Here is a 56,609-nt window from a genome sequence, read left to right on the forward strand (position 1 = left end):
GCCGGTCGTCTGGCCGGTGGAGTTGGTGCCCGCGCCCGCCGCGTAGTCCAGGCCCCAGATCTGCCAGGGGGGTGTGGTGGACACCGTCCAGGTCGAGCTGAAGGGCCCGGTGCACGGCGAGTTGAAGGAGATCGCCGAGATGGACGCGAGCTGGGCCGGGCTGCCGGCGACCGGGGACGTCGGTGCCGAGCCGGACGCCGCGGAGGAGGCGCACTGGATCTTGTTGCCGTTGTTGTCGGTCAGGACGGTCACGCCGGAGCTGCCGGTGAAGTTGCCCGTCGGTGTGATCTTCCAGCTGGTCGGCGCGGCGACGGCCGAGGGGGCGGCGAGGACGACGGATGCGGCGACGGCACCGATGGCGGTGAGGACTCCGGTTCGCTTGAACATGGGGATACTCCCTTTTCTCATCCCGTAGGGGATGCGGCTGAGGATGACTGGAGTGGCGCTGGTGCGGTGCTGGAACAGTTGCGGAGCAAAGGGGTGCCTGTGCTCCGGTGGGGGCTCTGTGTCGGGCCGGGGCCGGGAAGAGGTGCCGGAAGCGGGCTCCGGGAGCTCTGGTCGAGGGATCGCGGGGGCTCGGGTGCGCGGGTTCCGGGGGCTCGGGTGCGCGGGTTCCGGGAGGCGGGACGCCTGAGGCGCGAGGGCCCGGCGCCCTCCTCCCCTCCCGCCCCGTCCTCGTGGCTGGCGCCGGGCTATCGCCGGGCCGAGTGCCAGAATTCCGCCAGCTTCCGGCCCTCGTTCGGCGCGAGGCTCGCGGGGTCGTAGGGGCTGCCGAAGTACGTCGTGGTGTCGTCGAGCGTCACGCTGTTCTTTCCGGCGGCGGAGGGCAGACCGGTCTTGAGATTCACCGCCCAGTCCAGGAGTCCGGCCCCGCAACCGCTTGCCCCCGGCACCGCGAAAGCGGCGTCGCCCTGGTCGGCGCCGTCGAAGGTGTAGCGCCCCATCTCGCCTTCGTCGTCCCGGGTGCCGTCCGCCGCGAATCGCTGGAGCGAGAGGCTCGGGGCCGTGAGATTCGCGGGCCGGAGAAGGACCGGATCGGCGGAGGTGCCGATGAAGCACTTGTCACCCAGGAACGGATTCCTGAGGTGGATGCGGACCGGGATGGTGAGAATGGGCTCGCCGGTGGAGAAAGCGGCGTTGATACGGAAGTCGCGGGGTGCGCCGGCCGGCTGGATGGTGGCCGTCACGCGGTTGAGGTTATTGTCCGTCAGCTGACGGCAGATGGCGGAGACGAGGGGAATGTTGCTGGGGCACATCAGCCCGAGCAGTCCGCCCGGAATCTCGGCCGGGTCGGCGGTGAGCGCTCCGTCCGCCGGAGCCACCAGGGAGGTGGTGCCGTCGCCGCGCTGGATGACACCGAGTTGCAGATCGGTGGTGCCGGTGGTCACCCGGGTGTTGCCCAGGGTGATCGATCCGGCGGCGGAACCGGAGGCGACGCAGGTCGCGATGGCGTTGACGCCGTCCGCGGCCAGCATGGCGGGCGCGTCGACCGGGCAGCGGTCGAACGGCGCCCAGTCCCCGTTCAGTTGTGGGGCGGCGGCGGCCGAGCCCGTGGAGAGCAGAGCGCTGAAGGCCGTGAACGCCCCGAGCATCGCTGCGCGGGTTCGCCTGGAAACGGGTCTCATGTCGTCCCCTCTGTCGGCCGCCGTGGCGCGGCCTGTGCACGGAATTGGTCCGGTTCCGCGACGCGTGCCCTTCACGGCGGTGGCGTCGGCGGTGACGGGGCCTCATGTCGGCCCGGGAGCGGAGGATCGGGGCGTCAGATTTCGGGCGCATTTCGCGATCGAATTGACCGAGGCGTGATGTTACTCGCGGGAAACAGGGCGACACAATCCGTCTCGCTAAGATCTTTTGCGAGGTATCTTTTTTGATCCGGAAATGAGCAACAGGACGTCATCCCCTTGTCAAGGAATGCGTATCGGGGGGCCGAATAGGCGAGGGGTCCGCCTCGGAGTCCGCACACCGCGCGCATCCGGGTCACAGATCGCCTACGGCAGGGGCCGTCTCTCCGGCGGCCTCCGGAAGTCGGCGAGCGAATCAGCCAGACGGCCGAAACACGCCATCACAAAGCGCGGGTGGGGCCCACCTGCGCGGAAGTCCCCGCCCGCGGCCGAGATGCGTGCCCCCTGCACCGCGATCTTGTCGAAGTGGTGTGCAGCCCCAGTTCCTTGGTCTATCTTCGTCGCGGACTTGGTACGCATCTGTCGGTTCGCGGGAGCGCTTTCCCCCCACCGTCCCACCCCGCCACCGGGCGCCGAGAGCAAGGGGACGCGACATGGCACATCTCATCCAGCCGCTGGATGCCGGAGACCCGCTGGGGCCGCTCCCCCAGGAATTCGCCGCGATCATGCGGCCGGAACTGCCGAGCCTCATCAAGGAAATCGGCGTCGAGGTGACCCGGGCCTATCCGGAATACGCCCGGCTGCTCGACGGGCCGAACGGGCAGGCCATCCGGGTGGGGGTGGAGCAGAGTCTCTCCGCCTTCGTCGACCTGGTGGCCGAGCCGTCCTCCCCCACCACGCTCCGGGACGACATGTGCCGCCGCTTCGGACGGTTCGAGGCGTACGAGGGGCGGACCATGGACACCCTTCAGGGGGCGTACCGGCTGGGTGCGCGGGTGGCGCTGCGGCGGGCCAAGAAGGTCGGTCAGAGCTACCACCTCTCGCCCACCCTGATGCTGAGCTTCGCCGACGCCCTCTTCACCTACGTGGACGAACTGGAATCCCTTTCCAGGGAAGGCTTCCTGGAGGCGCAGTCCCAGTCGGGCGAGCGTGGCGAGGCGTTGCGCCGACGCCTCCTGCACCTGATCCTCTCCGGCCGCCCGGCCCCCCGCAGCGCCATCGCCGACCTGTGCGAGCAGACCGGCTGGACGCTTCCCGAGGAGGTCACCCTGGTCGCGGTCCGGGCCCCGGCGGAGCTGGACCGGCTCAGCGTGGACCCCGACGTCCTCGTCGACCTCAGCGCCCCGCAGCCCCACCTGCTGGTTCCGGGCCCGCTGGACGGGGGGCGAAGATCCATGCTGGAGCTGTCCCTCGCGGGCGCACGGGCGGCCGTCGGCCTGACCGTTCCCACCCCCCTGGCCGCCGATTCGGTCCGGTGGGCCCGCCGGGTGCTGGAACTCGTCGAGGCCGGGGTGATCGACGACGCCCCGCTGATCCGCTGCGAGGACCACCTGATCACCCTCTGGCTGCTCTCCGACCCCGCCCTGCTCGATCAGCTCGCCCAGCGCGAACTGGCCGCCGTGGCGGGGATCAGCGCCGTCCGGCGCGACCGGCTGGTCGAGACGCTGCGGATCTGGCTCGACACCCGGGGGACGGCGGCCCAGATGGGCGCGCTGCTCGATGTCCATCCGCAGACGGTGCGTTACCGGATGCGCAGTCTGGAGACCATTTTCGGTGACCAACTCGTCGACCCGGAGAGCCGCTTCGCCACCGAGGCGGTGCTCCGCGCACTGCGGCTGCGCTCCCGTGCCGCCGGCGCCGGTGCTCCCGCCTTCGCCCTCCCCGGATCTGGATCACGTCCGGCGCGACAGGTCAACTTACCGGCGCGTAAGGGGAAATAGCCGGTCAGTCCCAAACGGTTGCGACACGGAGACGTCTCCGGGGAGAAACCCGGAACCGCGTCCCGTAGACAAGGAGGAGCCCGCCGCTCACCCGGCGACGGGTCCCGTGCTCCGCCTCCTGGCCGACCATCCGAGAGGGAACGCTCCATGACCGCCTCGCACCTCCTCGTCCCCGTGCCGATCCCGGACCGGGTCGCGGCGCTGATCGGTTCGTGCATCCCGCCGCACATCCTCCAGGCGGAGTTCGACGCCGACTGCGCGGCCCGCGAGGTCCGCCGCTTCCGCGGCCCCCGGCTCGGCGTCGAGGACCAGGCCGACCGCGAGCAGGCCCTGTCGGACCTCGCGCGCGCCAACAAGGTGCTGTCCGCGCACCACCCCGCCCTCGCGGTGCTCCCGGGGTCGCCCTTCTGACCGCACGGCGCCCGGCCTCCGGCCGGAACCGGTGCCGGACCGGCCGCGCGCACGGTTGGTGACGGTCCGCACATGTGATTCTCGTCGCGCCCACGGCGTACAACCCCGGCGGGAAGACGTCCGGGCGACGGCCCTCCGACGGGGTGGTCCGGGACGGCGCCGGGCAGGCCGCCCGCCGCGCCCAGGTACGGCGACCGCCCCGCTCCGGGCCCCCGACGTGCGGCGACGGGTCTCCGGCCGCCGGGACCGGACGGGGCGGGACGACGGAGCGACGCCACGGCGCGGCGCGGATGCGGCCGCCGTTCGGCCGCCGGGCGGGCCGGACGGTGGCGGGTGCCGCCCGTGACAGGTGGCCGCGGGCCCGCCCACGGGCCGCTAGCCTCTTCACATGACCCCCACTTCGACCGAGTCGGCCCCTGCCCGCCCGATGGTTGTCCTGAACGCCGAGATCCGCGCCCTGGTCGCGGACGGCGGTGTGGTGTCGCCGGAAGGCCGGCGGGAGTACGAGCGGCTGCTGGTCGAGTGGGTGGCGGCCGTCCGCGGCGCCGCGGCCCACTGACCCGGCGGCGCCCCCCGCGAGACCGTCGGGGACAGTGAGGCGTCCCGTACCCTCCTCGCCCCCGGAGTCCCCGTGACCGCCGTCTCCCCCGCACGTCCCCGCCGTACCTCGCTCCTCCTCGTCACCGACCTCGCGTACGAGGCACGGGGCCGCCGCTACTGCGACGAGGACATCTTCCTGGCGTCCCGGCTGCGTGAGACGTTCGACGTGGCCCTGTGCCACCCCCGGGACGCGGCGGCGCTGCTGGAGCGCTTCGGCCTCGCCCTCGTGCGCAACAGCGGGCCGGTGCTGCACTACCAGGAGGCCTACGACGCGTTCCGCGCGCGGGCGGCGGAGGCGGGGACCGTGGTGTACAACCCGCTGGGCGGGCGCGGTGACATGGCGGGCAAGGAGTACCTGGTCGAGCTAAGCCGGGCCGGTCTCCCCGTGATCCCCACGGTGGACCGGGCGGCGGAGCTGGCGACGCTGCCCGGGGCACCGGGGTATGTGGTCAAGCCGAAGCTGGGGGCGGACTCGGTGGGGCTGCGGTTCGTCACGGCCGGGGAGGCGCGGACCGCGCTGGAGGAGGCGGCCGAGGGCTCCCTGCTGGTCCAGCCGCGCGTGGACTTCCGCCACGAGGTGTCCTTCTACTTCGTCGACCACGACTTCCAGTACGCCCTGTACGCCCCCGACCCGGAGCGTCGGTGGGTGCTGGAGCCCTACGCGGCGAGCGCGGAGGATCTGGCGTTCGCCCGGCGGTTCGTCGACTGGAACGCCCTCGGCCACGGCATCCAGCGGGTCGACGCCTGCCGTACGGCTGAGGGCGGGCTGCTGCTCGTGGAGCTGGAGGACCTGAACCCGTACCTCTCGCTGGACCGGGTGGCCGAGGACGTCCGGGAGGCGTTCGTGGCGCGGCTGACGGAGTCGCTGACCTCGCTGACCGGCTGACCCCCGTCCGGACTGCCCCCGCATGCGGGCGGCGGGGGGCGGTGTGAGGGTGCAGACGTGACCACTGCCAGCGAGCAAGCCCCCGCCGCGCAGAGTGCCGCCGCGCCGCCTCCCGTCCTCGACCGGCGCAAGCGCAACATCGTCTTCGCCACCATCGTGCTCGGCATGCTGCTGGCGGCGCTGGACCAGACGATCGTCGGCACGGCACTGCCGACGATCGTCTCGGACCTGGGCGGCGCCGAGCACATGTCGTGGGTGGTCACCGCGTATCTGCTGGCGGAGACGGTGGCGACCGTCCTGGTCGGAAAGTTCGGCGACCTGTTCGGCCGGAAGCTGGTCTTCCAGGTCTCTGCGGTCGTCTTCATCACCGGGTCGTTCCTGTGCGGTCTCGCCTCGGACATGCTGCTGCTGATCATCTGGCGCGGTATGCAGGGCATCGGCGCGGGCGGGCTCATGGTCACGTCGATGGCCCTCATCGCGGATGTCATCCCGCTGCGCGAGCGGGGCAAGTACCAGGGCGCGATCGGCGCGGTCTTCGGTATCTCCACGGTCATCGGACCGCTCCTCGGCGGGCTGTTCACCGACCACCTGACCTGGCGGTGGGCGTTCTACGTCAATGTGCCGATCGCCATCGCGGTGGTGATCGCGGCCGCCCGGAACATCCCGTCGGTGCGCGCGGCCGGACGGCCGGTCATCGACTACGCCGGCATCGCGCTGGTCGCCGTCGGGGCGAGCGCGCTGATCCTGGCAACGAGCTGGGGCGGCAACGAGTACGCCTGGGGCTCGCCCGTCATCATCGGCCTCTTCGTCGGCGGACTGATCGCGCTGGCCCTGTTCTGTCTGGTGGAGCGGCGGGCGCAGGAGCCGATGCTGCCGATGCGGCTGTTCCGGAACCCGGTGTTCACGGTCTGCTCGGTCCTCAGCTTCATCGTGGGTTTCGCCATGCTCGGCTCGATGGTCTTCCTTCCCACCTACCTCCAGTACGTGGACGGGGACTCGGCAACGCTCTCCGGCGTCCGGACCCTGCCCCTGGTCGCGGGTCTGCTGGTCGCCTCGATCTTCAGCGGCAACGTGGTCAGCAAGACCGGCCGCTACCGCCTCTTCCCCATCGTCGGGACGCTGGTCATGGCGGCCGGGCTGTTCCTGCTCTCCCGGATGGGGCCGGGGACCGGGGTGTGGCTGGAGTCCCTGTACATGGTGGTCCTGGGGCTCGGTATCGGGCTGGCCATGCAGGTGCTGACGATCGCCGTGCAGAACACCGTCGACTACGCGGACCTGGGCACGGCGACCTCGGGCGTGACGTTCTTCCGTACGCTCGGCAGCGCGTTCGGCACGGCGGTGTTCGGCACGATCTACGCCAACGCGCTGAAGCCCAATCTCGGCGAAGGCGTCGCGCGGGCGACCGCTGCGGGCGGTGACCCGGCGGCGCTGGTCCGCGCCTCGCAGAGCCCGCAGGCGCTGCACGCGCTGCCCGCCGCCCAGGCGGAGCCGCTGGCGCAGGCGTACGCGCAGACCCTGCACACGGTGTTCCTGTGGACGGTCCCGGTGGCGCTGCTCGGCTTCGTCGTCGCGCTGTTCCTGAAGGAGGTGAAGCTGCGGGACTCGGCGCGGCTCGCCTCGACGGACATGGGTGACGGCTTCGCCCGGCCGGGCAGCGGCGACTCGGAGAGACTGCTGGAGGTCTCCGTCGCGAAGATCCTGCACCGCGCCGGTCCGGAGACGGCCCGCCGGATCACCTTCGACTCCGACACCCGCCTGGACATGGCGGGGGCCTGGGCGGTGATGCAGGTGGACCTGTTCACCCGGATGGTCGGCCACGCGGGGCTGGGGCTGATCGCGGCCCGGCACCGGATTCCGCCGGAGGTCCTGGTGCCGGTCTTCGACCGGATGATCGAGGAGGGCTATCTGACGGGCGACGGGCGGCTCTTCTCCCACACGGCGGCGGGCCGCCGGGAGGCGGCGGTGATCTCGGACGCCTGGGGCCGCTGGCTCAACGACCGCCTGGCGGAGGACGGCGCCCGCCCGGACGACCGGCTTCTGCGGGCCACGGTCGACACGATCGCCAAGCGCCTGCTGGCGGAGGACCTGGCGCAGGAGCTGTCCCCCGCCCCGGGCCCCGGCGGCTCGACCCGGGTGGGGGCCCCGGCCTGAACCGCCGGGTCCCGGACCCGGCCACGTCAGGCGAGGACCAGGTCGGGACAGGCCACGTCAGGTCAGGTCATTCGACGAAGACGGCCGTCGCGTAGACCCAGGTTCCCTCGTGGCGGGCGAAGCGGCTCTGCTCGTGGAGCGAGTCGGGGCGGCCGTCGTCGGTGTAGTGGGCGCGGAAGGTGACGGTTCCGGTGGTGTGGAAGGCGCTGCCCTCGGTGGTGTCCAGGATCTCCAGTCCGGTCCAGCGCATCGCGGGGTCGAAGTCGACGCCCGGCGGCCGGGTCCCGGGGTGCCAGGTGCGCAGGAGGTACGCCGCGTCCTGGACGACGAAGGCCGCGTACCGCGAGCGCATGAGGGCTTCGCAGGTCGGGGCGGCCGCACCGCCGGAGTGGAAGCGTCCGCAGCAGTCCCCGTAGGTCGCGGGCAGCCCGCAGGGGCAGGGGGCGGCCGGGGTGATCCGCGGGGCGGCGGCCGGCCGGGGCCGGGAGGTGCGTCGTGACATGGGTCCATTGTGACGCGGGGCCCGGTGCCGCGTCCGCTCCGCCCCCGTACGGAGCTACGGGTGCGGGACGGACGGTGCGACGGGGCGAGGTGGGCGTGCGACGGGCCGGGACCCGGCGGTGCGGTGGGGCTCAGGCCTTGCGGGCGACGCCCGCGTAACCCGGGATCGGCTGGTCGCCGGGGACGTCGATGACCTCGCCGAGTTCGGGGTGCCAGTCGGCGGAGAGGGTCACTCCGGGCTCGACCAGTTCGAGGCCGTCGAAGAAGGCGGCCAGTTCGGCGCGGGAGCGGGGGCGCAGGGTCATGCCGCGCCGCTGGTACATGGCGCGGGCCTGCGCGGCGCCCTCGGGGTCGAAGTCACCGGTGGTGTGCGAGAGCACGAGATAGCTCCCGGAGGGGAGCTGTTCGACGAGTTTGTCGACCAGGTCGGCCGCGCCGTCCTCGTCGTCGATGAAGTGCAGCAGGGCCAGCAGGGACAGGGCGATCGGCCGGCCGAAGTCCAGAATCCTGCCCGCCTCGGCCAGGATGCTCTCCGGCTTGCGGGCGTCCGCCTGGACGTACTCGGTGGCGCCCTCGGGGGCGGAGCGCAGCAGGGCCGCCGCGTGGGCGAGGACGATCGGGTCGTTGTCGCAGTAGACGACGCGGGCGTCCGGCGCGGTCCGCTGGGCGATCTGGTGCAGGTTCGGCTCGGTGGGTATGCCGGTGCCGATGTCCAGGAACTGGCGTACGCCCTGATCGGCGAGCCAGCGGGTGGCCCGGTGCATGAACGCCCGGTTGACCCGGGCCATGTCGCGGCCGCGGGCGTCCAGCTTCAGCAGCTCCCGCGCCATCTGTTCGTCGACCGGGTAGTTGTCCTTGCCGCCGAGGAACCAGTCGTACATCCGTGCCGGATGGGGCTTGCTGGTGTCGATCTCGATGGACTGGGGTTCTTGCCCGGCCATGTCGCGCTCCGTGGGTAGGGGTCCGTGGGTCGAGGATCGGAGGGGATGGGGGGATCGGAGGGGATGGGGGGATCGGACGAGGAAGCGGGCCGGGGTGGCGGGGTGCCCAAGTGCTCCCAGAGGGCGGGTGCTTCGGCGCTCCGACAGGATAGGTGGCGGGGTGTCAGGTGAGAAGGAAGTCCGCCTGGCCCGCCTTGGCGCCCTGGATGAACGCCGCGATCTCGCCGTTGGAGTAGATGAGTGCGGGGCCGTCCGGGTCGGCGGACTGGCGGACGGCGACCCGGCCGTCCGCGAGCTTCATCGCCTCGATGCAGTTGCCGCCGTTGCCGCCGCTCCACGGTTTGTACCAGCCCTCGGAGCCGAGATCGCCCGCGGGCATCCCGTTGTATATGTGGTTCATGACAGCTCCTTGCGGAAGCCCCGGAGGATTTCCTTCGTGCGTTGTGCGGTTGCGGCCTGCGCCGCCATGCGGTCCATGACCTCCAGGTAGGAGGCGACCTCGGGCCGGGCGTCGAAGTAGACGGCACCGGTGAGGTACTCGCTGTAGACCATGTCGGGGAGTTCCGGCACGGCGAACCGGAAGAGGACGAAGGGGCCGTAGGTTCCCGGGTGGTGGCCCGTCGCGAACTCCGCCATCTGCAAGGTCACATGGGGCAGCTCGGTGGCTTCGAGCAGCTTGTCGATCTGCGCGCGCATCGTCTCGGGTCCGCCGACCGGTCTCCGCAGGACCGTCTCGTCCATGATCACCCAGAGCTTGGGCGCGTCGTCCTTGGCCAGCAGGGACTGCCGTTCCATCCGCAGGGCCACATGGCGCTCGATGTCCGCCGGTCTGGTCTGGCCGACCGCGCCGGTACGCATCACGGAACGCGCGTAGTCCTCGGTCTGGAGCAGCCCGGGGACGAAGTGCGGCTCGTACGTGCGCAGCAGGCTCGCGGCGCCCTCCAGACTGACGTACATGCTGAACCAGTCGGGCAGGACGTCGTGGAAGCGCTGCCACCAGCCGGGCTTGTTGGCCTCCTCCGCCAGTTCCACGAAGGCCTCGGCCTCCGGGTCGGGGACGCCGTACGCCTTCAGCAGCAGCTGGACGTAGGGGATCTTGAGCGCGACCTCGGCCGTCTCCATCCGGCGTATGGTCGCGGGGGCGACGCGGAGCACCTTCGCCGCCTGGTCACGTGCCAGCCCGGTGCGCTCGCGCAGATCTTGCAGGCGCTTGCCGAGAACGACCTGGCCCACGGTCGGGGCGGACCGCGGTTCGCTCACTTCAGACCTCCCCATGCGCTGTTTTGCGAGCAGTGTGCCATGCGTGCGCCCCCGACGACACAGTCACTCTGGAAATTTCAGAGTGCCTCTTGCCAAGTGTCGTCGTCAGGAGGAGAGTTACGGTCCGAACCAGTTCGCTCGGTCATGTCCGCCCCTTTTCCAGGGGGGAACGAGGCGTGACGCAGCCCCCACTGTGAGGAATCGGTCGTGGCCCCTGGCAGTGCGCTCATCCCCCGGCTCCTGGACCTCAGCCCCGGTACGGAGGCGCTCCGTTACTGCTTCGCGCTGCCCGCGCGCCCCGAGTCGGTGGCCGGGGCGCGGAGGCTGACCCTGGCCCGGCTGGACGCCTGGAAGCTGGCGGGCGACGCCCGGGACGCGGCCGTCCTCCTCGTCTCCGAGCTGGTCACCAACGCGGTGGTGCACACGGCGAGCGCCCGGGTGGTCTGTGAGCTGCGCTGTCTGGGCAGATCGCTGCGGATAGCCGTGCAGGACCAGGGCCACCAGCCCGAGGGACCCCGGCTGCGCCGCTCCTCCGACGACGAGCACGGCCGCGGCCTGTTCCTCGTCGACGCGCTGAGCGAGTCCTGGGGGTCCGACGAGGCGGGGGACTCCTGCGGACGCATCGTGTGGGCGGAGCTTCCGCACGGCACGGATCAGCCCTGTTCCACGGAGCCCCCGTGCTGAGGAACGCGCTGTCCCGGCTGCGTGGTGCCCACCGGGACCGGACCCCCGAAGCGCCCCGTGGCGCCCGTCTGCGGCTGGCACTGCCCGCGTCGATGTCGGCCAGCCTGGGCTGCGACGCGGTGGGCGTCCCGGCCCGGCACGGTTTCCGGCTCATGTCGCATCTGCCGCGCACCGGCTGTGTGTTCGCCGACGCCGACCGCTGGTGGTGGATCGTCCCGGCGGGCTCGGACCTCGACCTGGACTGGCCCGAGCAGATCACCTACGCGCGGGGCGCCGATGTCCCCGTAGGCCGGCCCCGGCTGATCCACGCGCCGGACGCGCTCACCCCGTACACCCCGCCGATCCCGCTCTTCCTGATGGTCTGCCAGGTCACCGGCGTGGTGCCGAGCTGGGCCGACGCGCCCGCGCCGACGGCGGTATCCGCCCCGTAGGACACCCGTCTCGGCCCCGTAGGACACCCTTCCCCGCCCCGTGGACACCACCGGTCCCGGCCCGCGCGGACCACCGGTCACGGGTGTGCGCGGGCCGGGAGGCGGTCCGGGACGGGACCGCGAGGCTCGCCCGCGCTGTTCGCCGAGCGGCCCCCTCCCGGTTCCGACGTACCGCACCTCGCGGGCGGCGCGCCGGAACCGGGCGCGGCGTCACCCCCCGCTGCCCACGGCGGGCAGGGAGAAGGTGGCCGGGGTCTTCTTCAGCTCGGCCGTGTTGATCTTCACGTACTGAGCGAGGAACGGTGCCGGGTCACCCTGGGTCCCGCGGTCCTTCGACGGGTCGGCCAGCGGCAGGGACAGCTTCGCGTCCTTGACCGAGATCTTCTGCTCGGAGGGGCTGTCGATCCAGTTCGGCGCGTTGACGGTGCCGAACTGCACGGCCAGTTGGTGCCCCTTCTTCAGGGTCCAGTCGGAGGACTTCAGGTCGAGCTTCAGCCGCTTCCCCTCCACGCGGGCGACCTGCTCGTTGAAGGCGACCCCGGTGCCGTCGGCCGCCACGTCGTACAGCCTCACCATGACGTTGCCCGTCCCGGAGGCGGTCATGGTGAGCGAGGGGGCGCCGGACACCCGGACGTCCCGGGCGACGGGCTCGGACCGGACGAGGAAGCTGGGGGCGCCGAGACGGGCGGCCCGCTCGGCGTCCCGCTTCGGGTCGGAGCCCGAGCCGATGTCGGTGTACCGCCCGCCCTTCAGGGCGAGGGTGGGGGTGGTGACGGTGCTGGGCCAGGCCTTCTCCTCCCGCCACTTTCCGGAGTTGTCCTGGATGACGTAGTTCGGCAGCGGCTTGGCGGGCTTCTGGCCCTTGAGGTGTTCGTCGAAGAAGGCCATGGTCTCCTTCAGCCATCCCTCACGGCCCATCGCCAGTTTGCCGTCCGCTCCGCGCTCGTTGCCGCGTACGTGGTCCCAGGGGCCGATCCAGCCGCGCTCGACGCCGCGGTGGTTGGCGAGGTACTCCTCCATGCCGAGCGGCTTGGTGTTGTTCTCGGTGAGCCCCTGGGTGAACAGCAGCGGGGTGTCGGTGCCCTTGGCTCCGGCCACCGCGTCGCGCTGCGTCCAGAACGGGTCGCCGGGGTCCACCGTGCCCGCGAGGACCGGTGTGGCGGCGCACTCCGGGTGCTTCAGCTCGTACGTCGCGTTCTTCCGGTAGCGCTTGTCGTCGTCGGGAAGCGGGGTGATGTTGGCTATCTCGTTGTAGGTGCTCGGGGCGATGATGCCGTTGGACCGGGTGACCCCGTTGGAGTGGGAGTGCTGGTAGAGGTCCCAGATGGGCTCCTGCGCGACGACCGCCTTGAGCGCCTTCTTCTTCGCGTTGTTGCCCAGCAGTCCCGTCCAGGCGTCGAAGGACTTGCCGTACATCCCGACCGCGCCGGTGGACCAGGGCTGTCCGGCGCTCCAGTCGATGGCGGCCGACACGTCGGCCAGCTCACCGAGGCCGCCGTAGTCGAAGCACCCGCTGGAGCCGCCGAAGCCGCGCGAGTCCACCATGACCACGGCGTATCCCTGCCGGAACAGGTCGGCGCCCTCGAAGAGGTCCGCGAAGCGGTCGGAGGGCCCCGTGTGCGGTTGGCGCTCGTCCTTGAGCTCACCCGCGTGCCCGAAGTAGGAGCTCACCATGAGGATGACCGGCAGCTTCTTCCCCTTCGGCAGCTTCTCCGGCAGGAGCACGTCCGCGTGCAGTTCCGTCTTCGACTTGTCCGCCGAGGGGAAGTAGTGCTGGGTCCAGCGTGAGCCCTTGGGGACCCGCTTGTTCTCGTCATGGGTCACGGAGCGCTGGTCCGTGGCGACCGCCGCGGTCCGGCTGCCGCCCGTGCTCGTGAGGTCGTCCTTGGACGTGGCGACGGCGACGGTGACCAGCGTCCCCGTGACGGTGAGAGCGAGCACGGCGGCCAGGGCGGTGCGGGTCGAAGACGACAGTTTCCTCATCAGATCTCCTGCGGGGTGTTGGCACGGTCCGCGGACGGTCGGAGCTGAGTGCCAAGGACCGGTGCGGAGTTGTTGCTCGTCTACCGCGTCGCGAACAGCGAAAACATGTGACGTTGCGGCACAGCCGCGAGAACCGGTGTTCCGGCGGGCGCGGCCGCTTTGAGGGCGCCTGCGCGACTGTGCCGTCGCGTCATGGTCTTCAATGTCCAGGAGGCGCAGAACCCGGGAAGAGGCACACCCTTGAGGAGGGGACCCATGCCGTGGAGCACGCGGGAGATAGCCGAACTGGCCGGCACGAGCCTGCGGGCGGTCCGGCACTACCACGACATCGGGCTGCTCGACGAGCCCGACCGGCGTTCCAACGGTTACAAGCAGTACGGTGTCGACCACCTGGTCCGGCTGCTGCGCATCAAGCGGCTGGTCGCCCTGGGATTCTCCCTGACCCAGATCGACGGCATGCGCGACGGCAGGGACTCCCGCGAGGACCTCACCGACCTGCAGGCACTCGACGCCGAGCTGGAGGCCACCATCGAGCGGCTGCGGCAGGCGCGCGCCGAGGTCGGTGCCCTGCTGCGCCACAAGGGCCGGAGTGATGTCCCGCTCCGTTTCGCGGCGGTCGACGACAGGAGCGACGTGCCCGAGGCCGACCGCCGCTTCCTCACCGTCATGGACACGGTCCTCGGGACCGACGCGCTCAGCGCGTACGCCGATCTCCTCGATCAGCGTCCTGATCCGGTGGCGCTGGAGCTCAACGACCTCCCTGCCGACGCCGACGAGGAGACCCGCCAGGCCCTGGCCGAACGCCTCGTCCCCTATGTCCATGCCCTACGCGTCCGCCACTCCGGGCTGCACCCCCTCCTTTCCGAGGCCCCCAAGGGCGCTCGCCAGGCTTCCCGTGCCGTAGGGGAAGCTCTCACCCAGCTGTACAACCCCGCACAGGTCGACGTGATGGGGCGCCTCGGCGCACTCCTGGCCGAGCGGAGATCCCCGGGGTGAGCTCCGCGTGCGGGACGGTCAGGGTGGTGAGAAGCCCGTCGAACCGCTCGAAGAGAAGGTGGGCCGTCATCGGCGGCGCCCCGCCCCGGCGGCGGCGGAGTGCGGCCCCGGGGCGTCGGCTCAGGCGCTCCAGCCGCCGCCGACGGCCCGGCTGGACAGGTAGGAGTCGCGTAGCGCCGCCCGCAGTCCGGGGACGAACCCGTCGAAGCGCGCCGCGTACGCCTTGAGCTCCTCCTTGTAGGTCCGGCGCTCCTCCTTGCTCCAGACCGGCGAAAGCTCCAGCTCCACCGCGAAGACCGCCATGGCCAGCTCGTCGGTCAGCGTCTCGGAGGGTGCCCGGCCTTCCAGCACACCGGAGCGCACCTGATCCTGGAGGGCTCGCACCGCGTCCGGGTCCACCACAGCGACCCGGTCGACGGGTATGACGCCCAGCTTCTTCTCCCGGCTGACCGTGACCCTGCCCGCCTCGGCCAGCTGGTCGCGGACCGGGGTCTCCGCGGTGTGCGCCTTGTCATGAACGAACTTGAGCCAGCCGCGGGGTGCGTGCTCGGGCAGATCCTGCCAGACCGCGGCCACGAACGGGTCCTGCGGCGGAGTGCCCGGCAGCCGCTTCACCTTCCCGCCGGTGGCGTCCAGCAGGCCGGTGCGCGCCAGTTCGGTGAGCGCCCCGGCCCGCAGCGTCTGGCCGCGCCCCTGAATGTCGTCGAGCGGGAACTTTCCCTTCGGGACGGAATAGCACAACAGATAGATCTTTTGAGTGAGCGTCATGGACACAATAAATCCTTCACTGTCATAGGACCCTTCTTTCGAAGGGGTGCGCACGAGCAGATCGGCGAAAGCTTCCCGTCCCCCTGCCCGATCTTCATACGCTGGCACTAGTACCTCCTGCGCCGGCGACGAAACTGGTGACGTTACGGCACACTTCACTCCGCCACGAGGAGGGCGCAGAACACCTCATCCCCTTGACATTATGTCGACTTCATGCGCTTTTGCCACATTATTCTCGCGCAACGACCGGGTAAGCGTCGGCCGCCGCCCAAGCATCGCCACGAAAAGGAACACTTATTTCTCGCGCATCATTCCGTTCCGTTCGGGAATTGGCTGAGCGCACGCCTTTCTTTTCGGGTCGCGACCGATGGGCGTGCCGAGGTGCCGGGCGGCGGGATTTCCCAACGCCCTGGAAAGCCGCACCCCGCCGATCGCGTACCCATTCGACATCTTCGAGGAGAACCATGCCCCTCTACATCAAGCCTCTGCTGCCCGCCGGGTCGGCCACGACCGCCGATGACGAGGCAGGCCGGATGACACAGATGATCACCGGCTACTGGGTGACCCAGGTGGTGCGCACGGCGGCGGAACTCGATCTCGCCGGCCATCTGGCCGACGGCCCGGCGACGGCCGACGAGATCGCGCGGGCCGGCTCGCTCCATCCCACAGCCACCCTGCGCTTCCTCCGGGCCTGTGCGGCCCTGGATCTGGTGACCTCCGAGGACGGGACGGTCTTCGCCGCGACCCCGCTGCTGAGCACCCTGAGGGCCGACCGTCCGGGATCGCTGCGTGATCTCGCGCTCTGGGGAGGGATGGAGTCGCACTGGGGACCGTGGGGGCGCCTGGCGGACGCCGTACGCACCGGGCAGGGGCAGGTGGGTCCGACCCTGGGGGCCGACCTCTTCGGCTATCTGGCCGCGCACCCCGAGGAAGGTCACCGCTTCACGGCGGCCATGGGGGCGATGACGGACGGCGTCGCCGAACGGCTCGCCGATGTCCTGCCGCTCTCGGGCTCGGAGACGGTCGTGGACGTGGGCGGTGCGGCCGGGGTGTTCGTGCAGACCTTGATGGTGCGCCACCCCGCCCTGCGGGGCGTCGTCCTGGAGATGCCGCATCTCGCCGAGGCGGCCCGGAGCGCGGCCGACCGGGCCGGGGTCACGGACCGGTTCGCCTTCGTCGCGGGAGACTTCTTCGAGTCCGTGCCCAGCGGGGATGTCCATGTCCTGAAGTACGTCCTGCACGACTGGGACGACGAGTCCGCCGTGCGCATCCTCCGGTCATGCCGTGCCGCGCTGAATCCGGGAGGGCGGGTCGTCCTGGCGGAACTGGTCGTCGACCCCGGGGCGAGCGCCGGTCTCCCCCCGCTCATGGACCTCAACATGCTGACGCTCACCGATGGCGGCAGGGAACGCACGGAGGACGACTTCGAGGAGCTGTTCCGGCTCGCCGGGCTGAGGATGACGCGGGTGACGCACTCCGCGTCGCTGGTGTCCCTGATCGAGGGAGTCGCGGAGTGACCGGCCGGGTGTGACGGGGAGCGCGCGTCGGACGGCGGCGGGTGGGCGAGGACATGGGTGGTCGGGGGTGGCGGGACCATCGCCCGACCAGGTGCGTGCCCGTGCCGGGGCCGCCCTCCGCCGACCGATGTGGGCCGGGGTCACCCGGGGGTGGGGTGACCCAGCTCGTGCAGCATCTGCTCCTGGTGGCGATGGCCGATGGTTTCGTAGCCGATGACGGTGACGAAGGGGGCGAGCATGATCACGAGCAGGCAGACCGCGACAGACACCCCCGCAACCGACAGGAGCACCGCGGCGGCGAGTACGACGAAAGTCAGCGTGAGGAGCAGGAGGTGGAAGCGGTCCGCCGTCGACAGGAGCAGGGTGTGCAGGAGATGGACCATGAGGAGGTAGAGACCGGTGGGGAGGGCCAGGGACAGAACGACGGCCATGGCTCCGAGGTGGGTGTGGTGCTCGATGTGGAGACCGGCCACGTGCAGGGCCGCACCGACGGCTGCGACAGCGGTGAAGACGGGGATGTGGCCGTAGCCGAAGAGATACCCACGGCTGCGGCGGCGGGCGAGGATGTCGGCGAAGGGGGTGGCGAAGTAGACCCACCACATGCCGAAGGTCAGTCCGGTCCCGGCGACGATGACGGCGACGGCGTCCGCGGTCCAACGCGTTCCGTCCACGCCGCCGAGGAGGTCGCCGGAGGAGGCCGCGGTGCCGACGACGCTTTCACCGAGCACGATGATCGTGAACAGGCCGTAGCGTTCGGCGGTGTGGTGCGGATGCCAGGGGGTGCCCCCTGCCCGGCCCTGGGCGAGCACCGGCAGTAGCAGTTCCAGCGTTCCGATCGCCACCACGGCGACGACGACGGCAGCGAGCGGCAGGCGGGTGAAGGCGAGGACGGTCCAGCAGACCTGGGCGATCAGGGTCCAGACGATCTCTGCCCGGCTCACCGCGCGGAACCGCGGGGACTGCTGGTGGACGCGCCACCACTGGAGGACCATCGCGACGCGCATCACGATGTATCCGACGACCATCAGCCGCAGTTCCAGGTGGTCGCCCTCGTCGACGGAGTGGAAGAGGGCGGGGATGCCGAGCGCGAAGATGACGACACCGGTCATCTGGACCATGGTCAGCACCCGGTAGAGCCAGTCGTCCGTGCCGAAGGCGGAGGCGAACCAGCTGAAGCTGATCCAGGCGATGCTGATCGCGAACAGCGCGAGGAGGAACGCGAGGACGGCCGGTACGGTGTGCCCCTCGGCGAGCAGTTCGGCGAACTGGTGGGCTGCGGTACCGACCGCGACGACGAACGTCAGGTCGAACAGCAGCTCCAGAGGTGTGGCGACCCGGTGCGTCTCGTCCGGGTCGCGTCCGGTCATCGGCAGGAGGCGGTGCGCGAGTCGGCCCCGGCCTGTGGCTTCGGTACTGGGGAAGTCGCTCATGGTCGCGTGCCGCCTTACGTTCCGCGGGTGGGAGGTGTTCCGGTGACGCCCGAGTGGAGTTTCACCGCGCACGGCGAACATGCCAGGCGGTGACGCCGAACACCGCGACCGACGCTCCGGGGCCGGCCGCCGGCTCACCCGCTGCGGGTACCTCAGCCCGCGTACGCAGGAGAGTCCAGGAACCTGTACGCGACGACCGGATCTCCGGTCGGCGTACCGGAACCGGCACGTTCCGGACCGGGCAGGCCGCCCGGACCGGAGGACCGACGTTCCGCCACGCGGCACGATGCGAGCAGCGTCCTCGCCGCCGGCGGGGCGTATCCGCGCCCCGCGTACACAGGGCGGGCACCGGGGCGACGCGCGGCAGGAACCGGCGGCTCAAAACCTCCGGACGCTGGACGCGCCGCGCACCGGGCAGAATGAGCGGCATGGCCGACAAGGGGAACGGCGGCTTCACGCTGCCGCGCGGGGCGACGGGTCTCCAGCGGGAGAAGGACGGCCCTCTTCCGGAGACCGACCTGTCGGCGTTCCGCGCCGCCCTGTATGCCGCTGCCCGCGTCGGCGGCGGCAGAGCAGGCGAGGTGGAGGAACAGGAGTACCCCCTGACCTTCCACACCGCGACGGTCATCGGCCCTGCGGGCGAGAACGTCGTCCTGTGCCACGCTCACCACCCGTGGGTCGCCTTCGCCGCGGCACGGCGGAACTGGTACGCGGAGGGCTTCCTCGCGCCGCCGCCGTGGGCTCACGCCTTCGCCGACGCGGGCTTCACGGTTCTGAGCGGCGAACGACTCGCCACACCGCTCCGCGATGTGGACACCTCAGTGCTCACGCGGGGCGAATGGCGCCAGGTGCGCCTCTACGGCATCACCACACTGGGTGGAGTCCTCTTCAACGCATGGGACTGACATGCCGTCGGCCAAGGCCGTTGGGCGCCGACCGCCGAAGGACGGGCCGGTGCGTCACCTGGACGTCTCGGCGGACGGTCCCCCGGGCCGGTAGCGGCCGTCGAGGCCCGGGTGGGCCTCGGTGTACCGGTCGACCAGCCGTCGGGCCACGGCCACCGAGTCGACCAGCGGATGCAGGGCGAAGGCCCGTACGGCCGCCGCGCGGGACCCGCTCTCCGCCGCCTCCAGCACCGCCCGCTCCGCGGCCTTCACCGCGGTGACGAGACCGGTCGCGTGGTCCGGGAGCGGGGTGACGGCCACCGGGTGGGCGCCGTTGGCGTCGACGAGGCAGGGCACCTCGACGACCGCTTCGGCGTCCAGCGCCGCGAGCGTGGTGCGGTTGCGGACGTTGAGGATCAGCGAGGTGCGTTCGTTGCGGGCGACGGCCCGCATCAGGGCGAGCGCGACCTGTTCGTAGCCGCCGGACTCCAGGTCGCTCGCCGCCCGCTCCCCCGCCCCGGCCACCTCGCGGTTCTCCGCCATGTAGGTGGCCTCACGTTCGGCGCGGACGCGGTCCCAGGTGGCCAGGGCGGGGGTGCCGGGCTCCCGCATCCGGGCGTAGAAGCCCTCCTGCTGGTCGCGGAGGAAGGCGCCCCGGGTCCGCTCCGCCTGCTGGTAGGCGCGGACGGCCTCGCGGTTGAAGTAGTAGTAGTGCAGGTACTCGTTGGGGATCGCGCCGAGGGACCGGAGCAGGTCGGCGCCGAACAGACGGCCCTCCTCGAAGGATTCGAGGAGGGCCGGGTCGGCGAGCAGCCGGGGCAGCTCGTCCCGCCCGTCCACGTGGATGCCCTGCACCCAGCCGAGGTGGTTGAGCCCGGCGTAGTCGATCCAGGCCCGGTCCGGGTCGGCGCCCAAGGCGCGGGCGGCCCGGCGGCCGAGCCCGACCGGCGAGTCGCAGATCCCGATGACCCGGTCGCCCAGGTGCCGGGACATCGCCTCGGTGACCAGGCCCGCCGGGTTGGTGAAGTTGATGACCCAGGCGTGCGGGGCGAGCCGGGCGATGCGCCGGGCCAGGTCCACGGCGACAGGGACCGTGCGCAGCCCGTACGCGATGCCTCCGGCGCCGACGGTTTCCTGGCCGAGCACACCCTCGTCGAGGGCGATGCGTTCGTCGGCGGCCCGTCCGGCGAGGCCGCCCACCCGGATCGCGGAGAAGACGAAGTCGGCGCCGCGCAGGGCCTCGTCCAGTTCGGTGGTGGCGACGACGGCGGGGGCGTCGGCGATGTCCCGCGCCTGTTCGGCCAGGACCCGGGCGACGGCGGTGAGCCGGTCGGCGTCGGTGTCGTACAGCGTCACCCGGGAGACGCGGCCCTCGGCGTGATCGCCGAGGAGGGCCCCGTAGACCAGAGGAACCCGGAATCCGCCACCGCCAAGAATTGTCAGCTTCACGCTGCTCGATGGTACGGGGGCGGGGCGCCCCGGGGGACGGCGGCGCGGCGGCCCCGGACCGTCATCGTGGTCCGGGGGCCGCCGGGGGCCGGGGCGGTCAACGGCGGGTCAGTAGCCGTTCCACCAGCGGGACACCGCCTGCCAGAGCCGGGCGGGGGCGGCCGGGCGGCGCTGGCGCGGAACGCTCGCCGCGGGGACCGGTGCGCCCGCGGGGGAAACGGCCGGTACGGACGGCGGGGTCGGCGCGGGCGGCGCTTCGGGGGCGGGCGGGGGCGGGGAGGAGACCTCCCAGCTGTCGGCCGGGCGCGCGGCGCGGGCCATCACCGAGAGCGGATCGGAGTCCAGCTTCTGCTGGGGGCTGGGGGCGAACTTCACCGGCAGCTCGACCAGGTGGCGCGACATGATGTTGCCGACCCGGCGCAACTCGCTCTCCTCGACGCCCAGCTCCAGGTCGGGCAGGCGCATCAGCAGGGCGTCGACCCCGACGTCGGCGACGGCGCGGCCGATGTCCTGGCCCGGGCACTCGTGGGGGCCGCCGCTGAAGGCGAGGTGGGCGCGGTTGCCGCCCATGTCGGCGCCCAGGTCGGGACGGACGGTGGGGTCGGTGTTGGCCGGGGCGATGCCGACGAGCAGGGCGTCGCCCGCCCTGATCTGCTGGCCGCCCAGCTCGGTGTCCCCGACCGCCCAGCGGCCGAAGACCGCGGTGAACGGCGGCTCGTCCCACAGGGTCTGCTCGACCGCCTCCGGGACGGTCATGTGGCCGCCGCTGAGCCGGGCGCGGAAACGCGGGTCGGTGAGGACCATGCGCAGCACGTTGGCGATGAGGTTGGCGGTGGACTCGTACGCGGCGATCAGGATGAGCCGCAGGTGCTCCACGACCTCGATGTCGGTCATCGTCGCCGGGTGCTCCACGAGCCAGCTGGCGAAGTCCGGTGCGGGCTCGGCGCGGCGGCGCTCGACCAGGCGGGTCAGCACGGCCACGATGTGGGCGTTGCTGGCCACGGCCGTCTCGGTGCCGCGGGTCATGTCGCGGGCGGCCTGGACGAGACGCTCGTCGTACTCCTCGGGCATCCCGAAGATCGCGCACATCACCATCATCGGCAGGTGTTCCGCGAACTGGCCGACCAGGTCGGCGGTGCCCTTCTCGCAGAAGTCGTTGACGAGGCGGTTGCTGAAGCGGTTGATGTGGCGGCGCACGCCGCGGGTGTCGATGCGCTCCATGCTGTCGGTGACCGCGCCGCGCTGGCGTTCGTGCTTGGCGCCGTCGGCGAACACGCAGACGGGCTGCCAGGTGAAGATCGGGGCGAGCGGGTGGTCCGGGGCGACGCTGCCGTCCTGGAGGGCCCGCCAGCGCCGCGAGTCCCGGGAGAACTGCGAGGGGGTACGGGTGAGGTGGAGGTTCTCGCTGTGGCCGAGGACGAGCCAGGCGGGGACGTCCCCGTGGAGCAGGACCGGGGCGACCGTGCCGTGTTCGGCGCGGAGCTTGTCGTAGAGGCCCGCGGGGTTGTTCTCCGCCTCGGGGCCGTAGAGCCGGCGCAGTCCGCCGGGACCGGTGTCCTCGGAGCCGTCGCCGGAGTGGTGCGCCGGGCACTGGGGCGGCGGGACGGCACCGGGTTCGTGGTGGAAGGGGGTTGTCACAAGGGCTCCAGGGATCGGGACGGCCGCGGCAGGACGGCCGGGGATCGAGCAGGGGCGGGCGGGGGGCGCCGGGCGCGGGCGCGCGCCGGGGGAAACGGGGCCACGGCCCCGAGGCCGGGCGGCCGGGTCCCGGGACGGCCGGGGAACCGTCCCGGGAGGCGTCAGGCGAGCGGGACGGCCAGGCTGTGCAGGTAGCGCATCAGGGTCATCAGCACATCGCGGCTGGAGGTCCGCAGCCGGGCGTCGCAGTCGATCATCGGGACCTCGTCGGGCAGGTCGAGCGCTCTGCGCAGGGCTTCGACGGGGTGGGGCGGCGCGTCGGGGAAGGTGTTGACGGCGACCACGAACGGGACCCCGCGCTCCTCCAGCCGTCCGATGACGTCGAAGCTGACTTCCAGCCGTCTCGTGTCGATGAGGACGACGGCGCCGAGGGCTCCTTCGAAGAGGCCGTTCCACAGGAACCAGAAGCGTTCCTGGCCGGGGGTGCCGAACAGGTAGAGGATCAGTTCCTCGCTGAGGCTGATCCGGCCGAAGTCCATGGCGACGGTGGTGGCGGTCTTGGTCTCCACCCCGGCGTTGTCGTCCACGCCGACACCGGCCTGGGTCATGGTCTCTTCGGTCGTCAGGGGCCGGATCTCGCTGACCGAGCCGACCATGGTCGTCTTGCCGACCCCGAACCCGCCGACGATCACGACCTTCACCGCGGCGGTGGCCGTGGTGGGCAGGACGTCCTCGGTGCGGGGTCCGGTGATCGTGTCAGAGCTTCTGAAGTCCATGCATCACCGCTTCGAGAAGGGACCTGTCGGGGAGTGTGGCGCGGACGATCGGCGCGCGCGACTCGATGAGTTCGGTCGCGAGAAGATCGCTCAGGAGCGAGGTGACCACACTGAACGGCAGGCTGAGATAGGCCGAGATCTCGGCGACCGATAAGGGGGACTGGCAGAGTTTCAGGATCGCCGCCTGCTCGGGCTGGAACGTCGGCGAGGGCTCCGCCTGCGCGACGACCATCGTGACCAGGTCGAGCGCGGCGCGCTCGCTGTCGTCGAGGTCGCCGGTGATCACGTACAGCCGTTCCGGATCGATGAGCGCCGGATCGGTCGTGCGGCGTTCTCGTCGGGGTTCGCTCATCCGGACTGCCCGCCGTGGCGGGGCGGACTGGTCAGGTGAGCGCCGATCCGCACGACCATGTCCCGCATCCTGGCGCCGACCAGACCCGCGTCGACGGTCTCCCCGGCGAGGACGGCGAGATAGGCGCCCGCTCCGGCCGCCATCAGGTAGAAGAAGCCGCCGGTCACCTCGATCACCACCAGCTTCATCAGCCCGTCGCTGTAGGGGATCTCGGTGGCCACGGCGGCGGCCAGGCTCTGGAGTCCGGCGCAGGCCGCCGCGAGCCGGTCGGCGACGTCGGGGTCGCCGCCGTGCATGGCGATGCGCAGACCGTCGGAGGAGAGCACCACGATCTGGTGGATGCTCGGCACGTCCTCGGCCAGCTCCTTCAGCATCCAGTCCATGTTTCCCCGCTGCTGGATCACTTCAGATCTCCCTTGTCCCACGCGTCGTCGGAGCTTTCGCCGTGCTTCGGTTCCTGCGGTACGCCGTTGACGGCCTTGGTGAAGGCCTCCAGCCAAAGGCCGGGGGGCTTCTCCTCGCCGTGTGTGCCGTCCGCGCCCGGTTCCCGGCCGGACGGGGGGCCCGGTGCGGGGGCGGCGGGGGCCGTGGGCTGCTGCGGCAGGTTGTGCGAGCCGAGCGGGGCGCGGCCCCGGCTGCGGCGCTGCGGCAGCCCGTTCTCGGTCCACTCGGTGACCACGGGGACGTCGTCCTCCAGGGCCGGAGCGGGGGCGCCCGCGCGGGGTGCGGCGGTGGCTGCGCCGGTGGGGGCCGGTGCGGTCGCGGAGGGGACCGGGCCGGTGGCGGCGGGCTTGGCCCTGGGCTTGCGCTTGCCGGGCGGCGGGACCACGTGCTGGAGCTTGGACATGTCCAGCGAGCTGGTGGGCCGGGAGGTGGCGCCGATGCCGTGGGCGATGCCCGGGGCCGGTCCGGTGGTGATCATCTCGCGCGGCACGATGAGGACGGCGCGGACGCCTCCGTACGCCGACTGGCGCAGCGAAACCTGGAGTTGGTACATCCGGGAGAGGCGTCCGACGACGGCCATGCCGAGGCGCGGGGACTCCCCCAGGTCGTTCATGTTGATGCCGGCCTGGGCCTGCGCGAGCATGTTCTCGGCGCGGGCGCGGGCCTCCTCGCTCAGGCTGACGCCGCCGTCCTCGATCTCGATGGCGATGCCGGTCTGCACCTCGACCGCGGTGACGTGCACCCGGGTCTGCGGGGGCGAGTAGCGGGTCGCGTTGTCGAGGAGTTCGGCGCAGGCGTGGATCAGGGGCTCGACCGAGGTGCCGACGATGGCGACCTTGGCGATCGAGTGCAGATCGACGCGCTGGTACTCCAGGATGCGGGACATCGCCCCGCGCAACACACTGAACAGCGGTACGGGCTTGGGCCACTGGCGGCTGGGCCGGGCACCGCCGAGGACGGCGATGGAGTCGGCGAGGCGGCCGATCAGCGCGGTGCCGTGGTCGATGCGCAGCAGGTCGTCGAAGACCTCGGGGTTGCGCCCGTAGTGGTCCTCCATCTCGCGCAGTTCGCTGGCCTGGCGGTGCACGATCGCCTGGACGCGGCGGGCGACGCTGACGAAGGCACGCTGGGCGGAGTCGCGCCGCGCCTCCTCGTTGTCGATGACTTCGAGGACTTGGTAGACCTGTTCGCGCAGCGCCTTGGGCAGATGGCGGTTGGCCGCGTCCGCGTCGACGATGTCGCGCATGACCTCCTCGGGCGAGTTGCCCACGCGCAGGCGCCGGATGGCGGCGGGCATGACCTCCTTGGTGAGCCGCACGGTCTCGGCGTCGTGCGAGAGGATGCGGTGTTCCAGGTGGGCGACGCGCTGTTCGTACGCGGCGCGCTGGACCTTCAGGGCTTCCTGGCGGCGGTGCAGCGCCACGGTGAGCACGGCGACGACGACCGTGGTGATCGCGCCGCACACGGCGACTGGTATCCGCGCGGCCGGTACGACCAGGGCCACCGCGACGGCGGTGGCGGCGACCAGCAGGGCCACGGGCGGCAGGACGACGCGGACGACGGGGACTTCTCTGTCGGTCGGCGGTGATTCAACACGGACCATCTAAAACCCTCTGGCGGTTGATTCCGGGATGTATGCGCACACGAGCGGAGACTTGAGGAACAAGTGCTCGAATTCGTCTCAACTCGACTTCACTGCGCGTGAGCTTAGCCAGATCAGAACAGGGCTTCGGCATATTCACCCAACCCCCTGCGGACGCCCGCCGGGAGGAATACACTCGCCAGTTTTTGCACTGAGCGCTGCGAAGCGTGCGCGGGGAGTAGCGAAGGCCGAAAAGAGATCCTCCGATAACGCGTCGGCAGCGAGGAGGAAGGAAACTGGTTACCAGAAAGCCGTTTACCGGGCGAAAAGCCACGCAGATCCCTTTCGCTGAGCGACGGAATCAGCCAGTGGCACAGGTGATCGAACCGGATCGAAAGGAACAGATTCCCCGCGGGCGGAGGGGTGGTGCGGGGGATCGCCGCGCTGACGCGTCCGCGCGGCCTTCCCGCGCGGCGGCCCCGGAGAGAGAATCACTCCCGCCTCTGTCGCACGGGCCGGGCGGCCCATATTTTTGAAGCTTCATGCACCTACTACGATGACGGGCCATGACCAGGGTGAGCACGTGGAGCGGGCGGCAGTGGCCGCGATCCCGCACGCCTGCCGCCTTCGGGTGGGTGCTGTTCCTCCTGGCCATGCTGGTCTACTGCTCGGTGACCACCTCGACCGCCGTGCACGCGGCACCCGGGCCGGGTCCGGTCGACGCGGGTCCCGCCCGGACGTTCACCCCGGTCCCCGACGCGGCCTTCGAACCGGTCGTCCTGGCCGCGCCCGCCGACCGCGGGCTCGGCACCTCGTGCCATGGCGGCTCGGCGCACACGGCGGCCGTCGTGCTCCCGGCCTCGTCCGCGCCGGTGGCCGTCCCCTCGCCGGGGGCCTTCGTCCCGGCGTCCCCGCTCACCGGGGCGGCCGCCATCCGGGGGCCCGCGCACGACGCGGCGCACTCCGTCGATCAACTACGGCTCCAGGTCCTGCGGATCTAGAGCCCGCCGTCCGGACCGGGCCCTGCCGTCAGGGCCGCGATCCGCATGCCCGTAACCCGTTACGCACCGTTGAACGACGAGGATCTGCCATGGCTTCCGCCAAGAACCAGAACAGCGCCGCCGCCGCGCGTCGCGCCAAGCTCGAAGAGGCCCGCCGCAAGGAGCGCTCCCGCGAGCGCCGGGGCCGCGTCATCACCATCACCGCGTCGGTGGCCGTGGTCGCCGCGCTGGTCGCCGGGGGCGCCTACCTGATGACGCAGGCCGACGAGAAGGAGAAGAAGGACGAGCAGGCCAGGACGTCGCCCGTCACCGGGGAGCGCAGCTGGGACAAGCTGACCCAGGAGCACGTGGCGACGAAGGTCGACTACCCGATGAACCCGCCCGTCGGCGGCGACCACAACCAGGTCTGGATGAACTGCAACGCGGACGTCTACACCGACGAGATACCGAAGGAGAACGCCGTGCACTCCCTGGAGCACGGCGCGGTCTGGGTCACGTACAACGACAAGGCCTCGCCGGAGGACGTCGAGGCCCTGACGAAGAAGGTCACGTCGACTCCGTACTCCCTGATGAGCCCGGTCAAGGACCAGAAGGACCCGCTGATGCTCAGCGCCTGGGGCAAGCAGGTCACGGTCGATAGCGCGTCGGACGACCGGGTCGCGCAGTTCTTCACCAAGTACGTGCAGGGCCCGCAGACCCCTGAGCCGGGGGCCGCCTGCACCGGCGGGCGGGACAAGTGACCTCCCCGGCACGTCCGGCCGCCACCGGGCGGATGGCACTGGCCGGGGCCGCCGTGCTGCTCGTGGCGCTGGGGCTGGTGGCACTGATGGTCGTACGCCCCTCGGCGGCCTCGCCGTCCGAGGGGGCCACCGTCTCGCGGTCGGCCCCGGCGGAGGACTCCGTGGACGCGGGGTTCGCCCGGGACATGGCGATCCACCACCAGCAGGCCGTGGAGATGTCGTTCATCGTGCGGGACCGCACCGACGACGAGGACGTGCGGCGTCTGGCGTACGACATCATCAACACCCAGGCCAACCAGCGCGGCATGATGCTGGGCTGGCTGGAGGTGTGGGGGCTGCCCAAGAGCGCGGCCGGGCCGCCCATGGCGTGGATGGGGCACACCGTCGAGCCGGGCGACGACGGCTCGCTGATGCCCGGCATGGCCACCGACGCGGAGCTGGCGGCGCTGACGGCGGCGAAGGGCGAGAAGGCCGAGGTGCTGTTCCTCCGGCTGATGACCGTGCACCACCGTGCGGGCGCCGACATGGCCCAGGCCGCCGCCGGGTCCGCGACGACCGACGTCATCCGGAATCTGGCGGCGGGCATGGTCCGCGGCCAGCAGTCCGAGATGGGGCTGATGGCGGACCTGCTCGAGGAGCGGGGCGCGAAGCCCTGAGCGGGCGCGCGCAGGCGCCGAGCGGGGCGGGTCCGTCCGCGTCAGGGGGGGGCGGTGACGGCCGGAAGGCCGGGACCGCCCCCCTGGCGTACCGCCCATCACATAGGCTCGGCCGCGACATGAAGAGCAACCTCACTCCGCTGGGGCCCAAGGCCGACAAGGACACCGTGCGACGGCACAACCTGAGCCTGGTGCTGCGTGCCGTGCGGGACGAGGACGAACGCGGCGAGGCGACCCGCGCCGGCGTCGCCGCCCGGGTCGGGCTGACCCGCGCGGCGGTGTCCTCGCTCGTCGAGCAGCTCATGACCGGCGGGTTCCTCACCGAGTCGGGCAAGACCTTCAGCGGACAGGCGGGCCGCCCCGGCACCGCGCTGAAGGTGACCCGCACCGGGCCCGCCGGACTCGGCGTGGAGATCAACATCGACTACGTCTCGGTCTGCGTGGTGGACCTGGCGGGCACCGGCCGGGTCCGGCGGACCGAACACCTCGACAACCGGGGCGCGCCCGCCGCGGAGGTCCTGGCCCGCGCGGCCCGGATCGCCGCCCGGACCCTCGACTCGGCGCGCGAGCAGGAGCTGCGGCCGGTGGGCGCGGCCCTGGCGCTGCCGGGCCTGGTCTCCGGGGGCACGGTGCGGCAGGCCCCGAACCTGGGCTGGAACGCGGTCCCGGCGCAGCGGCTGTTCGGGGACGCGCTGGCCGCCCTGCGCCCCGGGCTGCCCGTGCTGCCCGTCGCCTCGGAGAACGAGGCCAACCTGGCGGCACTGGCCGAGCTGTGGTTCGGCGGGCTGGAGCGGGTGCGCAGCTTCCTCTACCTGACCGGGGAGATCGGGGTGGGCGGCGCGCTGGTTCTCAACGGCGAACTGCTGCGCGGCGCCCATGGCTTCGCCGGGGAGATCGGCCATGTGGTGGTGGACCCGGACGGGCCGGAGTGCCGGTGCGGTTCGCGCGGTTGCCTGGAGCAGTACGCCGGACAGGCGGCGCTGCTGCGGGCGGCCGGGATCGAGGGGCTCGGCGGGGCCTCGGGGGTGCTGGAGCTGGAGCGGCGGGCGGCGGGCGGGGACACCCGGGCGGTGGCGGCGATCGGCGCGGCGGGCCGGATGCTGGGGCGGGTGCTGTCGGGGGCGGTCAACCTGGTGGACCCGGACGCGGTGGTGCTCGGCGGGATCTACCGGGGTCTGATGCCGTGGCTGTCGCCGCCCGCCGCCGAGGAGCTGACCGGCCGGGTGGTGTCGGGCCTGTGGTCCCCGGACGACGGACGGCTCCGCGCCTCCTCGGTGGCGGGCGACGCGGCCCGGGGCGCGGCGGCACTGGTGGCGCAGGACGTGCTGGACGACCCGGTGGCGTACGCGCGGACATCCGAGGACTGAGCCGAGACCCTCACGGGGCGCGGCCGACTCAGGAGGGGCGGGGTGAGCAGTCCCTCACCCCGCCCCCCTGACGCACGCTGGTACCCGCGTGCGTGTCCGGGTCAGCGGATGCCGAGCAGGTGGTCCATGGCCAGCTGGTCCAGGGCCTCGAAGGCCATCCCGCGTCCGGCGGCGGCGTCCACGTCGAAGTCCTCGTAGGCGCTGCGGTCGGCGAGCAGGCCCGCGAGCCCCTCCCCCGCGGTGGGCCGGGCCAGTTCGTCCAGGCGGGAGGCCCGCAGCGCCTCGCGTACGGCGGGGTCGGCGCGGAAGGCGGCGGCGCGCTCCTTGAGGATCAGGTAGTTGCGCATACAGCCGGCGGCCGAGGCCCAGACGCCGTCGTGGTCCTCGGTGCGCGGCGGCTTGAAGTCGAAGTGGCGCGGGCCGTCGTAGCCGCTCTCCAACAGGTCGACCAGCCAGAACGCCTGGCGCAGGTCGCCCGCCCCGAAGCGCAGGTCCTGGTCGTACTTGATGCCGGACTGGCCGTTGAGGTCGATGTGGAAGAGCTTGCCCGCCCACATCGCCTGGGCGATGCCGTGCGGGAAGTTGAGCCCGGCCATCTGCTCGTGGCCGGTCTCCGGGTTGACGCCGACCAGCTCGGGGCGCTCCAGGCGCTCGATGAAGGCGAGGGCGTGGCCGATGGTGGGCAGCAGGATGTCGCCGCGCGGCTCGTTGGGCTTGGGCTCGACGGCGAAGCGGAGGTCGTAGCCCTGCTCGACGACGTACTCGCCGAGGAGGTCGAAGGCCTCCTTCATCCGGTGCAGGGCGAGCCGGACGTCCTTGGCACCGCCGGACTCCGCGCCCTCCCGGCCGCCCCAGGCGACGAAGGTGGTGGCGCCGAGTTCGACGGCGAGGTCGATGTTGCGCAGGGTCTTGCGCAGCGCGTAGCGGCGTACGTCGCGGTCGTTGGCGGTGAACGCGCCGTCCTTGAAGACGGGGTGGGTGAAGAGGTTCGTCGTCACCATGGGCACCACGAGGCCGCTGGTGTCGGTGGCCGCCCGGAAGCGCTTGACGATGCGCTCGCGTTCGCCGTCCGTGGAGCCGAAGGGGATCAGGTCGTCGTCGTGGAGGGTCACGCCCCAGGCGCCGAGTCCGGCGAGGCGCTGGACGGACTCGACGGGGTCGATGGCCGCGCGGGTGGCGTCGCCGAAGGGGTCCCGGCCCTGCCAGCCCACGGTCCACAGGCCGAAGCTGAACTTGTCGTCCGGGGTGGGGGTGAAGCGTTCCGTCATCGTCGTCCGACCGCCTTCGCCTGCCGTCGGGACGCCCGGCCGGCAGACCGGCGCCCGATTAGTTCAGTGTCATGACTAATCAAGCACACCCGACCCGGGCCGGGGAACCCCCCTGCCTCGCGCAGCACCGTGCGGAGCGCGTCAGGGCCCCTGTGCACGAGGCCGGGCATCCCGTAATTTGTTCCTGCCAGAGCCACCTGATCAGGACGTCTCCGCGACGGCGTCCCGCGCGAAAGAGGCCCCCATGCCGTCACCCGCCGTCGTCATCGGCGTGGACAGCTCGACCCAGTCCACCAAGGCCGCCGTCATCGACGCCGCGACCGGTGAACAGCTCGCCGTCGGCCGCTCCCCGCACGTCGTCACCGGGGAGTCCGGGGCGCGGATGAGCGATCCGGAGATCTGGTGGCGGGCGCTGTGCGAGGCGGTGGCCGCCGGACTGAAGGAGTCCGGCCTCCCCGCCCGCGCGGTCACCGGTATCGCGGTCGCCGGACAGCAGCACGGGCTCGTCGTGCTGGACCGGGCGGGCCGCCCGCTGCGACCGGCGCTGCTGTGGAACGACACCCGCTCCGCTCCGCAGGCCGCCGCCCTCACCGAGGCGCTCGGCGGGCCGGAGGCCTGGACCGCGCGCACCGGTTCCGTACCGGTGGCCTCGATCACCGCCTCCAAGTGGCAGTGGCTGCGCGAGCACGACCCGGCGAGCACGGGCGCCGCGGCGGGCGTGCGGCTCCCCCACGACTTCCTCACCGAGCGCCTGTCGGGCGTCGCCGCCACCGACCCGGGCGACGCGTCGGGCAGCGGCTGGTACTCCACGGCGAAGGGCGGCTACGACCCCGAGGTGCTGGAACTCCTCGGCCTCGACGCGGCCCTGCTCCCCGAGGTCGCGCCCACCGGGGGCGCCCGGGTCGGCTCGCTGACCGAGGCCGCGGCCGAGGCGCTGGGCCTGCCCACCGGCATCGCGGTGGCGGCCGGGACCGGCGACAACATGAGCGCCGCGGTGGGCCTCGGGCTGGGCGGCGCCGGGCTGCTGGACCACCCGGTCCTGAGCCTCGGCACCTCCGGGACGGTGTTCGCGGCCTCCCGCACCCGGCCCGCCGCCACGGCGCTCAACGGGTTCGCCGCCGCCGACGGAACGTATCTGCCGCTGGCCTGCACCCTCAACTGCACGCTCGCCGTGGACAAGGTGGCCGATCTGCTGGGCCTGGACCGCGAGGACGCGGCGCCCGGCGGCGAGGCGGTCCTGCTGCCGTACCTCGACGGCGAACGGACCCCCGACCTGCCGACCGCCGCCGGGCTGCTCACCGGACTGCGCCACGACACCACCCGGCAGCGGCTCCTGGGCGCCGCCTACGAGGGCGCGGCCGTAACCGTGCTGCGGGCGATGGACGAACTCCTGGCGGCCTGCGGGCTCGACCCGCGGGCCCCCGAGGTCGCCGCCCGGCCGCTGCGTCTGATCGGTGGCGGGGCCCAGGGGCGGACGTGGGTGGAGACGGTCCGGCGGCTCTCCGGCCGCCCGCTGGTCATCCCCAGCAGCGGCGAGCTGGTCGCCCTCGGCGCGGCGGCGCTCGCGGCCTCGGCGGCGGGCGGCGGTGACCCGGTGGCGGTGGCGACGGCGTGGCAGCGGAACGGGACGGACCGCCGGCTCGACCCGGTGGCCCGGGACACGGAGACCTGGCAGCGCGTCACCTCGGTCCTGGACCGCGCCGCGGGCCCCCTGCTCGGCGGCTGACCGGCCGCCGGACAGGGGGCCGGTCGGCATGACGGGATGGTCACAGGCGGCGGTGACTCCGTCCGCTTTTGCCTGTTCGAATCCTGGCGGCGGCCGGGCTACGCTCGACAACTCACTTATTCCGTAGGGCTGATGACGGATTCCGGGTCGTCCGGGACGCCGCCCGGCGGAGTGCCGCCCCGCCGTGCCCGGCGGGGTCCGAACGCGCGCGTGCCGCCCGCGGCACGCCCCAGGGAGCGGAGTTCCCCGATGTCCACGCAGACCGGTCCGGCGCTCGACACCCCCTCGCGCGGCCAAGCGTTCGTACCGGGCCCCAAGGGGCTGCCGCTGCTGGGGAATCTGCCGCGGTTCGCGAAGAACCCCCTGGCGTTCTTCGAACTCCTGCGGGGCCACGGCGACATGGTGCGCTGGCGGTTCGGCCGCAACCGGTGCCTCTTCCTCGCCGACCCGGACCGCATAGGCGAGTTGCTGACGGAGACCGAGGGCACCTTCGACCAGCCGAGCCTCGGAGTGGCGTTCCGGGCGGTGATGGGCAACGGCATCATCGTGGCCCGGGGCCGGGACTGGCGGCGCAAACGGTCCCTGGTGCAGCCCTCGGTGCGGCCCAAGCAGGTGAAGTCGTACGCGGCGACCATGGCGGCCGCCGCGGTGGAGCTGGCAGACAGCTGGTCGGACGGTCAACGCGTCGACATCAAGCGGGAGATGGCGGCCCTCACCCAGAAGATCGCGGTGCGCACCATCTTCGGCGTGGACAGCCCGGCGGACTCCGAGGCGATGGGCCGGGCCATGGACGTCGCCCAGCTGGAGATCGGCAAGGAGTTCGCCGGGATCGGTGCGCTGCTGCCGGACTGGGTGCCCACCCCGGGCCGGGCGCGGATCAGGAAGGCCGCCGCGGTCATCGACGCGGAGGTGGGCCGGGTCGTCGCCCGGCACCGCGACGGCGAGAGCGAACGCCCCGACCTGCTCAGCCGGTTGCTCACCGCGGTCGACGAGAGCGGCACCCGGCTCAGCGACGAGGAGATCCGGGACGAGACGGTCACGCTGTACATCGGCGGCCACGAGACGACCAGTTCGACGCTGGTGTGGGCGTGGTATCTGCTCTCCCGCAACCCCCGGGTCCGGGCGGCGCTCACCGAGGAGCTGGACAGGGTGCTCGGCGGCCGGGAGCCCGGCTTCGACGACTACGCCCGGCTCCCCTACGCCCAGACGGTGGTGAAGGAGACCCTGCGGCTGTACCCGACCATCTGGCTGATCACCGGAGTGGCCAGGGAGGGGGCACGGCTCGGCGGGCTGCCCGTCCCGGAGGGGACCCGGGTGTGGACCAGCCAGTGGGCCACCCACCGCGACGCGCGGTGGTTCCCGGAGCCCGAGGAGTTCCGGCCCGAGCGCTGGGACGAGGAGAAGGGCGAGGAGATCGCGGAGTACGCGTGGTTCCCGTTCGGCGGCGGCCCCCGGGTCTGTATCGGTACGCGCTTCGCGATGGTGGAGGCGGTCCTCATCCTGGCCGTGCTGGCCCGCCGCTTCGACCTGGACGTCGACCCGGGCGAGATCGGACCGGTGCCGAGCCTGACGCTCCAGCCGGACCGGGACGTGCTGGCCACACTCCGGGCGCGGTAGGGGCACGACGTGGTGCCCGGCTCCGTGCGGGGCCGGGCACCGGGGGTGTCAGTCGTTCGCCAGCCACTTCTTCCAGACGTCCGGGTGGCGGTCGATCCAGCGCTCCGCCGCCTCCTCGGGCGTCAGCTTCCGCGAGGCGATCAGCTCCGAGACCTCGTTCTGGTCCTTCTCCGACCAGTGGAACTTCCTGAGGAACGCGGCGGCCTCCCCGCCGCGTTCGGCGAAGTCCGCGTTGAGGAACTTCTGGAGCGGTGTCGTCGGGTACGCGCAGTCGATGTCCTCGGGGGCCTTCGCCGCGCACTCGTCCGTGTGGGCGGGGAGCTCGACCTCGACCATGGGCACCTCGTTGAACAGCCACTGCGGCTGGTACCAGTAGCTGAGGAAGGGCTTCTTCTCCTTGGCGAACTGCTGGATCTGGGTGATCTGGGCCGCCTCGGAACCGGCGAAGACCACCGTGAAGTCCAGGTCCAGGTTCTTCACCAGGGCCACGTCGTTGGTGACGTAGGAGGGTGAGCCGTCCATCAGCTGGCCCTTGCCGCCGCTCTCGGCGGTCCTCAGCTCGTCCGCGTACTTGTCGAGGTTCTTCCAGTCGGTGACGTCGGGGTGCTCGTCCGCGAAGTACTTCGGGACGTACCAGCCGATGTGGCCGGTGACCCCGAGGTCGCCGCCCCTGACGATGGTCTTCTTCTCGTCGACGTACAGCTTCTCCTGGTCCGGGTGGCCCCAGTCCTCCAGGATCGCGTCGACCCGGCCCTGGCTGAGGGCGTCCCAGGCGGGGACCTCGTCCGTCTGGACCAGGTCGACGCGGTAGCCCAGCTCCTGTGTCAGCAGCTGCTGGGCGACGGCGACGTTCGCCTGGGCGCCGACCCAGGACTGCACGGACAGGGTGACCGTCTTCACCCCCGCGGGGGCGGCGAACGGGGAGGCCTGCCGGGTCATGTCGGCGGCGCCGCAGCCCGCCGTGGCGAGCAGGGCGGCGGCCGACGACAGCGCCGTCAGCAGGCGGGTACGGGAGGGGGTCATCTCAGCTCTCCTGTCGCTGGCGGCGGGCGGTGGGCTGGGTGACCCGGTCGAGCATCAGGCCCAGGCAGACGATCGCCGCTCCGGCGACCAGCCCGGTGGCCAGGTCGCCCTGGGCGAGGCCGAACACGACGTCGTAGCCGAGCGCGCCCGATCCCACGAGTCCGCCGATGATGACGACCGCGAGGACCAGGACGACGGCCTGGTTGACGGCGAGCAGCAGGGCGGGCCGGGCCAGCGGGATCTGGACCTGGCGCAGCTGCTGGCCGGGGGTCGCGCCGAGCGAACGGGCGCTCTCCATCGCCGCCGGGTCGACGCCGCGCAGGCCCTGGGTGGTGATGCGGACGACGGCGGGCAGCGCGTAGACGACCGCGGCAGCCGCGGCGGGCGCGCGGCCGACGCCGAAGAGGGCGACGACGGGGATCAGGTAGACGAACTGCGGCATGGTCTGGAAGACGTCCAGGACCGGCCGCAGGAACCGTTCCAGGCGCTCGCTGCGGGCCGCCCCGATGGCGACGGCGAAGCCGAGGACCAGGGTGACCGCCACGGCGGCGAGGACCTGGCTGAGGGTGTCCATCGAGGGCTCCCACACGCCGAGGACCCCGATCGCGGCCATCGCGAGGACGGCGGTGGCGGCGGTGCGCCAGGTGCCGATGGTCCAGGCGAGGGCGGCGACGATCAGCAGCACCGACCACCAGGGCAGACCGGTGAGCCCGCCGCGCAGCGGGTTGAGGACGTGGCTGGTGAACCCGGACGCCAGGTCGGCGGTGCCGCCGACGACGGGCACGCCGGTGTAGAGGTGGTCGACCATCCAGTCCTTGGCGGTGTTGACGGGTCCGGCGATCGCCAGGGTGGCTTCGTCGGGCCAGACCTGGCCGCCCGCGAGCCGCCCCACGACGGCCGCGACGGCGGTGAGGGCGGCGGCCAGCGACCAGCCGCGCAGGCCGCGCAGGAGCGCCGGGCCGGTGGGCTCGGCGCCGATGCGGCGGCCCGCCGCCTCCGTCGTACGGTCCAGGACGACGGCGAGCAGCACGATCGGGATGCCCGCGGCGAGGGCCGCGCCGACGTCGACGGAGGACAGCGCCTGGTAGACGCGGTCGCCGAGGCCGCCAGCGCCGATCACGGAGGCGATGACGGCCATGGACAGCGCCATCATGATGGTCTGGTTCAGGCCCAGGAGCAGCTCCTTGCGAGCCAGCGGCAGCCGGGCCGTCAGCAGCCGCTGCCGCCCGGTGGCGCCGAGCGAGGCCACCGCCTCCATGACCCCGTGGTCCGCCCCGCGCAGTCCCAGCGCGGTGAGGCGGGCCATCGGCGGAGCCGCGTAGACGACGGTGGCGAGGACCGCGCCCGGGACGCCGATGCCGAAGACCAGCACCACGGGCAGCAGGTAGGCGAACGCGGGCAGCACCTGCATGGTGTCGAGGACCGGGCGCAGCACCCTGAAGACGCGGCCGGACAGTCCGGCGGCGAGGCCGAGAAGGAGCCCGAGCGCGACGGAGGCGAGGACCGCGACGGCCATCAGCGCGAGGGTCTGCATGGTGGGCACCCACATGCCGAGCAGCCCGCAGACCAGGAAGGAGACGCCCGCGGTGAGCGCGAGCCGCAGGCCGGCGACGCGCCAGGCGACGGCGGCGGCGAGGACGGTGACCCCGGCCCAGCCGAGGGCCAGCAGCACCAGGTAGACGGCGCGTACGGAGAGCACGACGGCGTTGCTGATGTGGCCGAAGAAGTAGAGGAACAGCGGGTGGTTGTCGCGGTGGGAGACGATCCAGTCGGTGACCCCGCCGAGCGGCTCGGACAGGTCGGCGGTCAGCGCCTGGGGCCAGATGCCGCTGCCCCACTGCCCGTGGGCGAGGGGGACGAGGACGGCGGCCGCGAGCGCCAGCAGCAGCAGCTTGGCGGCGGCCGGGTGTCCGCGGAGGAAGGCCAGCGGCCCCCGGTCGGCGCCCGCCCGTGCGGGGCGGACCGGGGTGGCCTGGGCGGTGGCCATCAGACGGTCACCTCGCGGGGGCCGTCCGGTGCGCCGGGGGCCGACGCCGAGGCTCCGGCCACCACGTCCAGCAGGCACGCGTGGTCGACGACTCCGACCAGGCGCCCGGCGTCCATGACCCGGGCCGCCGGGCTGCCGGAGCGGGCGACCGCCTCGATGGCCTCGGAGACGGTGGCGTCGGGGCGGACGGCCGGGCCGTGTTCGCTCTCCCCGGCGCGGGCGGGGCGCATCGCGGTGGCGACGGTGAGGACCTGTTCGCGCGGCACGTCGCGGACGAACGCGCGGACGTAGTCGTCGGCGGGCGAGCCCACGATCTCCTCGGGCGTGCCGAGCTGGACGATGCCGCCGTCGCGCATCAGCGCGATCCGGGTGCCCAGGCGCAGCGCCTCGCTGAGGTCGTGGGTGATGAAGACCATGGTGCGGCCTTCCTCGCGGTGCAGCCGGACGACCTCGTCCTGCATCTCGCGGCGGATCAGCGGGTCCAGGGCGCTGAAGGGTTCGTCGAAGAGGAGGACGGACGGGTCGGCGGCGAGCGCGCGGGCGAGCCCGACGCGCTGCTGCTGGCCGCCGGAGAGCTGGGAGGGGCGGCGGTCCTCCAGACCGTCCAGGCCGACCTTGGCCACCAGGGCGGCCGCCCTGGCCCGGCGTTCGGCCTTGCCCATGCCCTGGACCTCCAGGCCGTAGGCGACGTTGTCCAGCACGGTGCGGTGCGGCAGCAGTCCGAAGTGCTGGAAGACCATCGCGGCCCGGTGGCGGCGCAGTTCGCGCAGCCGGGCGCGGTCCATCGCGAGGACGTCCTCGCCGTCGATGGCGAGAGTGCCGCTGGTGGGCTCGATCAGCCGGGTCAGGCAGCGCACGAGGGTCGACTTGCCGGAGCCGGAGAGGCCCATGACGACGAAGACCTCGCCCTTGCGGACGTCGAAGGAGACGTCGCGCACGGCGGCGGTGCAGCCGGTGGCCTCGCGGAGTTCGGCGGGCGGGAGCCCGGCGTGCTCACCGCCGGGGACGCGGTCGGCCTGGGGTCCGAAGACCTTCCAGAGGTTGCGTACGGAGAACACCGGAACGTCCCGGCCCTCCCCGCCCCCGTCGCCGTTCGCGGCCCTGTCGCCGGTCCCGTTTCCGGTCGGCTTCCTGGTTGCGTTCATCGGGCATCGCCTCCGGTGCCGGCAGCCGTGGCCGGCGCGGTGGCGTCCGCCCGGTCCTTGAGGAGTTCGGCGCACTTCTCGCCGACCATGAGGACCCCGATCATCGGGTTGACGGCGGGCATCGTCGGGAAGACGGACGCGTCGGCTATCCGGAGGCCGTCCAGGCCCCGGACGCGCAACCGCGGGTCCACGACCGCCTCCCGGTCGTCGGCGGCGCCCATCCTGCAGGTGCCCGCCGGGTGGTAGACGGTGTGGGCGACCTTGCGGGCGTACTCGCTGATGTCCTCGTCGGAGGTGACCTCGGGGCCGGGGCACACCTCGCGCTTCAGCCAGGAGGCGAGCGGTTCGGTGGCCGCGATCTCACGGGCCAGTTTGATGCCGTCGACCAGGGTGCGGCCGTCGTAGTCGTCCTCGTCGGTGAAGTACCGGAAGTCCAGGGCGGGCTTGGCCCCGGGGTCGGCGCTGGTGAGGTGGAGGCGGCCCCGGCTGCGCGGCTTGGGGATGTTCGGCGTCATCGACACCCCGTGCTCGGGCTTGCGGTAGCCGAGGCGCTCGGGGTTGTCGGTGAACGGGATCTGGTAGAAGTGGAACATCAGGTCCGGGCCCCGGGACGCGGGGTCGCGGCGGACGAAGAGTCCCGCGTCGGAGTCCATCGCGGAGTTCTCCGGGATGGGCCCGTCGGTCTCCCAGACGATGACGGACTCGGGGTGGTCGAGCAGGTTCTCGCCGACGCCCGGCAGGTCGTGGCGGACCTCGATGCCCAGCGCTTCCAGGTCCTCGCGCGGGCCGATCCCGGAGTGCAGCAGCAGCCGGGGCGTGTCGACCGCACCGGCGCAGACGATGACCTCCCGGGCCGCGCGCAGCAGGATCTCCTCGCCGTCCTGGGTCCGCACGTGCACGCCGGTGGCGCGGGTTCCGTCCAGCTCCAGGCGGTAGGCCCAGGTCTCCAGCAGGATACGGAGGTTGGGCCGGTCACCGGCCTCGATGTGCGGGTGGAGGTAGGCGACCGACGCGGAGGAGCGCTTGTTGTTCTCGGGGTGGTAGGCGAGGTCGAAGAAGCCGGTGCCCTCGTGGAACGGCTCGCTGTTGAAGCTGTCCACGCGCGGGACCCCGGCGGCCCGCTGGGCGGCGTCGACGAAGTCGCGGGCGATGGCGTTGCGGTCCTTCTCGTCCACCGGGACGATGTTGTTGCGCAGCCGGGCGAAGTACGGGTCCATCGCGGCCGCGTCCCAGCCCTCGGCGCCCGCCTCGGCCCACTCGTCCCAGTCGCCGGGCAGCGGCTTGAAGCTGATGAGGGTGTTGTGCGAGGAGCAGCCGCCGAGGACCCGGGCGCGGCTGTGCCGGATGTGGGAGTTGCCGCGCGGCTGCTCGGTGGTGGGGTAGTCGTAGTCGAGGTCGCCGCCGAGCAGGCCGAGCCAGCGCCGGAGGGTCAGCACGTCCTCGCGGTCGATGTCGGTGGGGCCGCCCTCGATGACCGTGACGGTGACGTCGGGGTCCTCGGTGAGCCGGGAGGCGATGACCGATCCGGCGGTGCCGCCGCCGACGATCACGTAGTCGGCCACGGGGCTCCCGGGGTCGGGGACCGCGGTGCTGCGGGGGGTGGGAGGCATCGGTCACTGCTCCTTCTGCAAGGTTCGTGCGTGTACGTGGTGCTGCGAACAGCCGGACGGGGCCCCGGGATCGCGTCGCTCCGGGGCCGGGGCGTGCCTGCCGGACGCCGCCGGTCGGGCGGGCGGACGACGACCGGAGCCTGCGGGCGTCAGCCGGCGAACCAGCGCTGGGGGCGCGGGTTGAGGTTCTGGTAGATGTGCTTGGACTCGCGGTACTCGGCGAGCCCCGTCGGGCCCAGTTCGCGGCCCGTGCCGGACTTCCCGAAGCCGCCCCACTCGGCCTGCGGGAGGTAGGGGTGGTAGTCGTTGATCCAGACGGTGCCGTGGCGCAGCCGTCCGGCGACCCGGCGGGCCCGGCCGGGGTCCGCGGTCCACACGGCGCCCGCGAGCCCGTAGTCGGTGTCGTTGGCCAGGGTGACGGCCTCTTCCTCGGTACGGAAGGTCTCGACGGTGAGGATCGGGCCGAAGGTCTCCTCGCGGACCACCCGCATCTCGCGGTGGCAGCCGTCCAGGACCGTCGGCCGGTAGAAGTAGCCGCCCTCGGGGCGTACGTCGCTCGGCTCCGGGCGTGCGCCGCCCGACCGGACCACGGCGCCCTCCTCGCGGGCCGAGGCCACGTACGCCTCGACCTTGGCGAGCTGCTGGGCGGAGACGAGCGGGCCGCACTCCACGCCGTCGAGGGTGCCGCGGCCCAGGCGGATCGCGTCGGCGCGGCGGGCCAGTTCGGCGACGAAGCGCTCGCTGACGGTGTCCTGGACGATCAGGCGGGCCCCGGCGGAGCAGACCTGGCCGCTGTGGAAGAACGCGGCGTTCAGGGCCTGGTCGACGGCGGTGTCGAAGCCCTCGTCGGTGGCGCAGGCGTCGGCGAAGACCACGTTGGGGTTCTTGCCGCCCAGTTCCAGGGCCACCTTCTTCACGGTCGGCGCGGCGGCTCGGGCCACCTTCGTACCGCTGGCGAGGCCGCCGGTGAAGGAGACCAGGTCGACGTCGGGGTGCTCGGAGAGCCGGGCGCCCACCGGGTCGCCCGCGCCGGTGACGAGGTTGGCGGCCCCGTCGGGAAGCCCGGCCTCGGCGAGCAGCTTGATCAGGTGCACGGTGGAGAGGGGGGTGACCTCGCTGGGCTTGAGCACGAAGGTGTTGCCCGCGGCGAGGGCCGGGGCGATCTTCCAACTGGCTTGGAGGAGGGGGTAGTTCCAGGGGGCGATCAGGGCGCAGACACCGACGGGCTCGTGCACGACGATGCTGTGGACGTCGGGGTCACCCGCGTCCACGACCCGGCCGCCGCTCTCGTTCATCACGAGGTCGGCGAAGTAGCGGAAGGCCGCGGTGACGTCGTCGACGTCGACCCGTCCCTCCTCCAGGGTCTTGCCGGTGTCCCGGCTCTCGGTGATCGCGATCTCCTCGCGGTCCCGCTGGAGCAGGTCGGCGACCCGGCGCAGCAGCCCGGCCCGTTCGGCGACGGGCTTGTGGGGCCAGGGGCCGTCGTCGAAGGCGCGCCGTGCCGCCGCGATCGCCGCGTCGGCGTCCGCGGTGCCGCCCTCCGCGACGACGGCGAGAACGGTGGCGTCGGCGGGGTCGAGGACCTCACGGGTCTCGCCCGACGCGGCGGCCCGCCAGGTGCCGTCGATGTGGATGGTACTGAGCGCCGACATGTCGTTTTTCGCCTTCCGTGCCTGAAATACCCCCTCCGGTTTCGGCCGGGGCGTGTCGCGTGGCGGCCGAGGTACGGGCACCAGCGGCAGGGACCCCTCCCCGGCCCGGCCGAATGTATGCCGAGAATTTCACGGAGAGTGATACGCCTCACGCGGGAAAGCCGCGCGGTCCCCCGGCGGACGTGCGGGGGGGGTACGGGGGGGGAGCACCGCTCACCGGGCCCCGCCCCGCGAGCCACCGGGCGGCCGTATCCGGCCCATGTCTCCGGCCCGGGTCGCCGTCGGCGGCCGGGGCGGCGGCCGTGCTCGGGGACTCCGGCGGCGGGGAGCACGGCCGCCTCCCTGCCCCGACGGTGCGCGGCCTCCGCCGGCGGGGCCGCGGCGGTGGGGCGGTGCGGGGCGGGCGCAAGGAACCCTGTCCGGCGTCCCACGCCTCGCACTCCCCCGGCCGCTCGGGCCTTCCACTCCCCCCGATCGCTCGGGCCACCACTCCCCCGGGCCGCCCCGGGTTTCTCAGTCCAGCAGGACCGGGAAGGCGGCCATGTCGTTCTGCGTCATCACCGGGAGTTTGGTGATCTCCTCGTCCGGGACCGCCAGGCGGAGCTTGGGGAAGCGGGTGAAGAGGGCGGGCAGCGCGACGGCGGCCTCGACGCGGGACAGGGCGGCGCCGGGGCAGATGTGCGGGCCGTGCCCGAAGGTCATGTGGCGGCCCCGGGTGGGGCGGGTGATGTCGAAGGCGTCGGCGTCGGGGCCGTGCTGCCCGGTGTCGCGCCCGATGGCCCGGTAGGAGATGACGATGCCCTCCCCCCGCCGGATCACGTCGTCGCCGACGGGGATGTCCTCGGTGGCGAAGCGCATCAGGAGGTGGGTGGTGGGGGTGTCCCAGCGCAGCGTCTCCTCGATCACCGCGTCCCAGCCGGCCTCCCCGGTGAGGACCAGGCGCAGCTGGCCGGGGTGGGAGAGCAGGGCCCGTACGGCGTTGAGGATCAGCCCGATGGTGGTCTCGTGCCCGGCGGCCACCATCGCCTTGAGGTTGCCGACCACCTCCTCCTCGGTCAGCGGCTCGCCGCCCTCCTCCGCCAGGATCAGCGCGCTGGTGAGGTCGTCGGCGGGCCGGGCGGTCTTCTCCCGGACGAGATCGGCGTAGAAGAGGTCCAGTTCGGCGAGGAGGGCCAGGCGTTCGTCCTGCGGAGTGAGCATCGAGAAGAACGCCTTGTAGCGGCGGGTCAGCATGGCGTGCTGGGACGCGTCGACGCCCATCAGCATCCCGACCACCCGCATCGGCAACGGCTGGGCGAAGACCGCCTTGAGGTCGACCACGCCGTCCTCGCCGCGGGCGGAGTCCAGGTCGTCGAGCAGTTCCCGGGTGAACTCCTCGATGGCCGGGCGGACCGCTTCGAGCCGCCGCGGGGTGAGGGCCTGCGAGGTCTTGGTGCGCAGCCGCCGGTGCTCGGCCCCGTCCACGGTGAACATCGAGCGCCCGGCGTCGATCATGCCGATCAGCGGCCAGGCGTGGGTGACCGCACCGCTGCGCCACAGGTCCCAGGCGTTGATGTCCTTCACCAGCCGCGGGTCCACGAGCAGCTGACGCGCCTCGGCGTGCCGGGTGACCGTCCGGGCCGGCACCCCGAGCAGATCGATGGGGGCCAGGACTCCGGCGTCGCGCAGCCGCGCCGTCTCGCCGTCCAGGTTCTGGACCATGGGGTCGATGACGATGGTCCCGGCGCCCCGGTCGGCTTGCGCGGCGGCAGTGTGCGGGCAGTTCACAACGCGTCTCCAGTTCTGGGTACGGGGGTGAAACGGACGGGCAGCTCGGTCATGCCGCGCAGGAAGGCGGACGGGCGGCGCACCAGATCCGCCGCGGGGACGGCCAGTTCGAGGTCGGGCAGCCGGTCGAGCAGCACTTCGATGCCGGTACGGGCGATGATCTCGGCGATCTCCTGGGCGGGGAAGGGGCAGCGGTACTCGCCGTGGCTGAACGCCAGGTGGGCGCTGTTGCCGCCCTGTCCGGACCGGACCACGACATCCGTGACCCGCTGCCGGATGTGCGGGTCCCCGTTGGCCGCGCCGAGGCCGAGGAGCAGCATGTCGCCGCGGGCGATCTGGTGTCCGCCGAGCCGGGCGTCGCGGGCGGCCCACCGCCCGGCCAGGATCTGGGTGGGGGCGTCCTCCCAGAGCACCTCGTTCATGGCCTCGGCGACGCTGTGCCGCCCGCCGGACAGGGCGTCGGCGAACTGGTCCTCGGTCAGCATCAGCCGGGTGGAGTTGCTGATCCAGTCGGCGGTCGGCAGGTGCCCCGCGGCGGTGATGGCCATCAGGTCCAGCGCGTACTCCTCGTCCGTGAACGGCTCGGGGTGCGCGAGCATCCGGGAGGTCACGTCGTCGCCCGGCCGCGCCCGCCGGGCCGCGACGAGCCGCCCCATGTGTTCGCCGAAGCGCAGGTGCGCCTTCTGTGCGCCGGGCCCGCCGTCGGCGAGGTCCTTGAGCACCCGCGCGATGTCGGCACCCTCGTCGTCGGGGAAGCCGACGAGCCGGGCGAGCACGAGGACGGGCAGCGGTTCGGCGAACTCGGCGACGAGGTCGGCGGTGCCGCGGCTGCACACCGCGTCGATCAGCCGGTCGGCCAGCTGCTCGCAGTCCTGCCGGATCACGAAGGGATCGGCCCCTTCCAGTGCGGGGATCACCATGTCGGCGTGGCGGCGGTGCTCGGCCCCGGCGGTGAAGTAGATCGAGGGGACGGGCGTCCCGACCATGGGGAGCAGCGGCCAGTCGGCCGGGATGTTCTCCCACTGGTTCCACAGCGAGACGTCCCGGGGGAACAACTCCCCGTCGCTGGTGACCTGGTGGAGTTCCCGGTAGCCGATCACGAGCCAGGCCGGGAAGCCGCCGGGAAGCTCGACCGGGACGACGGGTCCGTGCTCGCGCCGCATGGAGCGGTAGAGCGCGTGGGGTTCGGTGTGGAAGCCCGGTCCGCTGAGCGGAACGGCCCCTGTTCCGGCGCCCATGGGGCAACCGCCGCCGGTGGCGGGCGCGGGCATGGCGGAGGGGGAATTCGTCATCGTACGGACTCCAGTGGCGGCGGCTTCGCGCGTTGCGACCCTACGATCAACGCGGCATCACTATAAGGAGGTTCGGCGAACCACCGGGGCCGTTCTCGCTCATTCCCGAACGATTTCCGAACGATTCACGATCGCTCTCGGACAGAATTCTGATTGACTTCCAATTGACCTCCGATCGACTTCCGGTCGACTCTCGATCACCTTCCGCTCGGCGCATCCGCGCGGTGAACGGACCGCGCGGCTCCCCCGGCTCTCGCCCCGCGCCCGGCCCCGTCCCGTGGTCCCGCTCTACGATCGGGGGCGTGTGCGCAGACGTCATGGTGGCCGAGGACGACGACAAGCAGGCGGAGCTGGTACGCCGCTACCTGGAACGGGAGGGACACGCCGTGCGGATCGTGGGCGACGGCCGCGCCGCGCTCGACGCCGTCCGGCACCGGGAGCCCGACCTGCTGGTCCTGGATGTGATGATGCCGCGCACCGACGGCCTGGACGTCGTGCGAGTGCTGCGCGCGGAGGGCCGGGAGCTGCCCGTACTGATGCTGACCGCCCGCTCGACGGAGGACGATCTGCTGCTCGGGCTCGACCTGGGCGCCGACGACTACCTCACCAAGCCCTACAGCCCGCGCGAGCTGATGGCCCGGGTCCGCACCCTGCTGCGCCGGGCACGGCGGACGGCGCCCCCGGGACCGGTGGCCGAGGATCCCGTCCTGCGGGTGGGTGCGCTGGTGGTCGACCCGGAGCGGCACGAGGTGTCGGTGGGCGGGGAGTCGGTGGAGTGCACCCGGGGCGAGTTCCGCATCCTGGCGGCGCTGGCGGCGGGCCCGGACCGGGTGTTCAGCCGTCAGCGGCTGCTGGAGGAACTGCACGGGTTCGACCGCTACATCAGCGACCGGACCGTGGACGTGCACGTGATGAACCTGCGCAAGAAGATCGAGCGGACCCCCCGCAGGCCGGAGCGGCTGCTGACGGTGTTCGGCGTCGGCTACAAGCTCACCGACCCGGCGAAGGACGCACGGCGTGCGTAGGAACGGCCGAGGTACCGGACGGGACCGGGGCGGCAGGGACGACCGGGCCCGGTCGCGGGTGCCGTTGCGGCGGAGCCTGCTGGGACGGCTGCTCGGTGTGTCGGCACTGGTCGCCGCGTGTTCGGTGGCGGCCACGGCCTGGATCGCCGTCCAGACCACCTCGGGCGCGATCCTCCAGGAACAGGGCCGGACCCTCACCGCGGACGCCCGGATCTACGACACCCTGCTCGGCTACGCGGCCCGCCATCGGACCTGGGACGGGGTGGACGCGACCGTCCGGGAACTGGCCGAGCAGTCGGGCCGCCGGGTGGCGCTGACCACGCAGAGCAGGCGGCCGCTCGCCGACTCCGCCACCGCGGAGACCCCGCCCGCCCTGCCGCCGGAGGCCTCCGCGGTGGTCGACCCGCTGTCCGTGGACACCGTGCTGGCCGCCCGGAGCACCGAGGGGCAGGGCACGGACGCCGACCGGATCGACCCCCGCGCGGTGGGCCCGTACCTGCTGCCGACGTCCGAGCGGACGCACCTGCGGCAGCTCGCCGACCGCAACGCGATGTGCCTGAACCGGGCGGGGGTCGCCGCCGATGTGGTCGTGGGGCCGAGCGGCCGGCCCAAGGTGCAGATGGTGGGCAGCGACCCCGGACGGGCCGTGGACACCAAGTGCGGCCTCACGGACCTGGAAACTCCGACCCGGACGGAACAGAAGGCGCTCGACGCGCTCAACGGGCTGGCCGACGCGTGCTTGAAGCGCCAGGGGCGGGAAGGTGTGCGGCTGGACCAGGACCTCTACTGGGGCAGGAAGGTCGCCGCCGTCCCCGGGCGCCGGCCGCCGGACGACCCGCGGGAGACCCGCCCGGTGCCCGTCCCCGAGCCGCCCCGCGAGTTCACCGGCGAGGACGACCGGGCGGTCGCCTCGTGCGTGGGGACGGCGCGCAGCGAACAGCTCAGCTCGTACGTGGCCTCCCCCGCGCTGCTGTTCATCGGGGACGACGGCGGCACGACGGTGCCGGGCTTCGACCTCTCCCCCGCCAACACCGCGAAGATCGCCGGTGCGGCGGCCCTGGTCCTCGCCCTGACCGTGGGTGCCTCGGTGCTCGCGGGCACCAGGCTGGTCCGCCCGCTGCACGCGCTGACCGGGGCGGCGCAGCAGATGCGCGACGGTGAGGAGCACGCCTCCGTCCCGGTGCCGGGAGACGACGAGATCGGCAGACTGGCCGCCGCGTTCAACGACATGTCCGCGCACCGGGCGCGGCTGGAGGAGCAGCGCAAGGCCATGGTCAGCGATGTGGCCCACGAACTGCGCACCCCGCTGAGCAACATCCGCGGCTGGCTGGAGGCGGCCCAGGACGGACTGGCCGACCCGGACCCGGCGTTCGTCTCCTCGCTGCTGGAAGAAGCCGTGCAGCTCCAGCACATCATCGACGACCTCCAGGACCTGGCCGCCGCGGACGCGGGCGTGCTCCGGCTGCACCCCGAACCGGTCCGGGTCGGGGAGCTGTTGCACCAGGTGGCCGCCGCCCACCAGGCCGGGGCGGACACCGCGGGCGTGACGCTGAGGGTGGAGGCGGCCCCGGCGCCGGAGGTGCGGGCCGACCCGGTGAGGCTGCGGCAGGCGGTGGGCAACCTGGTCTCCAACGCGGTACGGCACACTCCGGCGGGCGGCACGGTGACGCTGCGCGCGTACGGTGCCGGGGCGCAGCCCCGGGCCGGGTCGGGGGTGGGGCCCGGAGCCGGGTCCGGCGAGGTGGCCATCGAGGTGGCGGACACCGGGACCGGCATTCCGGCCGGGGACCTGGACCACGTCTTCGACCGCTTCTGGCGCGCGGAGAAGTCCCGCAGCCGCCGCACGGGCGGCAGCGGCCTCGGGCTCGCCATCGTGCGGAAGCTGGCCGAGGCCCACGGCGGGACGGTCGGCGCGACCAGCACGGAGGGCGCGGGGTCGGCCTTCACGCTCCGGCTGCCGGCCACCCCGCCGACACCCTGACGGACACCTGGCCGACGCTCCGGCACCGGACGGGCGGTCTCCCGGTCGGCACCCCCGCTGAACGGGCTGCCGGCCACCCCGCCGACGCCCTGACGGATGCCCTGATGGGATGACCACAGCGCCCTGACAGCTTCCTCACACCTTCCGGTCAGCCTGGCTCCCAGCCCCGCACCCGGTGCACCACGGCATCCGGGTACGCCGCGGGCGACGTAGGAAATGGAGCCATCCGTATGACCGCTGTGACCACCCGCCTCTCCCTGCGCACCGCCGTGCTCGCCGCCGTCGCGGCCGGTGCGGTGCTGATCCCGTCCACCGCCGCCTTCGCCGACGCGACCCCGCGGCCCTCGGCACCGGCCGACAGCGCCACGGAGCCGTCGCCGGAGCGACAGAAGGCCGACGAGGCCGCGAAGGCCGACGAGGCCCGGCCCTCCGCCGCCCCGCGCGGCGGTGTCGCCGCGGGCGACCGGCCGACACCCACCGAGGCCAAGCGGAAGGCGGCGGCCGAAGCCGCCCCGCGCGGCGGTGTGGCGGCCGGTGAACGCCCGGCCGCCGACAGCACCGGCGCCGCCACGGCCCTCGCCGGGTCGGTGGCCGGTGCCGCGCTGCTCGCGGGCGCGGGCACCCTCGTGCTGCGCCGCCGCAACGGCTGACCTCCGCTCACCTCGCACCCCGCGCACCGACCGTGGCGCCGTCCCGCACCGGGACGGCGCCACACCGGTGAACACCCTGGAGCCCTCATGCGCGCCCCCCGATCCGCCCGCCGCCCCCGAACGGCCCTTCTCGTCACCGCGGTTGCTGCTTTCGCGGCTCTGACGGCCTGTGCGGGAGGGGCACCACCGGCCACCGCACCCCCGGCGGCGTCCGCCCCGGCGCCCTCGGCCGCGGCCCCCGCCGAGACGCACGGGCAGCGGGACGCCGAGAACGCCCCCGCGCCCGCCGAGGTGTCCATCCCCTCTCTGAAGATCCGCAGCTCCCTCATGCCTCTGGGGCTCAACCAGGACGGTACGGTCGAGGTCCCGCCCGCCGAGCAGGGCATGACGGCGGGCTGGTACACCGGCGGAGCCGTACCCGGCCGCCCCGGACCGGCCGTGCTGATCGGTCACAACGACACCCGCTTCGGCCGCGCCGTCTTCCACGACCTCAAGGACGTCCGCAAGGGTGCCGAGGTCATCGTCCGGGGCGGAGACGGGGCGTCGCTGAGCTTCACCGTGACGGGGATGGAGACCGTCAGCAAGAAGGCGTTCCCCACCCAGCGCGTCTACGGTGCCACCGCGGGCAGCACGCTGCGACTGGTCACCTGCGACGGCGCGTTCGACGCCGAGGGGCACCCCGTCGACAACCTCATCGTGTACGCGGAGCCGAGCTGATCCGGTCCGTGGTGGTGAGGGCCAGGCCGGACAGGGCCGGGACGGACAGGGCCGGGACGGACAGGGCCGGGCCGGGCCGGGTCGGTCAGGGACGTCGGCCGCTGCACCCGGACCGGACCCCGACCCTGATGGCATCCGGCCGGACAGACTGACGGCATCCCATGTCTACCGGCGGGTAACCGCCGCTGCTTGGATGGGAACACCTGGTACGCCCCCATCGACCGCAGGAGACCTCGTGCCGAACACCGCGTTCCGCCGTCTGACCGGCGTGGCCCTGTCCGCCGCACTCGCCGCCGCCACCCTGGCCGTGAGTTCGCCGCAGGCCGCGGCCGTCGGCGCCCCCGCCTCCGGTACCCCTTCGCTGCGGGTGCTCTCGTACAACGCGTTCCTGTTCAGCAAGACCCTCTACCCCAACTGGGGCCAGGACCACCGGGCGGCGGAGATCCCCAAGTCCTCGTTCTTCCAGGGCAACGACGTCGTGGTCGTCCAGGAGGCGTTCGACAACGGCAGCTCGGACGCCCTGCTGCGCAACGCCGCCGCACGGTATCCGCACCAGACGCCGGTCGTCGGCCGGAGCAAGAGCGGCTGGGACGCGACGGGCGGTTCGTACGCGGCGGCCACACCCGAGGACGGCGGCGTCACCGTCCTGAGCAAGTGGCCGATCGTGCGTAAGGAGCAGTACGTCTACCAGGACGCCTGCGGCGCCGACTGGTGGTCCAACAAGGGCTTCGCCTATGTGGTGCTGAACGTCGACGGCGCCCGGGTCCACGTCGTCGGCACCCACGCGCAGTCCACCGATCCGGGCTGCGCGGCAGGTGAGGCGGCGCGGACACGCAGCCGCCAGTTCAAGGCCCTGGACGCGTTCCTCGACGCGAAGGACATCCCCGCCTCCGAACAGGTCGTCGTGGCGGGCGACTTCAACGTCGACCGGCACTCCGCCGAGTACGCCTCCTTCCTCTCCGACGCGGACCTGAGCGCCCCGGACAGCAACACGGGCCACCCGTACTCCTTCGACACCCGGGACAACTCCATCGCCTCCGAGCGCTACCCGGACGACCCGCGCGAGGACCTCGACCACGTCCTGCACCGCAAGGGCCACGCCAAGCCGTCCGGCTGGACGAACGACGTGGTCAAGGAGAGCAGCGCCCCCTGGACCGTCTCCAGCTGGGGCAAGAGCTACACGTACACCGATCTCTCCGACCACTACCCGGTGATCGGCTCCGCCCGGTAGCCACGCCACCTCGCCGCCCGCTGCGGAGGACTTTCAGAAGAAGACCCCGCACCTCAGCAGCACGTTCGCGTAGGGCCGCGCCTCGCCCGTCCGCACCACCAGGCGGGCCGTCGCGGTGAGCGCCTTCAGGTCGTCGTGCGGGACCGAGACCAGGGCGGGGAAGCGGGCCGTCAGGAGCGCCGCGGCCCCCGGGTTGGCGTCGTGGACCTCCCGGGCGGCCGTGGCGCCTTCCACGGACAGCTCGTCCAGCAGACCGTCCAGGACCTCGGCGAACGACGGGGTCCCGGCCCGGAAGGCCAGGTCCACGACGCGCGGCCCCGGCGGGATCGGCATGCCCGCGTCGCAGACCAGCACCCCGTCGCCGTGGCCCAGTTCGGCGATGGCACCGGCCAGGTGACGATTGAGGATGCCCGACTTCTTCACAGCGCGTCGACCTCCTCCAGCGTCGGGAAGGACTCCTGGGCCCCCCGTCCCGTGACCGCCGCCGCGCCCACCCGCACCGCGAACGCCGCCGCCTCCCGCAGGGCGTCGCCACGGCCCAGCCGCCAGGCCAGGGCTGCCGTGAACGCGTCCCCGGCCCCGGTCGTGTCCAGGGCCTCCACCTCCGGGCTGACCAGGTGGTCCAGGGAGCCGGTACGGCTGTCCGCCACCAGGGCCCCGGCCGCGCCCAGGGTGACCACCACCGAGCGCGGACCGAGCGCGAGCAGGGCCGGGGCCCACTCCTGCGGGGTCCGGCCCGCCGCGTCGCCCAGGATGTACCGCGCCTCGTGCTCGTTGACCACCAGCGGATCGCAGGCCGCCAGCACCTCCTCGGGGAGCGGGGCGGGCGGGGAGGGGTTGAGCACGAGCCGGGTGTCCGGCCCCCGGCCGCGTACCGCCTCGGCGACCGTGTCCAGCGGGATCTCCAGCTGTACGGAGATCACCCGCGCGGCGGCCAGCAGTGGGGCGGCCGCCCGGACGTCCTCCGGGCTCAGGCGGCCGTTGGCGCCCGGCGAGACGACGATGCTGTTGTCACCCGAGGGGTCGACGGTGATCAGCGCGACACCCGTGGGCGCCCCGCCGACCAGGACACCGCCGGTGTCCACGCCCGCCGCGCGCTGGGTCTCCAGCAGGAGGCGGCCGTGCCCGTCGTCGCCGACCCGGGCCAGCAGGGCCGTACGGGCCCCGAGGCGGGCGGCGGCCAGCGCCTGGTTGGCGCCCTTGCCGCCCGGATGGACGGACAGGTCGGAGCCGAGCACCGTCTCGCCCGGCGCGGGGCGGCGCTCGACGCCGATCACCAAGTCGGCGTTGGCCGACCCGACGACCAGCAGGTCGTAGGGGTCGCCGGGGGCGTTGTCCTGCATGGGCGTACTTCCCGCTTTCGTCGGTCGGGGACGGGGTTCGTGGCCGTGTGCCGGCGGCCAGGGGGGCAGGGTCAGGGCTGTGAACGGCGAACGGTGCTCCAGGGACCAGCGACCAGGGGTCAGGGGTCAGGGGCGACGGGCCGGGAGCCGCGGCCGGTTCAGGAGAAGTCGGCGACGTTCTCCCGGGTGACCACCTTGACCGGCACCTTCACCGTGCTCTCGACCTTCTCGTCCTTCGCCGCCTTGACGGCGTTGCGCACCGCGATCCTGCCCAGTTCGGCGGGCTGCTGCGCCACCGACGCGTAGAGCGTGCCCGCTTCGACCGCCTTCAGCCCGTCGGGAGTTCCGTCGAAGCCGACGACCGCGACGGACTTCCCCGCCCGGGAGCCGAGCGCCTTGGCCGCGCCGAGCGCCATCTCGTCGTTCTCCGCGAAGACGCCGGTGATGCCGGGGTGGGACTGGATGAGGTTGGTCATGACGTCCAGGCCCTTGGTGCGGTCGAAGTCGGCGGGCTGCTCGGCGACCACCTTGATGCCCGGGTAGGCCTTGAGGCCCTCGGCGAATCCGGCGCCGCGCTCCCGGCTGGCGGAGGTGCCCGCCGTGCCCTGGAGGATCACGATGCTGCCCTCGCCCCCGAGCTTGTCGGCCAGCGCGTCCGCGGCGAGCTTGCCGCCCGCCACGTTGTCGGACGCGACGAGCGTGGCGGTGTCGGCCTTGTTCACCCCGCGGTCGGCGGCGACCACCGGGATGTCCGCCTTGTTGGCGCTCCGGACACCGGGTCCGACGGCGTCCGAGTCGACCGGGTTGACGATGATCGAGGACACGCCCGAGCTGGTGAAGTTCTGGAGCTGGTTGGCCTGTTGCGAGGCGTCGTTCTGGGCGTCGGTGACAGTGAGCTCCACGCCCGCCTTCTTCGCCTCGGCCTCGGCGCCCTGCCGCATCTGCACGAAGAAGGGGTTGTTGAGGGTGGAGAGGGACATGCCGACCTTCGTCGTGCCGCCGGAGGAGCCGGAGTTGAGGTAGGAGACCCCGCCGACGACGACCGCCACGGCGAGGGCGGCCCCGGCGAACTTCAGGGCTCCCCGGCGTCCGGACCCGGGTGCGCCGGGTGCCGTCCCGGCCGGGGAGGCCGCCCCCGAACCGGCCTTGCGCCGCAGCGTGTCGAGCAGGACGGCCAGCGCGATGACGACGCCGATGACGACCTGCTGCCAGAACGCCGACACGGACAGCAGGTTGAGGCCGTTGCGGAGCACGGCGAGGATCAGCGCGCCGATCAGGGTGCCGGAGGCCTTGCCGACGCCGCCCGCCAGGCTGGCGCCGCCGATGACGACCGCGGCGATGGCGTCGAGTTCGTACCCCTGGGCGGCCTGCGGCTGGGCGGAGACGAGGCGGGAGGCCAGGACGATGCCCGCGACGGCGGCGAAGAGGCCGGACAGGGCGTAGATGACGACCTTCTGGCGCTTGACACGCAGACCGGACAGCCGGGCGGCCTCCTCGTTGCCGCCGATCGCGTACATGGAGCGGCCGATGAACGTACGGCCGAGGATCAGCGCGGTGATCAGACCCATCGCGATCATCACGAGGACCGGGACGGGGAGCCGGCCGCCGAGCGTGTCGCCGAGCCAGGAGACGGAGTCGGGGAAGGCGATCGGGCTGCCCTGGGAGATGACCAGGGAGAGCCCCCGGGCGATCGACAGCATGGCCAGCGTGGCGATGAACGGCGGGAGTTTGCCGTAGGAGATGAGCGCCCCGTTGACGAGGCCGCAGGCGATGCCCGTGACGATCGCGAGGACGACGGCGAGGACGACCGGCACTCCGGCGGAGGTCGCGGACCAGGCCAGGACCGTGGCGGACAGGGCCGCCACCGAACCGACGGACAGGTCGATGCCCGCCGAGACGATGACGAAGGTGACGCCGAAGGCGAGGATGGCGGTGACGGCGGCCTGGACGCCGACGTTCAGCAGGTTCTGGGTGGTCAGGAAGTCGCCGGAGAGCAGTGACATCGCCACCACCAGGACGACCAGGGCGCTCAGCGCCCCGTTGTCGAGCAGGACGCGGCGCAGCACGGAGACTCCGCCCGCCCCCGGGTCGCTCTTGGCTGTCTCAGTGGCCACGGGGGCCCTCCTTCTCCTGCTGCGTCGCGGGGTGTTCGGTGGGGGCGGGGCCCCGGTCGGTGGTCGCGGTGCCGACGGCGAGGGCCATCACCGCGTCCTGGGTGGCCTGGTCCGCGGGGAGTTCCCCGGCGATGCGGCCGTGGGCCATGACGATGACCCGGTCGCTCATGCCGAGGACTTCGGGCAGATCGCTGGAGATCATCAGGACGGCGTGGCCGGAGGCCGTCAGCTCGTTGATGAGCTGGTAGATCTCGACCTTCGCGCCGACGTCGATGCCCCGGGTGGGCTCGTCGAGGATGAGGACGCGGGTGTCGGCCAGCAGCCACTTACCGATGACGACCTTCTGCTGATTGCCGCCGGACAGGGTGCGCACCTGCTGGTCCGGGCCGGACATGCGGACGCCGAGCTGCCGGGCGATCCGGGCGGCGGCGGTGCGCTGCCCCTTGAGGTCGACCAGACCGGAGCGGGTCGCCGAGCGGAGGGTGACCAGCCCGAGGTTCTCCTGGACGGAGGCGTCGAGAACGAGGCCCTGGCCCTTGCGGTCCTCGGGAACGAGGCCGAGTCCGGCGCCCATCGCGGCGGGGACGTCGTGCCGGGCGAGGCGCTCGCCGCGGACGTCGACGGTACCGGTGTCGTACGGGTCGGCCCCGAAGACGGCGCGCGCCACCTCCGTACGCCCGGCCCCGACGAGTCCGGCGAGGCCGACGACCTCCCCGGCGCGCACGTCGAAGCTGATGTCGTGGAAGACGCCGTCCCGGGTCAGTCCGCGTACGGACAGCAACGCCTCGCCCGCGCCGGGGCGTTGGCGCGGGTACTGCTGCTCGATACTGCGCCCGACCATGAGTTGGACCAGCTCGTCCTCGGGGGTGGCGGCCGGGACCTGCTCGACGCTGCGGCCGTCGCGCAGGACGGTGACGCGGTCGCCGAGTGCGGCGATCTCTTCCAGGTGGTGGGTGATGAAGACGATCCCGACGCCGTCCGCGCGCAGGTGGCGCACGATCGCGAAGAGCTTGTCGACCTCCTCGGAGGTGAGGACGGCGGTCGGTTCGTCCATGATCAGAACCCGGGCGTCCAGGCTGAGCGCCTTGGCGATCTCCACCATCTGGAGCCGGGCGATGCCGAGGTCGCGCACCTTGGCGTCGGGCGCGACGTCGACCCCGACCCGGCGCAGCAGTTCGCGTGCGTCCTCCCGCATCCGGCGGTGGTCGACGAGGCCGAAGCGGCGGGGCTGGCGGCCCAGGAAGATGTTCTCGGCGACGGTGAGGTCGGGGACGAGGTTGAACTCCTGGTAGATGGTGGCGATACCGAGGCGTTCGGCGTCCTGGGCGTTCGCGATGCGCACCTCGCGGCCCTCGGCCAGGATGCGGCCGCGGTCGGGGCGGTAGGCGCCGGAGAGCGTCTTGATGAGGGTGCTCTTGCCCGCGCCGTTCTCGCCGAGCAGCACATGGACCTCGCCGCCGCGCAGGTCGAAGTCGACGTTGTCGAGCGCCACCACACCGGGGAAGGTCTTGCGCAGTCCCTCGACGCGCAGCAACTCCTCGGGGTGGCGGGCGGGTTGTCCCTCCGGCCCGGTCGGCGGTCGCTTCTGCGATACGGTCACCGCTCGCTCCTCTGGTTCGGTGCGGCCGCGCCGCACGACCGGCGTACGACGAGGCGGGCGGGCAGGGTGACGGACCGCGGGGTCCGTCCTTCGATCAGGTCGGCCAGCGCGCGTACGGCGGCCCGTGCCAGGTCCGCGGTCGGCTGGGCGATGGTGGTGATCGGCGGATCGGTGTGGACGAACCACGGGATGTCGTCGAACGCGGCGAGGGCGATGTCGTCCGGTGCGCGCAGCCCGTGCGCCCGGATCGCGTCCAGCGCGCCGAGCGCCATCAGGTTGTCGGCGGCGAACACGACCTCGGGCGGCTCGGGCAGTGCCAAGAACCCCTCGGTGGCCCGGCGTCCACTGGCCGCCTGGAAGTCGCCCTGCCCGATGTAGGCGTCCGGCAGGGCGAGCCCCAGCCCGTCCAGCGCGTCCCGGAAGGCCTCGACGCGCTCGTTGCCGGTGGTGGTGGCCGCGGGCCCGGCGATGATGGCGAGCCTGCGGTGGCCGAGGCCGTGGAGATGGCCGACCAGCTCTCTGACCGCACCGGTGCCGTCGGCTCGGACGACGGGGACGTCGATGCCGGGGATCCAGCGGTCGACGAAGACCATCGGCGTACCGCTCAGGGCCACCTCCCCCATCAGCGGGGACCCGCCGTCGGCGGGCGAGACGAGCAGCCCGTCGATCCTGCGGTCGACCAGGGTGCGGATGTGGTGGTCCTGGAGCTCGGGCCGCTCGTCGGCGTTGCCGATGATGACGCTGTAGCCGAGGGCGCGGGCCTCCTCCTCGACGAAGCGGGCCAGCTCGGTGAAGTACGGGTTGAGCACGTCACTGATGACCAGCCCGAGGGTGCGGGTCTGCGCGGTGCGCAACGACCGGGCCACCGCGTTGGGCCGGTAGCCCAGCGTCTCGACGGCGGCGCGCACCCGGGTGCGCGCCTCGGCGCTGACGGACGGGTGACTGTTCAGCACCCGCGAGACGGTGGCGACGGACACGCCCGCCGCGGCCGCGACATCCTTGATGCCCGCCATCCCCGGACCACCTCCTTGTGGTTTCCGTACCTCTCGAAACCCTGGACGGTCCGGCTCGTCACCAACGCCATGGAATCGATTACACACGCGATTGGAATCGATTACACGACCGAAGGCAAGCCCCTGCCGCGCGTCCGAGACCGGATCGTGATCGGGGCTGCGCCGGGCGCCGGCCCCCGGGAAACGCGGAAGACCCCAGCTGAGCTGGGGTCTTCGTCTGTGTCCGAGGGGGGACTTGAACCCCCACGCCCGATAAAGGGCACTAGCACCTCAAGCTAGCGCGTCTGCCATTCCGCCACCCGGACAAGGTGCCTGTCGTTCGCGGTGTGTTCCCCGCGGCGACACTGAAAACCATACCAGGGGTTCGGAGCGTGTTTCACCTGCTTAACCCGTGCATAGCCGGTGGTCAGTGCGGTGTCGTGGGGTGCGGCGCGAGGAGTCGGCGGGGGCTGCGCCTCCGCGGTCCGCGGGGGTCGCGGGGCTACCTTCGCGTCCATGAGTGATCGCGGCTACCGTCGGCCCCGCCCGCTGTCCCCGCTGCGCGAGCATCTGCGCGACACGTTCTGGTTCGCCCCGACCGCGGGGTTCGTCAGCGTGTTCGTGCTGTGGCTGATCGCCTCCGAGGTGGACGACCAGGTCGTCTCCCTGTTCCAGCGGGAGGGGGCGTACGACGAACTGGCCGGGCTGATGTCCTTCTCGCAGGACACGAAGACGATCGTCACCACGATCAGCTCGGCGATGATGACCTTCATCGGTGTCGTCTTCAGCATCTCGATGGTCGCCGTGCAGATGGCGAGCGGGCAGCTGACGCCCCGGGTGGTGCGGATCTTCGTCCGGA

50 protein-coding genes and 1 tRNA gene (2 of these 51 cut by a window edge) are annotated in these 56,609 nt (G+C 72.5%); 22 read left to right on the forward strand and 29 right to left on the reverse strand.

Features of this window, described 5'->3' with window-relative positions:
* Positions 1–387, reverse strand: partial view of a hypothetical protein gene (locus ACIRRU_RS20885; RefSeq protein ID WP_363200150.1) — the 5' portion only. The gene continues 270 nt to the left of window position 1, outside the view; only the first 387 of its 657 coding nucleotides appear in the window; the start codon lies at positions 385–387; the stop codon falls past the left edge of the window.
* A gap of 305 nt (positions 388–692) precedes the next feature.
* Positions 693–1,625, reverse strand: a complete 933-nt coding sequence (locus tag ACIRRU_RS20890; protein ID WP_403682621.1) for a hypothetical protein — start codon at positions 1,623–1,625, stop codon at positions 693–695.
* A gap of 650 nt (positions 1,626–2,275) precedes the next feature.
* Here ACIRRU_RS20890 and ACIRRU_RS20895 point away from each other — a divergent pair.
* The 5 genes from ACIRRU_RS20895 to ACIRRU_RS20915 all read left to right on the forward strand — a co-directional run bounded on the left by ACIRRU_RS20895 (position 2,276) and on the right by ACIRRU_RS20915 (position 7,610).
* Positions 2,276–3,562, forward strand: coding sequence for a helix-turn-helix domain-containing protein (locus ACIRRU_RS20895; protein WP_403682623.1), 1,287 nt, complete (start codon positions 2,276–2,278; stop codon positions 3,560–3,562).
* A gap of 147 nt (positions 3,563–3,709) precedes the next feature.
* Positions 3,710–3,973, forward strand: a complete 264-nt coding sequence (locus ACIRRU_RS20900) for a hypothetical protein (protein WP_363200153.1) — start codon at positions 3,710–3,712, stop codon at positions 3,971–3,973.
* Between the two features lie 388 nt (positions 3,974–4,361).
* Positions 4,362–4,532, forward strand: a complete 171-nt coding sequence (locus ACIRRU_RS20905) for a hypothetical protein (protein WP_363200282.1) — start codon at positions 4,362–4,364, stop codon at positions 4,530–4,532.
* Positions 4,533–4,604: 72 nt separating this feature from the next.
* Positions 4,605–5,459: a hypothetical protein gene (locus tag ACIRRU_RS20910; RefSeq protein ID WP_403682625.1), complete on the forward strand. Its 855-nt coding sequence runs from the start codon at positions 4,605–4,607 to the stop codon at positions 5,457–5,459.
* A 57-nt stretch (positions 5,460–5,516) separates the two neighbouring features.
* Complete coding sequence (locus ACIRRU_RS20915) at positions 5,517–7,610, forward strand: MDR family MFS transporter (RefSeq protein WP_403682627.1); 2,094 nt, start codon at positions 5,517–5,519, stop codon at positions 7,608–7,610.
* A 67-nt stretch (positions 7,611–7,677) separates the two neighbouring features.
* Here the strand turns inward: ACIRRU_RS20915 and ACIRRU_RS20920 are convergent, their stop codons facing one another.
* The 4 genes from ACIRRU_RS20920 to ACIRRU_RS20935 all read right to left on the reverse strand — a co-directional run bounded on the left by ACIRRU_RS20920 (position 7,678) and on the right by ACIRRU_RS20935 (position 10,312).
* A complete protein-coding gene (locus ACIRRU_RS20920) occupies positions 7,678–8,112 on the reverse strand; it encodes a YchJ family protein (protein ID WP_403682629.1) in 435 nt (144 codons plus the stop codon).
* Between the two features lie 130 nt (positions 8,113–8,242).
* A complete protein-coding gene (locus tag ACIRRU_RS20925) occupies positions 8,243–9,052 on the reverse strand; it encodes an SAM-dependent methyltransferase (protein WP_403682631.1) in 810 nt (269 codons plus the stop codon).
* Positions 9,053–9,215: 163 nt separating this feature from the next.
* Positions 9,216–9,452 carry a DUF397 domain-containing protein gene (locus ACIRRU_RS20930; RefSeq protein ID WP_010058136.1) on the reverse strand — a complete coding sequence of 79 codons (237 nt, stop codon included), beginning with the start codon at positions 9,450–9,452 and terminating at the stop codon, positions 9,216–9,218.
* Entirely contained in the window at positions 9,449–10,312 is an 864-nt protein-coding gene (locus tag ACIRRU_RS20935; protein WP_363200158.1) for a helix-turn-helix transcriptional regulator, read from the reverse strand. Before ACIRRU_RS20935 ends, ACIRRU_RS20930 begins: the two co-directional genes overlap by 4 nt.
* A gap of 207 nt (positions 10,313–10,519) precedes the next feature.
* On the opposite strand from ACIRRU_RS20935, the gene ACIRRU_RS20940 reads away from it, so the two are divergent.
* Complete coding sequence (locus tag ACIRRU_RS20940; RefSeq protein WP_403682633.1) at positions 10,520–10,996, forward strand: ATP-binding protein; 477 nt, start codon at positions 10,520–10,522, stop codon at positions 10,994–10,996.
* Positions 10,990–11,427: a hypothetical protein gene (locus ACIRRU_RS20945; protein WP_403682635.1), complete on the forward strand. Its 438-nt coding sequence runs from the start codon at positions 10,990–10,992 to the stop codon at positions 11,425–11,427. Before ACIRRU_RS20940 ends, ACIRRU_RS20945 begins: the two co-directional genes overlap by 7 nt.
* A gap of 210 nt (positions 11,428–11,637) precedes the next feature.
* Here the strand turns inward: ACIRRU_RS20945 and ACIRRU_RS20950 are convergent, their stop codons facing one another.
* A complete protein-coding gene (locus ACIRRU_RS20950) occupies positions 11,638–13,410 on the reverse strand; it encodes a CocE/NonD family hydrolase (protein ID WP_403682637.1) in 1,773 nt (590 codons plus the stop codon).
* 255 nt (positions 13,411–13,665) lie between these two features.
* Between ACIRRU_RS20950 and ACIRRU_RS20955 the strand changes: the two genes are divergently transcribed.
* Positions 13,666–14,406, forward strand: coding sequence for a MerR family transcriptional regulator (locus tag ACIRRU_RS20955; RefSeq protein ID WP_403682640.1), 741 nt, complete (start codon positions 13,666–13,668; stop codon positions 14,404–14,406).
* Between the two features lie 120 nt (positions 14,407–14,526).
* Here the strand turns inward: ACIRRU_RS20955 and ACIRRU_RS20960 are convergent, their stop codons facing one another.
* The gene (locus tag ACIRRU_RS20960; protein WP_403682643.1) at positions 14,527–15,174 is read right to left on the reverse strand and encodes a GPP34 family phosphoprotein; all 648 of its coding nucleotides are present in this window, start codon (positions 15,172–15,174) and stop codon (positions 14,527–14,529) included.
* 464 nt (positions 15,175–15,638) lie between these two features.
* Here ACIRRU_RS20960 and ACIRRU_RS20965 point away from each other — a divergent pair, with 464 nt between their 5' ends.
* Entirely contained in the window at positions 15,639–16,691 is a 1,053-nt protein-coding gene (locus tag ACIRRU_RS20965; protein WP_403682646.1) for a methyltransferase, read from the forward strand.
* Between the two features lie 140 nt (positions 16,692–16,831).
* Here ACIRRU_RS20965 and ACIRRU_RS20970 read toward each other — a convergent pair whose 3' ends face one another.
* On the reverse strand, positions 16,832–18,058 hold the full coding sequence (locus ACIRRU_RS20970) for a low temperature requirement protein A (RefSeq protein ID WP_403682861.1): 1,227 nt from the start codon (positions 18,056–18,058) through the stop codon (positions 16,832–16,834).
* A gap of 491 nt (positions 18,059–18,549) precedes the next feature.
* On the opposite strand from ACIRRU_RS20970, the gene ACIRRU_RS20975 reads away from it, so the two are divergent.
* Complete coding sequence (locus ACIRRU_RS20975; protein ID WP_403682649.1) at positions 18,550–19,026, forward strand: hypothetical protein; 477 nt, start codon at positions 18,550–18,552, stop codon at positions 19,024–19,026.
* Positions 19,027–19,080: 54 nt separating this feature from the next.
* Here ACIRRU_RS20975 and ACIRRU_RS20980 read toward each other — a convergent pair whose 3' ends face one another.
* From ACIRRU_RS20980 to ACIRRU_RS21005, 6 genes are all read right to left on the reverse strand, one after another.
* Complete coding sequence (locus ACIRRU_RS20980) at positions 19,081–20,454, reverse strand: 6-phospho-beta-glucosidase (protein WP_403682651.1); 1,374 nt, start codon at positions 20,452–20,454, stop codon at positions 19,081–19,083.
* A gap of 108 nt (positions 20,455–20,562) precedes the next feature.
* Positions 20,563–22,092: a cytochrome P450 gene (locus tag ACIRRU_RS20985; protein ID WP_403682655.1), complete on the reverse strand. Its 1,530-nt coding sequence runs from the start codon at positions 22,090–22,092 to the stop codon at positions 20,563–20,565.
* A gap of 161 nt (positions 22,093–22,253) precedes the next feature.
* The gene (locus ACIRRU_RS20990; protein ID WP_363200169.1) at positions 22,254–22,868 is read right to left on the reverse strand and encodes an ATP/GTP-binding protein; all 615 of its coding nucleotides are present in this window, start codon (positions 22,866–22,868) and stop codon (positions 22,254–22,256) included.
* A complete protein-coding gene (locus ACIRRU_RS20995) occupies positions 22,849–23,220 on the reverse strand; it encodes a DUF742 domain-containing protein (RefSeq protein ID WP_363200170.1) in 372 nt (123 codons plus the stop codon). Before ACIRRU_RS20995 ends, ACIRRU_RS20990 begins: the two co-directional genes overlap by 20 nt.
* A complete protein-coding gene (locus tag ACIRRU_RS21000; protein ID WP_363200171.1) occupies positions 23,217–23,624 on the reverse strand; it encodes a roadblock/LC7 domain-containing protein in 408 nt (135 codons plus the stop codon). Before ACIRRU_RS21000 ends, ACIRRU_RS20995 begins: the two co-directional genes overlap by 4 nt.
* Entirely contained in the window at positions 23,621–25,267 is a 1,647-nt protein-coding gene (locus ACIRRU_RS21005) for a sensor histidine kinase (RefSeq protein ID WP_403682658.1), read from the reverse strand. Before ACIRRU_RS21005 ends, ACIRRU_RS21000 begins: the two co-directional genes overlap by 4 nt.
* Before the next feature lie 545 nt (positions 25,268–25,812).
* On the opposite strand from ACIRRU_RS21005, the gene ACIRRU_RS21010 reads away from it, so the two are divergent.
* From ACIRRU_RS21010 to ACIRRU_RS21025, 4 genes are all read left to right on the forward strand, one after another.
* Positions 25,813–26,247, forward strand: coding sequence for a hypothetical protein (locus ACIRRU_RS21010; RefSeq protein WP_403682661.1), 435 nt, complete (start codon positions 25,813–25,815; stop codon positions 26,245–26,247).
* Between the two features lie 89 nt (positions 26,248–26,336).
* On the forward strand, positions 26,337–26,987 hold the full coding sequence (locus tag ACIRRU_RS21015) for a DUF3105 domain-containing protein (RefSeq protein ID WP_403682664.1): 651 nt from the start codon (positions 26,337–26,339) through the stop codon (positions 26,985–26,987).
* Positions 26,988–27,019: 32 nt separating this feature from the next.
* Complete coding sequence (locus tag ACIRRU_RS21020) at positions 27,020–27,643, forward strand: DUF305 domain-containing protein (RefSeq protein ID WP_403682863.1); 624 nt, start codon at positions 27,020–27,022, stop codon at positions 27,641–27,643.
* Between the two features lie 119 nt (positions 27,644–27,762).
* Positions 27,763–29,010: an ROK family protein gene (locus tag ACIRRU_RS21025; protein WP_403682667.1), complete on the forward strand. Its 1,248-nt coding sequence runs from the start codon at positions 27,763–27,765 to the stop codon at positions 29,008–29,010.
* Between the two features lie 101 nt (positions 29,011–29,111).
* Here ACIRRU_RS21025 and xylA read toward each other — a convergent pair whose 3' ends face one another.
* Positions 29,112–30,278 carry a xylose isomerase gene (gene xylA, locus ACIRRU_RS21030; RefSeq protein ID WP_403682670.1) on the reverse strand — a complete coding sequence of 389 codons (1,167 nt, stop codon included), beginning with the start codon at positions 30,276–30,278 and terminating at the stop codon, positions 29,112–29,114.
* 244 nt (positions 30,279–30,522) lie between these two features.
* Between xylA and xylB the strand changes: the two genes are divergently transcribed.
* Together xylB and ACIRRU_RS21040 are read left to right on the forward strand one after the other, a co-directional pair.
* On the forward strand, positions 30,523–32,004 hold the full coding sequence (gene xylB / locus ACIRRU_RS21035) for a xylulokinase (RefSeq protein ID WP_403682673.1): 1,482 nt from the start codon (positions 30,523–30,525) through the stop codon (positions 32,002–32,004).
* Between the two features lie 249 nt (positions 32,005–32,253).
* Entirely contained in the window at positions 32,254–33,621 is a 1,368-nt protein-coding gene (locus ACIRRU_RS21040) for a cytochrome P450 (protein WP_403682676.1), read from the forward strand.
* A gap of 48 nt (positions 33,622–33,669) precedes the next feature.
* On the opposite strand, the gene ACIRRU_RS21045 is transcribed toward ACIRRU_RS21040, so the two are convergent.
* The 7 genes from ACIRRU_RS21045 to ACIRRU_RS21075 form a co-directional block, all read right to left on the reverse strand.
* Positions 33,670–34,644: an ABC transporter substrate-binding protein gene (locus tag ACIRRU_RS21045; protein WP_403682679.1), complete on the reverse strand. Its 975-nt coding sequence runs from the start codon at positions 34,642–34,644 to the stop codon at positions 33,670–33,672.
* A 1-nt stretch (position 34,645) separates the two neighbouring features.
* Positions 34,646–36,631, reverse strand: coding sequence for an ABC transporter permease (locus tag ACIRRU_RS21050; RefSeq protein WP_403682680.1), 1,986 nt, complete (start codon positions 36,629–36,631; stop codon positions 34,646–34,648).
* A complete protein-coding gene (locus ACIRRU_RS21055; protein ID WP_403682683.1) occupies positions 36,631–37,776 on the reverse strand; it encodes a glycine betaine/L-proline ABC transporter ATP-binding protein in 1,146 nt (381 codons plus the stop codon). Before ACIRRU_RS21055 ends, ACIRRU_RS21050 begins: the two co-directional genes overlap by 1 nt.
* Entirely contained in the window at positions 37,773–39,386 is a 1,614-nt protein-coding gene (locus ACIRRU_RS21060; protein ID WP_403682686.1) for a GMC family oxidoreductase, read from the reverse strand. Before ACIRRU_RS21060 ends, ACIRRU_RS21055 begins: the two co-directional genes overlap by 4 nt.
* A 149-nt stretch (positions 39,387–39,535) precedes the next feature.
* A complete protein-coding gene (locus tag ACIRRU_RS21065) occupies positions 39,536–41,038 on the reverse strand; it encodes an aldehyde dehydrogenase family protein (RefSeq protein ID WP_403682689.1) in 1,503 nt (500 codons plus the stop codon).
* Positions 41,039–41,551: 513 nt separating this feature from the next.
* A complete protein-coding gene (locus tag ACIRRU_RS21070; RefSeq protein WP_403682692.1) occupies positions 41,552–42,805 on the reverse strand; it encodes a cytochrome P450 in 1,254 nt (417 codons plus the stop codon).
* A complete protein-coding gene (locus tag ACIRRU_RS21075) occupies positions 42,802–44,097 on the reverse strand; it encodes a cytochrome P450 (protein WP_403682694.1) in 1,296 nt (431 codons plus the stop codon). Before ACIRRU_RS21075 ends, ACIRRU_RS21070 begins: the two co-directional genes overlap by 4 nt.
* Positions 44,098–44,414: 317 nt before the next feature.
* Here ACIRRU_RS21075 and ACIRRU_RS21080 point away from each other — a divergent pair, with 317 nt between their 5' ends.
* From ACIRRU_RS21080 to sph, 5 genes are all read left to right on the forward strand, one after another.
* A complete protein-coding gene (locus ACIRRU_RS21080; protein WP_403682865.1) occupies positions 44,415–45,122 on the forward strand; it encodes a response regulator transcription factor in 708 nt (235 codons plus the stop codon).
* Entirely contained in the window at positions 45,115–47,103 is a 1,989-nt protein-coding gene (locus ACIRRU_RS21085; RefSeq protein ID WP_403682697.1) for an ATP-binding protein, read from the forward strand. Before ACIRRU_RS21080 ends, ACIRRU_RS21085 begins: the two co-directional genes overlap by 8 nt.
* A gap of 230 nt (positions 47,104–47,333) precedes the next feature.
* Positions 47,334–47,753 carry an LPXTG cell wall anchor domain-containing protein gene (locus ACIRRU_RS21090; RefSeq protein ID WP_403682700.1) on the forward strand — a complete coding sequence of 140 codons (420 nt, stop codon included), beginning with the start codon at positions 47,334–47,336 and terminating at the stop codon, positions 47,751–47,753.
* A gap of 87 nt (positions 47,754–47,840) precedes the next feature.
* Positions 47,841–48,470: a class F sortase gene (locus tag ACIRRU_RS21095; protein ID WP_403682703.1), complete on the forward strand. Its 630-nt coding sequence runs from the start codon at positions 47,841–47,843 to the stop codon at positions 48,468–48,470.
* Between the two features lie 235 nt (positions 48,471–48,705).
* On the forward strand, positions 48,706–49,701 hold the full coding sequence (sph, locus tag ACIRRU_RS21100; protein ID WP_403682705.1) for a sphingomyelin phosphodiesterase: 996 nt from the start codon (positions 48,706–48,708) through the stop codon (positions 49,699–49,701).
* A gap of 33 nt (positions 49,702–49,734) precedes the next feature.
* Here sph and rbsD read toward each other — a convergent pair whose 3' ends face one another.
* The 6 genes from rbsD to ACIRRU_RS21130 form a co-directional block, all read right to left on the reverse strand.
* Positions 49,735–50,124 carry a D-ribose pyranase gene (rbsD, locus tag ACIRRU_RS21105; RefSeq protein ID WP_403682708.1) on the reverse strand — a complete coding sequence of 130 codons (390 nt, stop codon included), beginning with the start codon at positions 50,122–50,124 and terminating at the stop codon, positions 49,735–49,737.
* Positions 50,121–51,044: a ribokinase gene (locus tag ACIRRU_RS21110; protein WP_403682710.1), complete on the reverse strand. Its 924-nt coding sequence runs from the start codon at positions 51,042–51,044 to the stop codon at positions 50,121–50,123. The genes rbsD and ACIRRU_RS21110 overlap by 4 nt, the downstream gene beginning before the upstream one ends.
* Before the next feature lie 158 nt (positions 51,045–51,202).
* Positions 51,203–53,158 (reverse strand): substrate-binding domain-containing protein, encoded by a 1,956-nt coding sequence (locus tag ACIRRU_RS21115; RefSeq protein ID WP_403682712.1) that lies wholly within the window; start codon positions 53,156–53,158, stop codon positions 51,203–51,205.
* Positions 53,148–54,758 (reverse strand): sugar ABC transporter ATP-binding protein, encoded by a 1,611-nt coding sequence (locus ACIRRU_RS21120; RefSeq protein WP_403682714.1) that lies wholly within the window; start codon positions 54,756–54,758, stop codon positions 53,148–53,150. The genes ACIRRU_RS21115 and ACIRRU_RS21120 overlap by 11 nt, the downstream gene beginning before the upstream one ends.
* Positions 54,755–55,771: a LacI family DNA-binding transcriptional regulator gene (locus ACIRRU_RS21125; RefSeq protein ID WP_403682717.1), complete on the reverse strand. Its 1,017-nt coding sequence runs from the start codon at positions 55,769–55,771 to the stop codon at positions 54,755–54,757. Before ACIRRU_RS21125 ends, ACIRRU_RS21120 begins: the two co-directional genes overlap by 4 nt.
* A gap of 220 nt (positions 55,772–55,991) precedes the next feature.
* A tRNA-Leu gene (locus tag ACIRRU_RS21130) sits at positions 55,992–56,076 on the reverse strand.
* Positions 56,077–56,266: 190 nt separating this feature from the next.
* Here ACIRRU_RS21130 and ACIRRU_RS21135 point away from each other — a divergent pair.
* Positions 56,267–56,609, forward strand: partial view of a DUF2254 domain-containing protein gene (locus ACIRRU_RS21135; RefSeq protein WP_403682720.1) — the start only. The gene runs 962 nt beyond the window's last position; 343 of the gene's 1,305 nt are visible here — the first part of the coding sequence; it begins with the start codon at positions 56,267–56,269; its stop codon lies off the right edge, out of view.

The organism is Streptomyces sp. NPDC101181, assembly GCF_044767975.1.
Classification (GTDB): Bacteria; Actinomycetota; Actinomycetes; order Streptomycetales; family Streptomycetaceae; genus Streptomyces.

Excerpts from the sequence above, each read along its gene's own strand:
- ACIRRU_RS20890 (WP_403682621.1), bottom strand. The coding sequence starts at position 1,625 with ATGAGACCCGTTTCCAGGCGAACCCGCGCAGCGATGCTCGGGGCGTTC.
- ACIRRU_RS20895 (WP_403682623.1), top strand. The coding sequence starts at position 2,276 with ATGGCACATCTCATCCAGCCGCTGGATGCCGGAGACCCGCTGGGGCCG.
- ACIRRU_RS20900 (WP_363200153.1), top strand. The coding sequence starts at position 3,710 with ATGACCGCCTCGCACCTCCTCGTCCCCGTGCCGATCCCGGACCGGGTC.
- ACIRRU_RS20905 (WP_363200282.1), top strand. The coding sequence starts at position 4,362 with ATGACCCCCACTTCGACCGAGTCGGCCCCTGCCCGCCCGATGGTTGTC.
- ACIRRU_RS20920 (WP_403682629.1), bottom strand. The coding sequence starts at position 8,112 with ATGTCACGACGCACCTCCCGGCCCCGGCCGGCCGCCGCCCCGCGGATC.
- ACIRRU_RS20925 (WP_403682631.1), bottom strand. The coding sequence starts at position 9,052 with ATGGCCGGGCAAGAACCCCAGTCCATCGAGATCGACACCAGCAAGCCC.
- ACIRRU_RS20930 (WP_010058136.1), bottom strand. The coding sequence starts at position 9,452 with ATGAACCACATATACAACGGGATGCCCGCGGGCGATCTCGGCTCCGAG.
- ACIRRU_RS20950 (WP_403682637.1), bottom strand. The coding sequence starts at position 13,410 with ATGAGGAAACTGTCGTCTTCGACCCGCACCGCCCTGGCCGCCGTGCTC.
- ACIRRU_RS20955 (WP_403682640.1), top strand. The coding sequence starts at position 13,666 with ATGCCGTGGAGCACGCGGGAGATAGCCGAACTGGCCGGCACGAGCCTG.
- ACIRRU_RS20960 (WP_403682643.1), bottom strand. The coding sequence starts at position 15,174 with ATGACGCTCACTCAAAAGATCTATCTGTTGTGCTATTCCGTCCCGAAG.
- ACIRRU_RS20965 (WP_403682646.1), top strand. The coding sequence starts at position 15,639 with ATGCCCCTCTACATCAAGCCTCTGCTGCCCGCCGGGTCGGCCACGACC.
- ACIRRU_RS20970 (WP_403682861.1), bottom strand. The coding sequence starts at position 18,058 with ATGACCGGACGCGACCCGGACGAGACGCACCGGGTCGCCACACCTCTG.
- ACIRRU_RS20975 (WP_403682649.1), top strand. The coding sequence starts at position 18,550 with ATGGCCGACAAGGGGAACGGCGGCTTCACGCTGCCGCGCGGGGCGACG.
- ACIRRU_RS20990 (WP_363200169.1), bottom strand. The coding sequence starts at position 22,868 with ATGGACTTCAGAAGCTCTGACACGATCACCGGACCCCGCACCGAGGAC.
- ACIRRU_RS20995 (WP_363200170.1), bottom strand. The coding sequence starts at position 23,220 with ATGAGCGAACCCCGACGAGAACGCCGCACGACCGATCCGGCGCTCATC.
- ACIRRU_RS21005 (WP_403682658.1), bottom strand. The coding sequence starts at position 25,267 with ATGGTCCGTGTTGAATCACCGCCGACCGACAGAGAAGTCCCCGTCGTC.
- ACIRRU_RS21010 (WP_403682661.1), top strand. The coding sequence starts at position 25,813 with ATGACCAGGGTGAGCACGTGGAGCGGGCGGCAGTGGCCGCGATCCCGC.
- ACIRRU_RS21015 (WP_403682664.1), top strand. The coding sequence starts at position 26,337 with ATGGCTTCCGCCAAGAACCAGAACAGCGCCGCCGCCGCGCGTCGCGCC.
- ACIRRU_RS21020 (WP_403682863.1), top strand. The coding sequence starts at position 27,020 with ATGGCACTGGCCGGGGCCGCCGTGCTGCTCGTGGCGCTGGGGCTGGTG.
- ACIRRU_RS21025 (WP_403682667.1), top strand. The coding sequence starts at position 27,763 with ATGAAGAGCAACCTCACTCCGCTGGGGCCCAAGGCCGACAAGGACACC.
- xylA (WP_403682670.1), bottom strand. The coding sequence starts at position 30,278 with ATGACGGAACGCTTCACCCCCACCCCGGACGACAAGTTCAGCTTCGGC.
- xylB (WP_403682673.1), top strand. The coding sequence starts at position 30,523 with ATGCCGTCACCCGCCGTCGTCATCGGCGTGGACAGCTCGACCCAGTCC.
- ACIRRU_RS21040 (WP_403682676.1), top strand. The coding sequence starts at position 32,254 with ATGTCCACGCAGACCGGTCCGGCGCTCGACACCCCCTCGCGCGGCCAA.
- ACIRRU_RS21045 (WP_403682679.1), bottom strand. The coding sequence starts at position 34,644 with ATGACCCCCTCCCGTACCCGCCTGCTGACGGCGCTGTCGTCGGCCGCC.
- ACIRRU_RS21050 (WP_403682680.1), bottom strand. The coding sequence starts at position 36,631 with ATGGCCACCGCCCAGGCCACCCCGGTCCGCCCCGCACGGGCGGGCGCC.
- ACIRRU_RS21055 (WP_403682683.1), bottom strand. The coding sequence starts at position 37,776 with ATGAACGCAACCAGGAAGCCGACCGGAAACGGGACCGGCGACAGGGCC.
- ACIRRU_RS21060 (WP_403682686.1), bottom strand. The coding sequence starts at position 39,386 with ATGCCTCCCACCCCCCGCAGCACCGCGGTCCCCGACCCCGGGAGCCCC.
- ACIRRU_RS21065 (WP_403682689.1), bottom strand. The coding sequence starts at position 41,038 with ATGTCGGCGCTCAGTACCATCCACATCGACGGCACCTGGCGGGCCGCC.
- ACIRRU_RS21075 (WP_403682694.1), bottom strand. The coding sequence starts at position 44,097 with ATGACGAATTCCCCCTCCGCCATGCCCGCGCCCGCCACCGGCGGCGGT.
- ACIRRU_RS21080 (WP_403682865.1), top strand. The coding sequence starts at position 44,415 with ATGGTGGCCGAGGACGACGACAAGCAGGCGGAGCTGGTACGCCGCTAC.
- ACIRRU_RS21090 (WP_403682700.1), top strand. The coding sequence starts at position 47,334 with ATGACCGCTGTGACCACCCGCCTCTCCCTGCGCACCGCCGTGCTCGCC.
- ACIRRU_RS21095 (WP_403682703.1), top strand. The coding sequence starts at position 47,841 with ATGCGCGCCCCCCGATCCGCCCGCCGCCCCCGAACGGCCCTTCTCGTC.
- ACIRRU_RS21110 (WP_403682710.1), bottom strand. The coding sequence starts at position 51,044 with ATGCAGGACAACGCCCCCGGCGACCCCTACGACCTGCTGGTCGTCGGG.
- ACIRRU_RS21125 (WP_403682717.1), bottom strand. The coding sequence starts at position 55,771 with ATGGCGGGCATCAAGGATGTCGCGGCCGCGGCGGGCGTGTCCGTCGCC.